This window comes from Legionella sp. 227 (assembly GCF_043161935.1).
Classification (GTDB): domain Bacteria; phylum Pseudomonadota; class Gammaproteobacteria; order Legionellales; family Legionellaceae; genus Legionella; species Legionella sheltonii.
Genome location: NZ_CP171154.1, coordinates 3,657,126 through 3,714,796, shown reverse-complemented (window position 1 = coordinate 3,714,796; position 57,671 = coordinate 3,657,126). Strand labels below are relative to the sequence as shown.

Sequence of the window (57,671 nt, the reverse complement as noted above, 5' to 3'; positions counted from 1 at the left end):
GGTTATTGTGCGATTGGTAACTAAATAGAATATTTTTGATCCATTTTAATTTGATAACATGCTTTACATGAATATGCAACAGTAAGAGATCAATCAAGGGAACGGTGGTTTAACCTTCTCTTTTTTGTTAAATTATATTTTTTAACTTGAACGGGTTGCTTATGCCTTCTTTTGATATTGTCTCTGAAACCAACATGGTTGAATTACGTAATGCAGTTGATAATGCGGTACGCGAAATGGGTACTCGCTTTGATTTTCGAGGGGTAGAGTCAAGTATAGAACTTAAAGAGCTTACGGTGACATTACGCTCCGAATCAGACTTTCAAGTCAGGCAATTAGAGGATTTGTTCCGAAATCATTGCAGTAAACGTAATCTTGATGCTTCTGGTGTAGATATGGAAGAGGAGCCGGTCCATAGTGGAAAATTTTACTCCCTAAATATGACTTTTAAACAAGGAATAGATCAGCCAACAGCTAAGGATATCGTCAAACATATAAAAGATTCCAAGAGTAAGGTTCAAGCCTCTATTCAAGGGGATAAAATTCGTGTTACAGGTAAAAAACGTGATGATTTACAAGAAGTAATTGCGCTTTTAAAAAAATCAGATATTAAATTGCCATTGCAGTATGAGAATTTTCGAGATTAGTCCGCTTGGCAAAAATTTTACCTAATGCCCTCATCCGCCCTTCGGGTACCTTCTCCCTGAGGGAGAAGGGAATCGTAGCTATTAAAAGTTAAGTAATCCCCTGTCCCATTAGAAGGAGAGGCTAGGGTGAGGGTGATTTTTAATTCACAATTTCATCAATTTTGGCGGAAATCCTTGCTGTTAAATAAGGATCTTTTTTGGCAAGACCACGAGCCACTTTCAGTTGAGCGACCGCCGCTCTTTTTTGCCCTTCAAGAAGTAAACATTGGGCTTGTGTAAAATAAGCATAACTTTTTTGATGCGATTGCGCTTGTGCTCGGGCTAATTCACGGCATAAAGGAAGATCTTGTCTGTACTTTCTACTTCCTTTAAGCAGGATACTTGTTGCTTTTTCATTTTGATTCGCAGCCAATAAACCCTGAGCATAAGCCATCATGGCTGCATAATTATCTGGGTAATTTTTTTGTATTTCTTCCAGTCGAGAGAGGGCTGCTTTGTGCTGGGATAATCCTGTTTCAGTCTGTGCCATAGCAATTTGAAAATAAAGATTATTATTTTGCACTAACAAAGGACTTAAAATCGCAGCGGCCTTTGCATAATTATTTGTATTAATTAAGCTAAGGGCATGACCATATTGGCAGGCATAGGCAGGAGTTTTTTTGTTGCATTGATGCTCATAATAATCAAGTAATGTTTTAGGTTCACGGGTTACTGAAGTACGAATTAATTCTTTGACTAGAGGATAATCAGAAGAGTCTGCAAATTGTTTGTGTGAAAATTGTGCAGTACGGTTTTCTGCTTCAGCTATCCTGTCTCCGTCTAGAGGATGGGTACGCAGAATAGCAGGGACATTCGCAGTATAATAATATCGTGAATTTTCCTGCATTTTTTTAAAAAAAGCAGCCATACTATGAGGATTATATCCTGCTTTAATCAGCATATCGATGCCAATTCTATCTGCTTCTTTTTCTTTAGAGCGCGTAAAGTTGATGTTATCTTGAGAAAATCCTGATAAAGATCCCATCATTCCAGCCATGCCAACTGTAGGATTGATAATCCCTAACGCAGCCGATGCCAGTAACGAAGCGAGCATGGGAATACGCATTTGTTTTTGATGTTCGATAGCTCTGTACAGGTGATGCAAACGCACGTGTGCGATCTCATGGGCCATTACCCCTGCAAGTTCACTTTCACTATCAGTAGTTAAAATGAGTTGAGAATTGATACCTATATGCCCACCAGGACCTGCGAAGGCATTGATTTCATTTGATTTTACTATAAAGAAATCAGGTGATTTAATATGTCCCGCACGCGCAAGATTTTTTCCAATACGATTAACGTATTGGCTGGCTAGTGGATTTCGCTCCACACTTTCTGATTGATTGATCTGCTGAACGAATTCTTTCTCTAATTGTTCCAGTTCACTTGTTGAGTATGGAGACAGTCCCTCAGCGAAAGCAGGCTGGACAAGAAGACTTGCTAACAGAATCCAACAGATGTTTTTCTTAATTTTCAATTTAATCATTAGGCTACTCAAAAATTGAATAATTTGTTATCATTCACGCATCGTAACTACTCATCTCCTCTCGTTATCCCGTGGTTTGACCTTGGGAAAACGGCTATTAGATACATGAGCGGTTACCATGCATCTTTAGAAAGGTACTAAAACAATGCACAAAAAGTTTTTGCTCGCAACGCTTGAACAGGCCCGTCTTGGTCAAGGCCATTGCGCCCCTAATCCTTGTGTTGGCGCTGTTGCTGTGCAAAATGGAACTATTATAGCACAAGCATGTCATAGAGGTGCAGGGACACCTCATGCAGAACAATTATTGTTATCACAGATTCCTCCTAAAATGCCAGGGGTCAGTCTATATATTTCTCTCGAGCCTTGTAATCATTGGGGAAGAACCCCGCCTTGTGTCGATGCGATTATTCAGTATGGAGTAGAAGAGGTTGTTTTTGCCTATTTGGATCCTAACCCAGTTGTCGCAAAAAATAATTCCACAGAAAAATTACGTGCTCATGGAATAAAAGTGACGCACTATCCTGTAGATGAGATTACTGAATTTTATAAAAGTTACTCCTATTGGACTTTGACGCAAAAGCCAAGAGTAACAGTGAAAATAGCACAGACATTAAATGGTAAAATCGGTCGCACAGTAGGAGAGCGGGTTATTTTGTCTAATACTTTGTGCGGGGAGTTCACGCATCAAATGCGCGCCGCGGCTGATGTGATTCTTACAACTGCTCGAACAGTGCAACTGGATAATCCTAAGATGAATGTGCGTATAGGCCAGGAAGAGCAGGCAAAACCAGTTGCAATTATCGACAGGCAGTTAAGCCTTGATAAAAACGCACAAATTTTTTCAACAGCTGCTCATTGTTATGTATATCATGGCAATGATCGAGAAGTTTCTTATCCCAATAGTACTTTGCATTTTATTCCTCCCAAGGATGGATCTATGAATTTAAGTGCTATAATCAGCCACCTAGGAGAGTTGGGATTTCATGATGTTTGGGTAGAGGCAGGAGGGGCTCTTTTTACTGCACTCCATCAAGAAGGATTAGTTCATCGAACTTATTTATATATAGTTCCAAGTATTTTGGAGCACAATGCAGTTTCAGCATACCAGCAGAGTGGGATTTTTAACCGAGCGCATACAATTTCTTGGCATGCTATGGGCGACAATATGATAGCATGTCTGGATTGGCAGGAAGATAAAATGAACACTGGATCAAATGAGGTCGCGTTATGAAGTATTCATTAGCTACAATAGAACATGCAGTGGAAACACTCAAAGCCGGTAAAATGGTTATTTTAATGGATGATGAGGATAGGGAAAATGAAGGAGATCTGGTCGTGGCGGCAGAATATGCAACTCCAGATGCAATTAATTTCATGTCTCGTCATGGTTGTGGGTTGATCTGCTTGTCTATGGCTGATGAACTGATTGATAAATTACAGTTACCTATGATGGCGCAAAATAATAAATCGCCTTATGGTACCGCATTTACGGTATCCATAGAGGCAGCAGAAGGCGTATCAACGGGTATTTCTGCTAAAGATAGGGCTCACACTATTAAAGTTGCCATTAGCCCGGAAAGCGGACCAATGGATGTTATTTCTCCTGGGCATGTTTTTCCTTTACGAGCTAAGAAAAAAGGTGTATTGGAACGAGCTGGACAAACAGAGGGTAGTGTTGATTTGGCAAAGCTTGCTGGCTTAACTCCTGCAGCAGTGATTTGTGAAATTATCAATGAAGATGGTACCATGAGCCGACGCGATGAATTGGTTTTGTTTTCTCAAAAACATAATATCCCTCTGGTCACAATTAAAGATTTAATAGAATACCGAATCCGTCATGAAGCGTTAATCGAAGCGGCTGCTTCAACTCGTATTCCTTTGCAAAACAAAGGTGATTTTAATATGACTGTGTTTGCAAATGAACTTGATTGTGCGGAGCATTTTGCTTTGGTGAAGCCACCTGTATTTGCCAATCGTGTGCCTTTAGTGCGTATTCATTCTGAATGCATTACTGGCGATATTTTTGGTTCTTGTAAGTGTGATTGTGGCAAACAATTAGAACAGTCTCTATCTCAGATTGCAGATGAGGGAGGTGTTTTAATCTATTTACGCCAGGAAGGGCGAGGTATTGGTTTAGCAAATAAACTAAAAGCTTATGCCTTGCAGGAGCAAGGTTTGGATACCGTTGATGCCAATCATCAACTGGGTCTTCCTGTTGACAGTAGGGATTATGCTGTTGCCTATCAAATGCTGAAATATTTTGGTATTGACGCAATAAGGTTATTAACGAATAACCCATCAAAAATTGCCGCTGTCGAACGTTATGGAATAAAGGTTATGGAAAGAGTGCCTTTAGAAATAGAACCTACTAAGGAAAGTCACAGATATTTAAAAACTAAAAAAGAGAAAATGGGACATTTATTGGCAATAAGTTAGGTCCTGATTGATTTGTAGCTTGGGTTAGGCTAAGCCATAATCTGCCTACATACACCAATTTTTTTCTCTATGAACAGTACTTAATTAGCAGGATACAAAGGTCAATTATGACAAATTTTATTTTTATTACAGGTGGTGTGGTCTCTTCTTTAGGAAAAGGTATTGCAGCGGCGTCTCTCGCTGCTGTTCTTGAGGCACGTGGTCTTAAAGTAACATTGATTAAACTTGATCCTTATATTAATGTGGATCCAGGAACTATGAGCCCATTCCAGCACGGTGAAGTTTTTGTAACCAATGATGGTGCAGAAACCGATCTGGATTTAGGTCATTATGAACGTTTTGTAAATACAACTATGACAAAACGTAATAATTTTACCTCTGGAAAAATTTATGAAACCGTTATTAAAAAAGAAAGAAAGGGCGATTATTTAGGGGGTACCGTTCAGGTTATTCCTCATATAACAAATGAGATCAAGCGATGCATCAAATTAGGTGCTGACGGGTTTGATGTCGCAATGGTTGAAATTGGTGGGACCGTTGGTGATATTGAATCATTACCTTTTCTCGAGGCCATTCGTCAAATGCGTATTGAATTAGGGTCGCAAAGAACCTTATTTATCCATCTGACACTAGTGCCCTATATTGCTACTTCAGGCGAAACGAAAACAAAACCAACCCAGCATTCAGTAAAGGAATTGCGTTCTATAGGTATCCAACCTGATATTTTGATTTGTCGTTCAGAAAAAGCGTTACCTATGTCGGACCGAGCTAAAATTGCATTGTTTACTAATGTGGAGAAAGAAGGAGTTATTTCTCTTGAGGATGCGCCAAGTATTTATCAAATTCCAAGAATATTACATGAGCACGGGCTTGATGACATCGTTGTGAAGAAGTTGGGGTTGGAGGCCAAACCTGCTGATTTAAGCGAATGGGACCGCGTTGTGGCGATGAAAGCCACACAAACCATGACTGTAAAAATTGCCATGGTTGGTAAGTATATTGAATTGAATGATGCGTATAAATCAATTAATGAGGCGTTGTTGCATGCTGGGCTTCATACTCAGACTAAAGTGGATATCGTCTATTTAGATGCTGAATTGATCGAAAAGCATGGTTCTTCAATTTTGGAAGGTATTGACGCTATTCTTGTTCCTGGGGGATTTGGGGAACGTGGTGTGGAAGGTAAAATTAAAGCAATCCAATATGCTCGAGAGCATAAAGTTCCTTTCTTGGGAATTTGTTTGGGAATGCAAACCGCAGTGATTGAATTTGCCAGAAATGTTGTTGGCTTAAAAGAAGCAAACTCCACCGAATTTAATAAAAATACTGCATATCCTGTGCTTGGATTAATCAGTGAGTGGATGGATGTAGATGGTTCAAAACAACTTCGTGATGAACATGCTGACTTAGGTGGTACGATGCGTTTGGGAGCCCAATTATGTCAATTGGAAGAAGGTACCTTAGCGCGTAAGGTCTATGGAAAACCACAAATAATCGAGCGTCATCGCCATCGTTATGAAGTAAATAATAAATATGTGGAAAGTCTCATTAATCATGGATTAATTATCTCTGGACGCTCAGCAGATAATTCTTTAGTCGAAATGGTGGAGTTATCAGACCATCCTTGGTTCTTAGCCTGTCAATTTCATCCAGAATTTACATCAACTCCGAGAGCAAGCCATCCGCTTTTTAAACAGTTTGTACTTGCTGCTCGCGAGAAACATCAAGGAAAAAATTAAAAATGAAATTATGTGGATTTGAAGTAGGTTTAGATAAGCCTTTATTTTTAATTGCTGGACCTTGTGTCATTGAGAGTGAAGAGTTAGCGCTGGAAACAGCTGGATATTTAAAAGAAATATGCAGCCAATTACAGATTCCTTTTATCTATAAGTCTTCATTTGATAAGGCAAACCGTTCTTCTATATCCAGTTATAGAGGGCCTGGTTTTGAAAAGGGATTGTCGATTTTGGAAAAGGTAAAAACGCAGGTAGGTGTTCCTGTGTTAACTGATGTTCATGAAGATACGCCATTATTGGAAGTGTCTAGTGTTGTTGACGTATTACAAACCCCAGCGTTTTTATGCAGACAAACCAATTTTATTCAAAAAGTAGCGTCAATGAATAAGCCCGTGAATATCAAAAAAGGACAGTTTTTAGCTCCCTGGGAAATGAAGCATGTGATTGCTAAAGCGCAAGCATGTGGTAATGAACAGATTATGGCGTGTGAGCGTGGTGTGAGTTTTGGATATAATAATCTGGTTTCAGATATGCGTTCATTAGCGATTATGCGCGAAACAGGATGTCCTGTTGTTTATGATGCAACACATTCTGTGCAGTTACCTGGAGGAAATAATGGCGTTTCTGGCGGGCAACGTGAGTTTGTTCCTGTGCTTGCGCGTGCTGCGGTAGCTGCAGGTATATCAGGGTTATTTATGGAAACTCATCCTGATCCTGATAAGGCCTTGAGCGATGGTCCTAACAGTTGGCCTTTAGCTAAAATGAAGTCTTTGCTTGAGTCATTAAAAGCGTTGGATGCGATATATAAAAATATGGGTGAAATTGAATAATCAATTTCACTCTCAACTTTATAAGTACGCTTGAACTATAATTACCTTAGATAATTTTTTTTGAGAGTATTATGGTTAAGTTTAAGTGGCATGCAATCAAATCACAAGCGACAAAAGAAGCAGAAGCAGAGAACGAACTCAAAAATCAAACTGATTCAGTCGATAAGCCAGTGGAATTAGAGACCCTTCTGAACACTCGCGTTGGTGCAACCGATCTTCCTGAAGAACTAGATGCCCAAAAAAATAATCTAGGTCCAAAGGATACTGCATTGGAAGTTGAAGATTTAGAGCCTTCCTCCCCGAAAGCAGGTCAAAAATAATTAGAGACTGTTTTTAGTCGGTTGAAATTTTTTATAAAGTCTTTACTTGAATATATCGGATAGGCTGAACGATTTGCTTGTATCTATCGCTAGAAAACTCGATACAACGCGCTCACAACGATTTCAGCATACTTCTTAAGCATTTATTGGCAACTAAAGGTTTAGGGACTGGATTAGACTTAGTCGTAATCCAGAATTAGCCTATATACACGCTCGTTTTACTTTATGCTAATACGGACCTACGTGTAAAAGTTGAAGCGGATCTACTTGAGGTGGCGCACTATTCTAACTTTCAGATACGAGTCACGGCATCATTTTATTTATTATTGTGTTTGAGATATCTAAATGGTTCGCGTATTCCGCTTCTTCTGCGGCCGTTAGTCCATTCATATCTCTAATTTCTAGTTTGACCGTGGGTTTCTTAATCAAGGTATCCACCATATTGCTATATCCTTTAGCGGCAGCCATTATTAGAGGAGTAAATCCTGTGCCTTCTGTCGTTACATTTGGATTAACGCCTGGGATCTCCAATAAATATTTTACTAAACTATGGTGACCACCAGCCGCAGCTGCTGTTAGTGCTGTATCACCAAAACGATCGCGTTGATTTAATAGCGCGCCACGTTCATCCTCTTTGATGTTTTTAAGAATCGCCTTAACGCCCCATTTATGTCCTTTCCTGCAGCATTCAACTATTTCTGATAACATTTCTTCAGGAGTACCTAGACTCGTTTTATTTATCGCAGGCTTCATTGTTGTATCTCCTTGAGTTAGCCATATTGAACTATGGTAAGATAACTTAATTTTACCAGAGAGTTCAATATACTAACACTCATTAATGGTTACATTATAGTCCCAGCTTATCCATTGCTTTTCCTCTTAAGTCCTTTGGTCCTTCCGGTATATTTGCTTTAAATTCCTCAATCAAATCATAAAATTCCATGATCTTAAAATCAGCTACACTAGGTTTATTTCTATAATGGACTTCCTGGTCTTCCGAGTACACATCCAACTGATGTGGAGGATATTCTCTTTGCGCATGTTCCGATAAGGCGAGTAATTGAAACAGTACATCATTAAGCTTATTAATCAATTCCGGGTCTGTGCCGTCAGGTAACCCATGAAGTGAATCGACAATTTGCTTCATCAGTTCAATATCTTTTTTGGTGTCTTTAAGAAGATTTTTGATCTTTTCCTTGTGTTTCTCTTGTGAACGTAATTTGGGATGTTTTCTATCAAGGGCATCTATTTCATGCTTCAGTTTATTAGGTAGATCGACGACACATTTTAAGCCACCATTCATCACATCAAGAATATATTTCTGACGACCAGGTGTTATAGGCCTGTGCAACTCGCGTCCCTTGCCCTTCCACATTCCTACATTTCTTAGGTGTGATATCCGTTCTGTTTTGGATAATTCTTGGACTCTCTGCGCCGATTCACTTTGCACTGCTAAACCCACCGTTTGGGTTTTTAGTAATAGAAGTTGCTGTTTCGGATTATCAAGCAGATTGCGGAGTTCATCATCTGTACGTTGCGCTAATGCAGCACTTCCTCGCTCAGGGTTATGAAGCTTGCTGTGAATAATACGACGTCGTTCAGCGACATCTCCTAGTATGCATATTTTTGCGCTTTCTTTCTCTGCTTTAACGCCACATACTGCTGATCCCACACCGCATGCCAATGCTAATACACCTAAAGTTATTCCTACTGAAAGCCCTGTTGCAGTTGTGCCTGTTTGTCCTAATTCAATTGTTTGAGGTGATTCGGGATTAAGTACATATGGGCTAAAGGTGGTGGTACTTATTGCGTAGATTCCTAACGCAGGTCCGGCTGTAACATTCATGAAATAATCTGCCCCCTCAAGTGCTTTTTCTAAGTGCGGCCTCTCCATGATTTTGGGCGGTTTCAGATGATGAAATGAAGATGATGAACTTTGTAGCGCCTCACTTCTTAGATATTTAAGCGTTGCAGCGCCTGCATTATATACCTTTTTTTCTTGCTTACTTTGGTTCCCTGAAGCGGTAATTTCTTCACTTTCTACTGTTATTTTTAATCCTTTGTTTTTTATATCTGCAGATATCCCCGTTTTTAGTGCTTCGACCAGGTCCTTTTGTAAGGGTAAATTGTGTTTTGACACCAACTCATCATAGGTTTCAATTGTGTATGCTAACGCAGCATGAACATCGGTGAGCATCTCAACTCGTATCTCTTGTTCTATATTTGTACAAATGGTAATCTGATGCGCGAGTGAAATTAAGCATTCAGCATTAGACGCTAACCCTGCGGCTGCTTTATGCATTAAATCTTTGTTGTTACCCACGGGTATATGCCCCGATGGCATTCCCTCGATTGGCGCCAGATTTGCCATAGCGCGAGCCGTTCCTATCTGAGCAGTACACATGATAGTAAATTGCGATGATATGAGTAATGCGGTATAGGGATCGAATGGGGGGGCTGGAGTAAGGCCAGCAGCGACTTGCAAGGCCGCATCTGCCGCATTCTCACGAATCATATCCTCCAACATAAGGAAATAAGCACCTCTGCTCTCTGCAAATTTGCTTTGTAGCATTAAATCTATTGTATCTTTATCGTTTTTTTCGATTTTTTTGCCAGATTTTACGTATTTTCTATGCATTCTTTTATAGTCAGCTTCTCGAGGCCCTCCAAACAGCCAAGCAAAATTATCTTGCGATTTCAGCTGTGCTACCCCTTTATTCATTGGCGTAGAGTCATCTAGACTAGGGTATTCCGTGATTGCTCCCAAAACCCTATCCACTCTTGCTTGAAGTTTTGCTTTAGCGATCTCATAACCTCTGTAAGCTCTTATTCCCCCATAGATTCCACCTGCTATGCCTCCTATGATTCCTGCTGTGATGGTTCCCCACACAGGAACTACACTGCCTCCCGATCCAGCAATGATCATTCCTAAACCTGCTCCAGCTAAAGAAAGTCCTACTCCAGCAAGTGCTTCTTTAGCTAGGCCAAGTTTTCTTGCCTTTTCAGCTGCTGTTGTGGCTTGCATTGCTTGAATTACATGTGCTTGTACGATTTTAAGTTGCTTTTCTACCTCTGTTTCCATGATTGGATCGTACAAAGAATTACCACTTTTATCTTTTTTTTGCTTCCACTCTTCTCGTTCTTGCTCCAATACCTCAAGTTTTTTATTGTATGCTTCAATGAATTCATCAGCTTTATTCTTGTGATCAGGATCCTTAAAATAGTCGCTGAATTTTTGTTTGATCGTTTGATCTATTTTATGCTCTTTAAGTTTTGCTACAATTTGGTCATATTCTTGCATGTGTTTCACCCAACTGGATGATTTGGTGTCTAATACATGACCTGATTTTAGATTTTTACCTGCTAATATAAGTTTTTGCTCCGCGGCCTTAAACGCATCTGGCTCGAGTATATGCTTCCATTCGAGATTTCTTTTTAATTCACCTAATTCGAATATTGCTTCATTGTATCTTTTAACGAGAGACTGTAGGTTATTTCCTTGCTGTGTATTATGACCTACTTCATCAAGCATTCTATCTAAATATTCTTTGCTGATTGGTTGTGGTGCCATAGAATGTTCCTCATAATTAATCTTGCTCAACACTGAACAATAAAGGGCTATGTGTTTTGGTTTGCATAAGTTTATTATATCATCTAAATGAGCAATAATTAATCAAGAAGATTTATAATTGATTTAATTGATAGTAATTTAAATATTTAGATAACTATTAACTGATAACGAATGATGCAGGCAAAAATTTATAAAGAGCTTTAGGGTAGGGGCGTGCGGGAAATATGGAGCGACTATTTTGGGGATTTACTTGATTTAATTAGCCCAAATAAATGGTAGCAATCTAGTGATCTGATGCATGATGAGTTTTTTGATTATTTGAGTAAAGAATAGCTTATAAATAGGGGTTAAAAAGAAAGTAATAATAGAGCATGTTATTTGAATAGGGTGGGAGCTTATATGGACGGATCCTAAAAATTAACTCATTTTTGGTCTTCGAGAGAATCAAGTTCTTTCGATAAACTAAAACCTCTCCCAATTGCAGGAGAGGTCAAAAAAGATTAGCTGATATCACTCATAGTTGATACTGCATGATAACCTGCATCAACATGAACTACTTCGCCTGTAATCCCAGAGGCCAAGTTAGAGCATAAAAATGCAGCAGTATTTCCAACTTCCTCGATAGTAACGTTTCTATGGAGAGGAGTAATGTTTGCATAAGCACTTTGTATTTTACGAAAATCTTTAATGCCTGCTGCAGCAAGTGTTTTGATAGGGCCTGCAGAGATGGCATTAATACGGATACCTTTTTGTCCCAAACTCGCAGCTAAATAGCGTACAGAAGCTTCAAGACTTGCTTTAGCGACACCCATAACATTATAGTTAGGGACTGCTTTTTCGGCGCCATAGTATGATAGTGTTAAAAGAGAACCTTCAGTTCCTTCCATCATGGGTAAGGCCGCTTGTGCCAGACCAATTAGACTGTATGCACTGATATCATGAGCAATTCTAAAACCTTCGCGAGTGCAAGATTCTACAAAGTCGCCACTAATTTGATCTGCTGGGGCATAAGCAACTGAATGAATTAAGATATCCAGGTGATCCCATTGTTTGCGGAGATTGGAAAAAAGAGCTTGAATTTCGTCGTCGTGAGCTACATCGCAAGGAAAGGTTAGTGTGGAATTGAATTCAGCTGCCATTGACTCGACGCGTTCTTTTAAACGTTCATTTTGATAAGTAAATGCTAATTCAGCTCCTTGCTCATGAAATGCTTTGGCAATGCCGTAAGCAATAGATCTATTGCTTGCAAGACCAATAATGAGTGCTTTTTTACCCGCTAAAAATCCCACTATTTTCTCCTCAATTAATTAGTGTGTGATGCTAACAATTCACGCATTTTAGCTTGAATCATTTCAATAGCAATCCTGTTCTCTCCTCCACGAGGAACAATGATGTCAGCGTAGCGACTGGATGGTTCAATAAACTGTAAATACATGGGACGTACGGTTGTTTCGTATTGATGTACTACCGATTCAAACGTCCGATGTCGTTCAACCACATCTCTTTTTAAACGGCGGGTTAAACATACGTCTAGAGGAGTAGACATAAAAATTCGAATATCCATTATTTCTCGTAACTCTTTATCACTGAAGAGTAAAATGCCTTCTAGGATAATAATGGCATGTTGACCAATAGTTCTGGTTTCAGACAAGCGCATGTGCTTTGAGTGGGAGTAAATTGGTATTTCAACTGGTCTACCTTCCCTTAATTGCTTTAAATGCTCACAAAGCAAAGCATGATCAAAAGAATCAGGGTGGTCATAGTTTATTCTTTCTCTTTCAGTGAAAGGCAAATGACCATTATCTTTGTAGTAGGCATCTTCAGAAATAACTACTACCTGTTCTGAGCCAAGCTCATTAACAATAGTATTTGCTAAGAGACTTTTACCTGATGCAGAAGGGCCTGAAATCCCAATAATTATGGCTTGTTTATTCATAATAATATCACTAGAAATTTCGCAAATACTAAAGGTTTTTTGTGTCAAATTCAATCTTTTATTAGGGTTTGCTTGTTAAACAGCCTGGTTTTTGAGGACATAAAACAATTTACTCTAAAATATAGTTTAGCTGATTTTCTATCAGTTCTCAGGTGAAAAGTAACGGAGATGCCGCCTCGCGGCATCCACGATGGCTTTAATGAAAAGCAGATACTATTTCTTGCAAAGGCTGACCAACAGCGGCAGATGGATTTTTTATCATGAGCACAGCGGATAAAGTAGGGGCAATGTCCGTTGTATTAGTCGGCCGGAAAATACGTTGGGCTTTAAAATAGGGGTGGACAAAGAGTAAAGGAACATAACTATCATATTGCCAAGGGCTACCATGACTAACTCGATCCTTACTTTTTGCTCCATTGGATTGATTTGGAGGCTGAATGAGGTAAATATCTCCAGAACGGTCTGGATAATACATTTTGTTCACTTTAGCGCTAAGCCAATCTTTTTCAATACCAGTAATAGGTAATGCAAATGCTTTGAATATCCCAGGCCTTAAGGTTAAAGCCTGTGCAAGAGAGCGTGTCACCTCGTTCAGCTTCAACTGATGCTGATCGATTATTTTATGATCAAGATAGATATAAGGGGGTACGATAGACATCAGTGTTTGTTCTGGCAGCTTATATTGTTTTTTTAATACAGCACGAATGTATTGCTCCATTTTAGGGACATTAATAGGATCAATTTCATTGAAATGATGCGCTTTGAGATAGGTTGGTCCATCATTTACACCATGATCTGCGGTAAGCACAATAAGGGTGTTATTTAGTCCCACTTGTTTGTCAATGGTAGCAAAAAGATGGGCTAGGGTTTTATCTAGTTCCAATAAATTGTCTTCTGATTCGAGACTATTAGGACCAAATTGATGACCAATCGCATCAACAGCAGAAAAACTAATCGCTAAATAATCAGTTTTTCCATTAGATTGACCCAATCGTTCCTCAATTAAAAGATGCTCAGCAAAATTTGCAGTGAGCTGATCCGCCTTTGGAGTCCGAGATAGTGCTTTAAAATATTCAGGCTTGGGGGAGTGTGTTACATGGTGAGGAAAGGTTTGACCAAAAAGTTCATCTTCGTGATGGAAGACTGGTGAGTTGGCATTTTGATATTCAGCCTTGGAGCGAGCAAGAGTCCAATCGTAGTCTTTCGGATGGTATTTTTTGTTCCAATCTTTAACCCATTGAGGATATTGAGAATAGTAATAAGTACTGCTAATAAACCCCCCATTTGTCGTATCAAACCAAAATGCTTTGCCAGCATGCCCTGCAAGGGTGATTGCTGAACGATCTTTTAAGGACACTCCAAAGACACGCCCTTTTTGCGAGAGTATTATTTCATCGCTTAAAGTCGAGGCATATAGATTTTTAGGAGAACGTCCTGGAGTGACCGTATGTGTATGGGGTGTTCTTAATATATTGGCTTGCAAGTCTTCCATGCAATAAACCATTTGTTGTGATTTTCGGTCATACCATTCATTATTGATGACACCATGCAAGGCTGGAAAGCTTCCTGTTGCAACTGTTGCGTGTCCAGCACACGTTGTTGTGTTGGCATGGGGATGATGCGTATTGTGATAATCAATGGCATGACTTAATAAATAACTAAATCCACCGTTCCCAAATTGTTGTTGATGCTGATAAATTAAATCGCCACGTAATTGATCGATTACCAGTTGAACGACTAATTTGGGTTGACTAATTTGCGCATAGCTATTAAGACAATTTAGAACAAGAAAAACAAAGCCGATGTATTTTTTCATAACTCATCCTGACGAGGGCAAAAAGAGTTAAATTAATCAACGGTGCTTAAAAAAGCAATCCAAAAAGAAGCTCTAGTTCTCCTTCAACTTATTAAATCGTTTTTAGCAGACTGAGTTCAAGATTCTTTTTTTGAAACAAAGTAAAAAAAATTATGATATCTTATTGACTTTTAATGATAAAAATTAATTAAGTAGTAAAAACAAAATGCATGACTGGCATTATTAATTAGTTTAAACTGCTCACGTTGAAGTAAATTTTACTAATCCCGATTCATGGAGTTTAAGGAGAGCAGAAATGGGTTTTAAGTATGTGGAATATGATTTATTATCTAAATACATCAGGGAGAGTATTGCAACTGAAGTAAAAAGACATAAATTGGATGAAAAAAATTTGCCTCAGGCGTTAAGATCTCTTTCTGTTAGCCATCCTGAACGAGCAATTCAATGTAAGTACTTACTTAAAGTTCTAGCATGTCTTGATAAATCCACTAGTCATGATAAGACACTTGTTCTATATGCCGCTGCGTTCTATATTCGTGATCAAATTTTTGCTAGTTATCAAGGCACTGTAACTTCGTTTTTTTTGTCTCCCGAGAACAGTACTTTATATAATCAATTAACAACTTCCCTTAATCTTGATCGAGAAAACTTCCCTGACTCCAAAAATTTACTTGAAATGTATGAGGCTTTAAGCAGCTTTATGCATGCACATGTATATGTTGATGGGGATTCGAGTAACGGTTATTTGGACAAAAGCAAACAGCTATTCTCAAGCCAAAAAATTAAGAATTATAAGGTAGAAACAGTACTAAAAGATTTGGTTAAAAAAATAGCAGGCCTTAAATTGGAACAGATTGAAAAAGCCAAAGAACAAGATCTAAAAGCCTCTGAATTGGGCCAGATTGAGAAGCCTAAAGAATCACAGTTAAAAGAATCTGATAAAAAAATCAGGCAAAACCAGGGATTTTTTACACCGAGTGAGGTTACTCTTCCTGTATCTGATGCTGCTGCGAGTAAAGAGTATTTTGAAGAGGCTAGGGAACCGGTATCAGTGCAATGTAACTAGCTCATCTTCCTGTACCTGTTTTATAACCAAATTTTTGCCTAAGTCCGCGGTCTAGTGTTATAGCGCTGCTCTCCTGGATACCGCGGATGTCCCCCCGAACAAATCGGGGTGGCAGGTCGAAAATTTAGGGACAAAAGCTAATACAGAATTATAATTGCGGTTCCGAGATTTTTTTCTGTTGCTCAATAGGATAACCTGAGACTGCCCAGTCAATAATACCACCATCTACAGAATAAACTTCTTGGTACCCCAAATCCATTAATACTTGGGCCGCGAATAAGGATCTTACTCCACCTTTGCAGTGCAAATAGATAGGATGATTTTTATTTGGGATTTTCGCAGCAATACATGATGCAATGGTATCTTTAGGGATGTGCCATGCTCCAGCTATATGAAACTCTTGCCACTCGTCTAATTCTCGAACATCAATTAAACAAAGATTGGGATTAGTTTCCATCATTCTTTTTAGTTGATGTACATCAATAGTTTGGATCTTAGGGTTGGTCATAACGAACCTCTCTTATTGTTGGTCGTGTAAATGTGGAATGATGCAGCAACCAATAAATTGTTGCTGTGAAAACACCACCTATCAAGGTGGCAAATGCCCAGGTCGCTGCAGAGACTAAAACAGTTTTTTGTCCTGTTTGGTTCATATTCCCTGCATCATGGGCTACTGCACCAGCAAAAATCAAATGCAAAATGCCATTGATAAGCATCATGATAAATAAAAAAGTTTGTATCTGTGTGGAAAATTGTTGTACTAGCTCATTGATCATGAATCAGTTCCTTTTGTTTTGTTAATCAATAGCACTCTTGCATAACCTGCATCACAATCTACACATGATGCAAGAGTTTAATGTTTGTTAACTTTTGAGTCTAACACCCCATTTTTTCGCAGTATCTCCCGCTATAAAGGATTGGGTCAGACATAAAGATCTAACGTACAATATAATAACAGAAAATGAATAAGATCTTTTATTTCTGTGTTAACCCCGGTAACATCGTCAAAAATATAAAAAGAGAAGAAAAAGCATGAATGTTCATGAAATCCCTGTTCCTCATTTGACCACAGCACATTCTGGACCATTGTTTCATGTGGAAAAAATTGTATTAAATCAAATAGCGGCGATTGAATCTTGGTTTAGGCATCAATGGAAAGACACTCCACCGCCTTTAACCTCATCTGTTGATTTACGACATGCAGGATTTAAACTAGCACCTGTTGATACTAATCTGTTTCCGGCAGGGTTTAATAATCTAAATCCAGAATTTCTGCCCTTGTGTGTTCAGGCTGCGCAGTCTGTGCTCATCGATTATGTTCCCGATTGCACTAGAATCTTACTTATTCCAGAGAGTCATACACGTAATAAGTTCTATTTAAAAAGTCTCAATATATTGCGAACTATTTTTGTAAAAGCTGGTTTTGTGGTACGTATAGGCAGTTTGGATCCTGAGATTAAAGAGCCTACAGAAGTTTTTCTTGAAAGTGGCGAAAGCCTCTTATTAGAGCCTATAGAACGTCAAGGAGACCGTGTGGGGTTGACTAATTTTAACCCATGTTTTCTCATGCTCAATAATGATCTGTCCCAAGGAATTCCTGAGATTTTGCAAGGAATAAAACAAAAAATAAGGCCCACAGCACAATTAGGTTGGTTTTCACGATTAAAATCGAGCCATTTTAATTTTTACGAAGAGGTTGCTAGAGACTTCGCTGAATTTGTAGGGATGGATTCCTGGTTAATTAATCCTTATTTTAGTGCTCTTGAAGGTTTGGATTTTATGGCACAGGAGGGGATAGATAGTTTAGCAATCGAAGTGGATAAAATTCTCACTTTGATGAGTGATAAATACGCAACATATGGGATAAAAGAGAAACCTTTTGTTGTGATTAAAGCAGATAATGGTACCTACGGCATGAGCGTCATGATGGTGCATGAAGCAGAAGAGGTGCGCCAATTAAATAGAAAACAACGTACTCGAATGTCGACCAGCAAAGGCGGTCGTAAAGTAGACAGAGTTATTATCCAAGAAGGGGTGTATACCTTTGAAACCATGCCCAATGGTTCTGTTGCTGAACCTGTTGTCTACATGATTGGCCAGTTTGTTGTTGGTGGATTTTACAGAGTACATAAAGAGCGTGGGATCGATGAAAACCTAAACGCACCAGGCATGCATTTTGAACCCTTAGCTTTTGCTCAAGCGTGTAATATGCCTTGTGATGACTTAACTGAGGTGGATGAGTCTAATCGTTTTTATGTTTATGGAGTGATTGCACGATTGGCCGCACTTGCTGCAGCCAGGGAAATAGCGGCTATTGGGGGTGAGTAATGAAGCTTGGCGTGCTACTGGATCCTCTAAATCAGCTAAAACCTTATAAAGATACAACTCTTGCTATGATCAAGAAAGCGCGAGAGATGGGTTGGTCCTGTGTTGTATTTACACAGGAAGATTTATTTTGCAAGGAAGGGCGTGCTTTTGCACAAGTGTATGATTTAAGTATCGGAGATGTACTCAGCAAGGATTGGGCTACGATCAAAGCGTTAGATGAAATGCCTTTGAGCGAGCTTGATATCATTCTGATGCGCAAAGATCCTCCTTTTAACATAGAGTACATCTACACCACATATATCTTGGAACTCGCAGAACGTGAAGGTGTTCTTGTTGCAAACAAACCACAAAGTTTACGTGACGCGAACGAGAAGTTTTTTACCTTAAATTTTCCTCAGTGCTGCCCAACGACACTGGTATCGCGAAATATGAAACGATTGAAAGCTTTTTGGGAGGAGCACAAACAAGTTATTTTCAAACCCTTGGAAGGGATGGGAGGGAACTCTGTATTCCATGTCGATGAACAAGGGAAAAATTTGGCGGTTATTTTAGAAGTCTTAACTAAAAATCAAACGCAAACCATTATCGCCCAACGTTACATTCATGAAATAAAAAATTTAGGTGATAAACGCATTTTATTAATTAATGGTGAACCTGTTCCTTATGCATTGGCACGAATTCCTGCGGAAGGTGATTTGCGAGGTAATTTGGCTGCAGGCGCTCGTGGTGAAGTAGTACCTATTACCCCAAGGGATAGATGGATTTGCGAGCAAATAGGCCCCACTCTTAGGGCCAAAGGTTTATATTTTGTTGGCATTGATGTGATTGGTGATTATTTAACGGAAATTAATGTTACTAGCCCAACTTGCTTGCGTGAAATAGAAGCTGAAACAAAACTCGATATTGCTGGGGATTTCCTAAAGTGCCTGCAGAAAATATGCCGTGCTTAGATCGGATACACAACTTACCGATAAGCCTATAGCACCGCACCGGTCATCCCAAGGGAGCTCCGCGCATTAGCTCGGTGCTCTGATTGGCATCCTTCGCTATGCTCGCGATGTGGGCAAAAAATTTCGAACCTTTGCTTATGAACCCCGGGTTATGCTGCCGCTTCACCCAGGCTACATATTATTCATCGACGTAGTCACTACCTACTTCAGCAGCAGCTTCTTGAGCTGCTTTTTTATCATCAACATACAGCGTGCCAGTATCTAGATGAGCACCTGCAATGAGATGATTACGGTATTGTAGGTATGCATCCCTCATGAAGGCATATTTATCCAATGCTTCATCCATTATACGATCGGTATCTAACAGTTGTGAGCGTAAATCGATATAGCGCAGCGCTAATAAACTATAGACTACCGTATCATCATGAATGTAAACATAGGGACTGTACAAGGCAAACTGGAATAACCATCCAGCACCATCTCTTAGAGTACTTGGACCCAGTAAAGGAATAACTAGGTAGGGCGAATTCTTATCTCCCCATTTAGCTAAGGTAAGACCTAAATCATTTGAATGGGGGGGTAAACCAAAAGTTTTTGCCACATCGAATAAACCTCCCACACCCAAAGAGGAGTTGATAATAAAGCGCCATGAGTCTCTGATTGCCCATTTTCCTTCAGCTTGGAGAAGATCATTACCTACAGTAGGAATGAGATCCAGGTTGTTGTAAAAATTATTGACACTTTTACGTACTGGTGCAGGTAACACTGCTCGATATACTTTGGCTGGAGGTTTTAAAAATACATTGTCAAATACTGTATTAAACTTATATACCTTTCGGTTAAAAGGTTCGAAAGGATCGACGGGATTAGTCCCCTTACAGGCACAACCAGTTAAAACGAGGCTACCGGTCAAACTGATAACTAGTGAATTTAAGCGCATGATTTTTTTTATTATTCAACTTATTCGAAGATGTTACACGAGTTTGATGTTCTTGCAAACAATCTATAGTGACTCCGACTAACGCTGATATTTTATTTATAATTAGAGCGTATCCCGTCATCCCGAGGAAGGGATCTCCATCTGTGGCACAAGATCCTGACTACGCTTGGGATCGCGCGATTCTGCCTGGCGAATTATATAAAAATCCTGGTGATCAGAACTTTAACAAAAAAGTAACAGGGCCATCATTGCATAAATGAACCTGCATGTCGGCACCAAAACATCCGCTTTGTGTATGAGGGTATAATTGAGAGGCTCGAGTCAATAGGTTATCGAACAGTTGTCGGCCAAGCTCAGGAGATGCTGCATTAGAAAAACTTGGGCGCAATCCTTTTTGAGTTTCAGCCATTAAAGTGAATTGTGGCACTAATAATAAACCACCTTGAACTTCTTTAAGACTTAAATTCATCTTACCCTGGCTGTCACTAAAAATTCGGTAGTTGATGCATTTATCTAACATTTTATTAATATTATGTTCCGAATCTTCAGGTTCAAAACCACATAGAATCAAAAGACCCTGGTCGATTTTGCCGACAGTTTCTCCCTCTATATCGACTCGGGCGTGTGTCACCCTTTGAATTACAATCAACATGCATCAAGCCCTTGTTTGGAAATTTCTTTACTTGCATAAATTAAGGCATCAATTATACCTGATTCTCTATCGGAATGTCCTGCATCACGAACTATTCTTAAATTGGATGCTGGTATGGCCTGATGAAGTTCGAAGGCACCAGCCAATGGAGAGATTAAATCAAAACGGCCGTGTACGATATATGTTGGAATATGTCTTATTTTATGAACATTCGCTATGACCTGATTTTCTTCAATGAAAAAATGATTGTTGATGTAATGGGACTCTAATGTTGCAAGAGCTAGGGCGAAATGTGGATCGCTGAATTGATCAATAACATATAAATGAGGTTGCAAACTGCTGCAACGTGCTTCCCATAAGGCCCAAGCTTTTGCAGCACTCATACGTGCCAGTTCGTTGGGGCCTTGCAAACAGTTGGCATAATACTTGGGAATTTGCTCCAGCATCTTTTCAGGAACGCTACTAATAAATTCTTTCCAATAATCAGGATAAACCAGGTTCGCTCCATGTTTATAAAACCAATCAATATCTTGTTGCCTTCCTAAAAAAATTTGATGAAGCTGCAACGCTTTAATTTGTTGAGGGAATTTTTGCGCATAAAGCAAAGCCAACAAAGAACCCCATCCTCCACCAGACAATACAAATTCGGATAAGCCTAAGAAATCGCGGATGGCATCGATGTCATCCAGTAATAAACTGGTTGTATTTTCACGAACTTCCAAATGTGGTGTAGATCGTCCACAGCCGCGTTGATCAAAAATTATGATTCGATAATGCTGGGGATCAAAAAAGCGTCTAAGATAACCATCACCAGAGGAAGCACCAGGGCCTGGATGCAACACGACAACAGGCAATCCTTCAGGATTTCCTGTTTCTTCAATGTAAAGAGTGTGTAGTGCACTAACTTTTAATTCATGTTGCGCATAAGGTTTAATTGATGGATAGAGTGAGTGCATTATAGTCCTTTAGGAAGTTTGTTTTACCTTATTGCCTTATTTTGCGCTGTGGCGCGCTTGAAAGCAATAAGTATTCACTTTAACCTGGAAAAACAGATTACAACAGCCTCTACCATCAATAAGTTCAGCGATAATCGTATGGAACTACGTCCCGCGGACAAGCTGCGGGGTGTAGGCAGGAACTTAATGGCAGTGACCACAACCACAACTGCTTTTTCTAGGTTTACCTATAAAACAAGTTTATACTTAAAGTTAGTATAGCTTCTATTTTCTTTCGCTTGCGAGATAGTAGGATCTCTTAATAGAATACACCATATTTTTTCCTGGGATTTATTTATGACTCTTGCTGCAATTCTTAAAGGACTGAATGAGCGACAACGCGAAGCAGTTGCCTCCCCACTTGGTAATACGCTGGTCCTTGCTGGAGCAGGAAGTGGCAAAACGAAAGTTTTAGTCAGTCGCATTGCTTGGCTTATTGAAGAAGAGCATATCTCGTCTCATGGAATTTTGGCGGTAACTTTTACCAATAAAGCTGCCGGCGAAATGAAAGCGAGGTTAAATAGTATCTTGAGTACTCCAGTACTGGGGCTATGGGTAGGAACTTTTCATGGGTTGTGCCATCGTTTACTTCGTCGACACTATAAAGAGGCAAATTTACCAGAATTATTTCATATTCTTGATTCTGAAGATCAAGCGCGGGTTATAAAGCGAGTTATTGCCTCATTGAACCTTGATCCCGAACAATGGCCAGTGAAACAGGCCCAATCTTTTATCAATGGGCGCAAAGACGAAGGAATACGACCTCAACACGTACATACTTTGCCTTACGGCCCTGGTAAAACCTTGCTCAATATTTATAGTGCCTACGAACAAGCATGTCAGACTGCAGGGGTGATTGATTTTGCAGAATTATTATTGCGGACTCATGAGCTATTACGCGATAACCCCGAGATTCTTAATCATTACCGTCAACGTTTTCAAGCCATATTAGTAGATGAATTTCAAGATACGAATACGATTCAGTATGCATGGATACGTCTTCTCGCAGGCGAGCATACGGCTGTTATGGCAGTGGGTGATGATGATCAATCCATTTATGGTTGGCGTGGAGCTAAAGTTGAAAATATTCAGCAATTTTCTCAGGACTTTAAAAATACCCAAATTATCCGTTTGGAGCAGAACTATCGTTCTACAGCAACCATACTTAACGCCGCAAATGCACTCATTACGCACAATAATTCGAGGATGGGGAAAGACTTGTGGACGGATGGGGCAACTGGAGAAAAAATTCTAGTTTACGGAGCATTTAATGAGCTTGAAGAAGCACGCTTTGTCTGCGAACGAATTATGATGGAAATCAATCAGGGGGGAAGTGCTGATGAAATTGCTATTTTATATCGTTCCAATGCCCAATCCAGGGTTTTAGAGGAGGCATTGTTGCGTGCAGGGATTGCCTATCGTATTTATGGTGGGGTGCGTTTCTTTGATCGAGCAGAAGTCAAAGATGTTTTAGCTTATTTACGCTTATTGGTTAACCCTCACGATGATAGCGCTTTTGATCGCGTTGTGAATTTTCCAACCCGAGGTATTGGTGAAAAGACACTTGATGATTTGCGTCATTATGCGAAAGCAGAACAATGCTCTTTATGGCATGCGGCTAAAGCCTTATTACAATCGGGTGAGATGGCTCAGCGTGCGGGTTCTGCATTGTCGAAATTTATCGAATTAATTGAACAATTGCAGCAAAATACCCAATCAATGGAGTTGGATGAGCAGTTATCTGTAGTGATTCAGCTGAGTGGTTTGTATGCTCATTTCAGCAAAATCAAAGGGGATAAATCAGAGTCCCGTCTTGATAACATCCAAGAATTAATCAATGCAGCAAAACAATTTCGCTATGAACAAGAGGACGATGAGGAAATTCCTTTAATCAATGCATTCTTAGCACATGCTTCTTTGGAGGCTGGAGAAATGCAGGCAGAAGAACATGAGCGTTATGTTCATTTAATGACCCTACATGCTGCTAAGGGTCTTGAATTCCCTATAGTTTTTTTAGTCGGAATGGAAGAAGGGGTGTTCCCAGGAAAACAGTCTTTGGAAGAGCCTGGACGTTTAGAAGAAGAACGCCGTTTATGTTATGTGGGTATGACGCGCGCTATGCGAAAATTGGTTTTGTCTTATGCTGAAATAAGACGGCAATATGGGCGAGAGGAGTATCATCGGTCTTCACGTTTTTTAAGGGAGCTGCCTCAAGAATTACTTAATGAAGTTCGTGTCAAAGCGAAATTTCAATCTCCTGTTATTTCTCGAAATAAACCCACAGTGATGCCAGAAGCAGAAACTTCGGGATTGTCTTTGGGACAAAGTGTAACCCATGCTAAGTTTGGCCAGGGTGTGGTCTTGGCAGTTGAGGGAAGTGGTGCGCATACCCGCGTTCAAGTAAAATTTAGAGAGCATGGTGTTAAGTGGCTGGTTTTAGCCTATGCTAATTTAGCTGTAGAGGCACAGTGACCTAATTCAAAGGAACGTAAGAGTACTGAAACCATGTCATTTTTGCCAAGATAGTAGAATTGTAAACGGACCCTATTGAATTTTCTTGAAGCGGATGCTAGGGTGCCGGTTGGAAAGTTGTTGGTATTATGTTAACTATTAAATAAGGGGAACTGTGTGAAATTTACAAATTTATTGACAGTAGGAGCGCTGACAGCATCTTTAGTATCACCTGCAATTATGGCAGCAGATACCAATAATACAACTCCTATGTCTGATGCACAAAAAAAGGAAATTGAAAAAGTGGTGCATGACTATTTAGTAGCTAATCCAGAAGTTCTTTTGGAAGCTTCGCAAGCGCTGCAACAAAAACAACAACAAAATATGCAGCAGCAAGCACAATCTGCAATTAAAGAAAATACTGATCAATTGTTTTTAGGTAAAACGACCATTGTAGGTAATCCAAAAGGTAATGTGACTATTGTTGAGTTCTTTGATTACCAATGCATCCATTGCAAAAAAATGTCACCTATTATTGACAGCTTAATTAAGAAAGACAGTGATCTACGTGTTGTCTATAAAGAGTTCCCAATTTTTGGTAAGAGCTCCGAGTTGGCTTCCAGAGCTGCTTTAGCTGCTGGTATGCAAGGTAAATATCAAGAAATGCATAACGCATTGATTGGTATTGACAAGCGCTTAAATGATCAAATTGTTATGGCTACTGCAAAGTCTTTAGGTTTGGATATGAAGAAATTAAAGACTGATATGCAAAGCAAAGAAGTGACTGCTATTTTAGATGCAAACCGTGAATTAGCAGAAAAATTACACTTGATGGGAACACCTGCATTTATAATTGCTTCAACTCCAAATGGACAATTTAAAACAGGTTCTGAACCTTCATTTATACCTGGTGCTGCTAGTGAAGAGTCACTGCAAGAGTTAATTAAGAAAGCAGCAGGTAATTCATAATTAATTGTAGGTAACTACTGAAGTAGGGGCTGTTTACATTTTACTAGATTGAGCTAAAATGGTGAATTTTAGAGCATAGAAATGCCTCCCTTCATCCCGAGCACCGCGAGGGATCTCCGAGTGTAACATTGTGCTACAGTCTGGAGGCTTCTCGCTAGGCTCCGATGAAGGGGCGTTGTGTGAGTATCGGATGGCATAAATCAAGCCATTGTGGCACAAGATAGAATTTTAAATAGACCCTAGCCTGGGTTTTGCATACCAATTTCCCAGGTTCCAATTCGCTCCACCCAGTTTACATTGAGATTTTCATGACAAAACCATCTACATTTCAGGATATTATTCTCACTTTGCAGCAATATTGGGCTGCGCAAGGATGTGTCATTTTACAACCCTTTGATATGGAAGTTGGCGCGGGTACTTTTCATCCGGCTACTTTCTTACGAGCAATAGGCCCTGAGCCTTGGTCGGCAGCTTATGTACAGCCTTCTCGGAGACCCACTGATGGCCGTTATGGAGACAATCCAAACCGGGTACAACATTATTATCAATTTCAGGTGGTCCTTAAGCCATCACCTTTAGACATACAGGATAAATATTTAGACTCATTACGTGCTCTAGGTGTGGATCCTTTGACTGATGACATTCGTTTTGTTGAAGACAACTGGGAATCACCAACTTTAGGTGCTTGGGGCCTAGGTTGGGAGGTTTGGCAAAATGGAATGGAAGTATCCCAATTTACTTATTTTCAACAAGCAGGCGGTCTGGCATGTAAGCCTGTAACCGGTGAGTTGACTTACGGTTTAGAACGTTTGGCGATGTATATCCTAGGCGTAGATAATCTATTCGATCTTCCCTGGAGTAATACAGCAAATGGCATAATAACTTACGGTAATGTATTTCATCAAAATGAAGTAGAGATGTCCGCCTATAACTTTGAGCATGCTAATGTTGACGAATTATTTAAACAATTTGATTATTATGAGGCTGAGGCACAAAAGTTAATTGCGTTACAATTACCACTTCCCGCTTATGAAATGGTAATCAAAGCATCCCATTCGTTTAATTTACTTGATGCACGCAAAGCGATTTCCGTTACTGAACGTCAACGCTATATTTTACGCGTAAGACATTTATCAAGAGCTGTAGCGCAAGCATATTATCAAGCGCGTGAGGCTTTGGGCTTTCCTATGCTTAACCAAAAGGTGTGTGATGGTCAATGATTTTATTTTTGAATTAGGTTGTGAAGAGTTACCTTCTGGTTCGGTTTGGCCTTTAGCTGATGAGTTTGCGAATCAGTTATTAGCTGCATTGGATAAAGCCCAATTAGAGTATGGCGAGGTAAAACGTTTTGCCACACCGAGACGTATCGCAATCGCAATTTTTGATTTGCAAGAAGAACAAAAAAGTCAAAGCGTTACTCGCCGAGGACCGGCATTCAATGCGGCTTATGACAAGGATGGAAAACCTACAGCAGCCTTACTTGGTTTTGCGAAGTCATGTGGTGTGGACGTAGACAAACTTTCTCGAATCGAAACGGATAAAGGGGATTGGATTGTCTATGAAACCTTAAGCCAGGGTAATAAAACCAAAGATTTATTACCTGTTTTAATAGGTCAATCTTTAGCTGCTTTGCCGATTGCTAAACCCATGCGCTGGGGAACCGGGGATGAAGAATTCGCCCGACCTGTTCATTGGGCCGTGATGCTTTATGGCGATACAGTAATTGAACATTCTATTTTGGGCATTAAGAGTAATCGCAACAGTAGGGGGCACCGCTTTCACCACCCGCAACCCATTGTAATTAATTCAGCACAAAGCTATGAATCACAGATGAGAGAAGCCTTTGTTATTGCTGATTTTACAATCAGAAAACAAATGATTAGAAAACAGGTAGAGGAATTGGTTGCATCTGTTCAAGCGACAGCGATCATGCCAGAGGATTTACTTGAAGAGGTGGCTTCAATTGTTGAATGGCCCCAAGCTTTGATGGCTAATTTTGAAAAAGAGTTCCTCGAAGTTCCTGCCGAATCATTAATTGCTTCGATGCAATCGCATCAAAAATGTTTTGCACTTAAGGATAAAGAGGGGAAGTTACTGCCTCATTTTATTACAGTGTCTAATATTGCCAGCTCCAATCCAAAACAAGTTATTTTAGGAAACGAAAAAGTGATGCGTGCTCGCTTAAGTGATGCCGCGTTCTTTTTTAGACAAGATAAAAAACTGCCTTTAAGCCAGCATATTGCAGGTACAGAACAGGTTGTTTTCCAAGCAAAATTGGGGAGCTTACGGGACAAAGCGTTACGAATTGAAGCCCTGATGACCTATTTAAGTTCGGCTTTACACTTAAATATCAATCAAGCGCAACGTGCCGCACAACTGAGTAAATGTGATTTGTTGACCGGAATGGTTGGTGAGTTTCCCGAGTTGCAGGGGTTAATGGGATATTATTACGCACTGAATGATGGTGAAGATCAGTTTGTTGCACACGCTTTAAATGAACAATACATGCCTCGTTTCGCTGCAGATAACTTGCCTGAATCTGATTTGGGCCTCGCTTTATCTTTAGCAGATCGAATCGATACTTTGGTTGGTATTTTTGCCATAGGCCAAAGACCTTCAGGGGTAAAAGATCCATTCAAATTGCGTCGTCATGCTTTGGCTGTTGTCCGTTTATTAATTGCAACACCAGCACAGCTCAATTTAAGTACATTAATTGAGCAAGCGATTGTTCATTATGGAAAACGTATATCCGTTGAACCCAATTTACTGGATGAATTGAAATCTTTTATCCTGGAACGCTTGCAATCCTATTACCAAAGTCAAGGCTTAAGTGTTGATTTGGTCCATGCAGTACGCGCTCGTCAGGATGATTGGTTGTATGATTTGGATAAACGTCTGGCTGCTTTACAGTTATTTGTCAAATTGCCCGAAGCCGCTTCTCTTTCTGCTGCATGCAAACGGGTGAACAATTTACTTTCCCAAGCAGGAAGACAAACATTGTCGCCTGTAAACGAGCTCCTTCTTGAGGAGGGGCCCGAAAAGTTTTTATATATTCACATCAATCAAGTGGCACGCGCGGTAGAACCTTTATACCGTTCTACTGACTACAGTCCATTGCTGAAATTGCTTGCCAGTCTTAAGGAACCGGTCGATCTGTTTTTTGATAAAGTAATGGTCATGGTTGAGGATCAAACAATAAAAGCCAACCGTTTAGCACTTTTGGCATGTTTACAGGATTTATTGCAAGGAGTTGCTGATATTTCATTACTGCAGATTGGATGATATAAGTAGCCTCGATTATTTAGTGGTGCATTGTAGCCGGATTACGCTGCGTTAATCCGGCTACAATGCACTCAGAGCTAAAGTTCTGTAATTCTTACAGGTTATCTATATGATCAATATCTCAGCGGTAGGTTATGAGCACGAAGGTCTGCACAATAAAGCAAAAGCTCTTGCAGAACAATTGAATTTTTATTTAGAGAAAGATGCCAATCTTTGTCTCTATGTCAGTGAAACAGGGCTTTCATTGAAAATGCCAGGTTTCTCTCCAATTTTTGCTGAATTCAGTGCTGCTTTTTGGAGTAAAAGAAAATCTGAGGGAAAAAAACAAGGATTAGTACGCGCCTGTAAACCCACTGCAGGGCTTAAAATTATTGATGCAACTGCGGGTTGGGGGCGTGACTCTGCTATTTTAGCCAGTTTTGGGGCAGAAGTATTGATGCTTGAACGTCATCCGGTTATCGCTTCCCTAGTATTAGATGGATTGTTGCGTCGGAGTGATGAAGATCAACAACAATTGAATTTGAAATTTCTTGCCGAAGATGCCCATTCGTACTTAAGCTCATTAGATGAGCAAAACTATCCTGATGTTATTTACATTGATCCTATGCATCCTGAACGTAATAAATCAGCATTAGTAAAAAAAGAAATGCAGGCATTACAACAATTAATTGGCCCAGATGCAGATGCGCAGCGACTTATTCAATTGGCGCTACAACGCACGAAACAAAAGGTGGTTGTAAAATGGCCACAAAAAACAAAACCTTTATTACCTGCACATGCTGCTGTAGAAGGAAAAACGGTGCGGTTTGATATTTATTTTGCTAATTTAGGATGATCAAGAGTCAGTTTCTTGCAAACAGGAATGTGAGCCATCCATCCTGACCGCAAACAGTCAAACTACGATGGGCGGTGCTATCAAGTAAAAATTTACTTTATCTCCGCCTCGTCATCCTTCGCTAAGTACGGATGACGGGAAGAGGATAAGGTGCCCATTAGGGCTTGAGGGTACTGATTGCTTAAAGAACCCCCACTCCTACCATTCTCCTCCAAGTGGGGGAGGGGAATTACGGTAGGCAGAGGTATCTGTTACACTACTAACCGAAGTCAGAAAGTTCTTCGCGCAGGCGTTTTTCTTCAAACAAATCTTCTATGCGTCGTCTTCGTTCCAATTTTGTTGATGGGCTTGTTTCTGGGGTCAAGACGGTATCGACGCCAAACTCTTCCATTTCGTTTACATCTTCATCAAATTCACGAGTATTCATAGCTATCTCCTTAGCCTAACCCGTAGTCAATCTAATAAAATAACAGAAATTATGTTTGAGGAGTAGTGGAATTTTTTGAACATTAATTAGGAAGATGACAAAAACTAAATACCTGGTTTTAAAACAAGTAAAACCAGGTTGTTTTTTATCTACGAGCTGAGAGTCGTTTTTACATTTTGTTCCAGTTGTTCTTCTTCAACGCTATCAATTGCAGCTTTTCCAGCTTTAGCTCGAGCTTCATTTCTACCTTTATCAATTTCGCCACGATATTGCTTAGCAACTTCTGTTGAAGGTTGTTTTGGAGGCTCTTCTGCGATAGATTTTAGTCTTTCACGGCGTTGAGCAGCCTCTTGATGAAGAAGCTCCAGCTCGGTAGGGGTGAACAGTGTTCTAGGATCAATCTCTTTGCCTGATCCATCCTTTAATACAATACCTTTTAATCCTTTATCACCTTTTGATTCTTCTCCAGGGAGTAGGCCTGGATTGAAACCACTTTCAAGAGCTGCTTCATAGGCTTGTCTGGCTCTTTGCTTTTGAGTTTTAGGATCATCAAAATTAATGGTCATTGTAATTGAGTCAAATCCAGATGCTCTTACGGCCTGAGCCATGGTCAACATCTCTACTTTGGGATTTTGCTTATTACTTAGATAATAAAAGGGAGAGAGTATTCGTGCAGACATATGCACTTGCCAGGTTCCTGGATCGCCTTCTTTTGCTGCTTTCTTTTGTACGATCTGTGTTCCAGTTAAGGAAATGATAAAATCCAAGTCTGCAGGATTTACGGCAGATATCGTATTTTCACCAACATTGATGTCAGCGCCTGTAAGTGCGTCTGTGTCAGATATGCCTCGTTTTTTACGATTTTCTGCTCTAACCCGTTCCATTTCATCCAGCATTTTATTCTTTTGGCTTGTACTGAGTTGATAAGCCCAGCTTTCCAATTGGCCAGAGAAGATGATTCTTTTTCGTTCAAGAGCGGACGCTTTATCGAGGGTGGTCAGGTTTTCTTGAGCAGTCTTATTGAATTCATCAAGTTGTGTTTTATGGGAACTTTCTAAGTCCTTAATAAGGTTTTCTTTTATTTTTTTTATTTGCTCAGGATCATTAGTATTTGCAACAGTCCCTATTTGCTGTGCTAAATTTTCAGCTTTATCTTGCAAATCTTTCAGTTCTTTCTTTTGTTGAGCTTTTAATGCATCTCGAGCTCTCGTAGTAATTTGTTCATGATAGCCCCGAAGTTGCTCCACTGAAAGTTCAGGAACTTGTTTCATTCGTTGTTGAAAAAATTCCATTGACTCTTTATAGACTTCTTGAGCTTTAGTATAAAATGGTTGTGGGGTTAGTATACTTTTGAGTTCGTCTTTGATTTCTTTTTTAGTATTGGGACTATCATCTTTGAGTAATTTCTCTAGAGTATCTTCTTTATTTGACCCGATTTGTGTTTTGAAACCTGTGTGATCTTTAATTCGCTTTTCGGCATGTTGCGCGAAGGCTTCAGATCCAAAAGTAAGGTCTTGAGTTAACCCCACTGAGTCTCGATATTTTTGATAAATCTTTTCTTGTTCATCAGGAGTAAACTGTCTTACCCTTTTTTGAGAATTAAATAAGTTAAAAAACGCTTTTCTAAATGAAGGCATAGAGAAGTACCTCAAGAGCTATCTTTTTTAAAAGTATAACACTTTTTCATTAAGAGAGAATTAAAAGCCTTGAATCTAAAATGTGAACGATCATCTTTTAAGATAAATATTAATAAAAAATCGTGACTCTAAGCCTGGGTTAGCGCTTGCGCCATCACCCAGGACATAAAAGAAATCGGCTACAACAGCTCAAATAGGTTCTTACCAAGCAGGAATAGCCGAATCTCCAAATAAAGTTTTAGCCTTTTCTTTAACTTCTTCGGAGTTTAATGCTTTAACAAAGAGCTCCAATTGTGCTTTTTTGGGAGAATTGCTACGAATAACAATAATATTGGCATACGGTGAGGTTTTATCTTCAGTAAATAAAGCATCATGTGAAGGATTTAAACCTGCAGGTAGGGCAAATGTTGTATTGATTACGGCTGCATCCACATCAGGCAATACTCTTGGTAGTTGTGCTGCATCCATTTCTTTGAATTGCAGATCATGTGGATTGGTCGCAATATCTTTTAAGCCAGTGTTATCATGAGTAGTTTTCAATGTAATCAACTGCGCTTTTTCCAACAGTTGCAAGGCACGCATTTCATTGCTGGGATCATTAGGTAGGGCAATGACCGCTTTTTCAGGTAATTGTTTTAATGAAGTATGTTTTTTGGAATAAATTCCCATAGGGTAAACAAAAGTTCTGCCTATCGCTTCTAACGTATAGCCATGGGCTTTAACAGCGGCATTGAGGTAAGGTAAATGTTGGTAGACATTAGCGTCTAAACTTCCATCCTGTAACGCTTCATTGGGGAGGTTATAGTCATTGAATGTTACAATTTTTATATTTAAGTCATATTTATTCTTAGCTACTTCTTTTGCTGTTTCAACCAATTCAGTTTCTGGTCCAGCAATAGTTCCTATCACCAGCGTATTTGGTGAGGGCTTGTTGCATGCAACAAGACTTAATAATAAAACACAATAAACTAAAATTCGCATTGAACACTCCAAAAATGATTTAAATCAGTTATGTAAAAAACGCTTTGCTAGATAATCTCCGATCATTTGGGTTAGTTGAACCATCACAATCAAAATGATTACAGTTGAAATCATGACCCCCGCATCAAAACGTTGATAACCATAGTTAATTGCCAGAGTACCCAAACCTCCAGCACCAACGGTTCCCGCCATTGCAGAATAATTCACTAAAGTAATGGCAGTAACCGTAATCGCATGGATCAAAGCAGGTTTTGCTTCGGGCAGTAAAATATGCAAAATAATCTGTCGGGTGTTAGCTCCCATCGCATAACCGGTTTCAATAAGTCCAGAAGGTAAACTCCGATAAACGTTATCAACTAATCTGGCAAAAAAGGGTGTTGCACCGAGAGTAAGCGGTACTATAGCGGCATTCATTCCTATTGAGGTTCCTACAATAAGTCGCGTAAATGGGATAATTGCCACCAATAAAATAATGAAAGGTATGGACCGCGCCATATTAATGAAGGTGGATAATGTCTTATGAACCCTAGGCATTGGTTTGATTTGGCTCGACGAATAAAGCCAAGTTCCTAAAGGTAAACCAAGTATCACCGCAAATACAGTGCTGGTGACGACCATATACAATGTTTCGCCTGTTGCAATGAATAAATCATATGCCATCGGGAAGGACATAACCTAAAACCTCCACAGTTAATTTGGCTTGTTCACAGCGTTCAATGAATGCTTCGAGTAAAAATGGATGTGCCGTTAATTCAACCACTAATACACCACAGGTTACTGTGTCATAACGGTCTATATTGGCGAGTAAGATGTTGATATCCAGATTTAATTCGCGGCTTGTTTGACTAATAAAGGGTACTGTTGCTTCTTCACCCTGGAAAAACAGACGTAGTAATGGTTTATCCGTCACGTAGTCTGCGAGTTTGTTAGTGAGGCATTCTGGCAACTGAGGACTAAGTTGAGCATAGAGCATGCTTCGAGCCAGGCTGTCCTTTTTGTTAAATACATTCGCCAAAGCGGTGGTTTCGGCCAGCTCACCATCAACCATCACTGCCAATCGGTTACAAATACGCTTCACTACATCCATTTCATGAGTAATAAGAACTATAGTGATGCCATACAGTGAATTAATTTTTTTGAGCAATGCCAAAATAGAATCGGTTGTTTCTGGATCCAAAGCAGAAGTTGCTTCGTCGCAAAGCAGAATTTTAGGAGAACAACTTAAAGCGCGAGCTATGGCGACTCTTTGTTTTTGGCCGCCACTAAGTTGTGCTGGATAGGCCAGTTTCTTATCTGTCAATTCGACTATGGGCAGTAATTCTTCAATTTTATTACGAATAGACTCTTCATCTATCCCTTGAATGCGCATGGGGAGTGCAATATTGTCGTACACATTTTTTGAATTGAGCAAATTGAATTGTTGGAAAATCATTGCCATTTTATGACGAGCTAAAGCTAGGTTTTTTCTCGAAAGAGTTGTCAGATCCTGCCCATCAATCAAAACATCGCCTTTATCAGGCCGCTCTAGAAGATTAATGCATCTTAATAAGGTAGATTTGCCTGCACCACTTCTACCAATAATTCCAAAAATTTCACCTTCTTGAATAAATAAATTAATGTCACGCAGGACAGATTTTCCCGAAAAGGATTTATATAATCCAATTAATTCAATCATTATTTATAACCTGAGATTATGCGTGCGGGCGGAAGACTTAGAGGAAATGTTATTCATATCCGCTTTAGCCGTATTTTCAAAAAAGAGAGCTTTTTTGAGCGTCCGCAAGCTGAATTTCAAATCGACGCCATTGCAGCATTATACACAAATTGCCGGCTTAAAAAAAGTATAACCTTACTTATTTTAATCATATTTTGCGGGTGAAAGTGAATTGTCAATTTATAGTGGCCTCATGATTTAGGTTATTCTTGAAAGAGCGCTGGAAAATGTTGTTTATGAGTTTATTGCATTGTAATATGTTGATCTTTAACAAACATTAACTTGCTGCAACATCATAACACGCTGAGACATCCACTATGTTTTAGTTTGAGTGGATGCAAATTGATATGAGGCAGTTATAGAGAAATACAAGGATGTCTGATGCTTTTTAATAAATCCACCTACAGAGGATTAGCACTCATATTTTTGGCCTCTGTGAGCTCAACTGCTTCTTTTGCAGCCGGCCAACCAGCAAATAATTTCTTTTTTGATTACACTAAAGGTCATTTGCTTCTTGAAATCGGGGGGGTTTATGCAACTCAAGGAAAAGCCCAAGATATTGATGTAAAAACCTTAGTTGGAAACCGATATACCGTTAAAAGTCATGCTCAAGGCAATGGTCTTGTGGGATTGGGTTACTTTTTGGATGGACCAGAACGCGATCGATTTAAATTTTCTTACGGAGCGAATGTTTTTTTCTTAGGCACAACGGCAACTAAGGGTTACATTATTGAAGAACACTTAGATACCAATCTTTCTTATACCTATAAGACACAAAATATTCCATTATTTTTTATGGCAAAAAGTTTAGTGCAAACCAATAGCGATAAAATCAATCTCGCTATTGATGTAGGCATTGGCCCTAATTTCATTGAAACCAGCCATTACAAAGAAGTCGCTCTGACCACATTTACCGTTCCGGATAACGGCTTTTCTGATAATAATACTACCGCATTCGCAGCTACAGTAGGTGCAGGCCTTCGATTTAACCAGGTTGCAGATAAAATTCCTCTAGAATGCGGTTATCGCTTTTTTTATTTAGGGCAAGGAAAATTGGCCAAAAATAATGATCTCATTATTAATACCCTTAAAACAGGTAACAACTATGCGAATGCTCTTATTTGTTCCGTCACAATTTAATCAAGGAATTTCGGTATGATAAAAAGGATACTACTTGTTGGTATGACATTGTTTTTCTTTTCAGAGCAAGTAGCTTTTGCCAAAAGCAATGCTTTAATTCCTGGTTCAGGACAACATTTTATCGCTGTAATTCCTCCTGCTTCATCAACGCTATCCATTACCACCACAACTCCGAGAAAGACCTATCCTACGGCCGGAATCAAAATTCTTACCCCAGGATATCGTATTGTGGGTAAAGCACCATCTCCTAATGGGTTTGCCTTATTTTCAGTCAGTGATACCACGCCTGCAAAAATTACTTTAGATGGACCAATAGGCTCTATAAATATCAGATTATGTTTAAATGGTACGGGTAAAACGTATTCCTGTGAAGAATATACTGTTTCCGTATTTTCATCGCATGTTATTTTTCTAACCAGCCGTTTTCAGCAGACTACTGGTGCTTTAGGTGGGATTGCAGGGGCTGATGCTTTTTGCCAAAATGCTGCCTTAACTTCAGGAAATCCAGCACTTCAAGGCTTGTCATTTAAAGCATTGTTAGTTACTTCGACACGATCTCCTTGTTCTATTGTTAATGGGAGAACAGGTTGTGGAGGTGCTTATGCAAACGATTGGCCGCTTGTACCTGGTTCACAGTATGTTTATGCCGATGGAAAAACGCTCTTTAATACAGTAAATCAAAATGGTGTTTTTGATGGCAGTAACTCAAATCTCAGAGATGACAATAATGAAGTGGTATTTGGTTTGTTTTGGACAGGTATCCAAAGTATTTTGTCAAACACAGCGGCCACTGATATCGTTGCTTGGGCCTTTGCAGATATGAACAATGCTGAAGATGGCAATGAATACACTACGAATTTAGCTTCATGCAACGAGTTTACTGATGGAACAGCGGCTACTAACGGTTCCTTGGGTTTAGCGGGTGAGACTTCATTGACTTTTGGAGTTGTTCCAGGAGCGACTTGGGGAAATTATCTTCATTTTAATGATGCCCAGACAGGGCAATTGTTCAATTTATTTTCAGCGGGGCTTTCTTTACCCTGTAATGAAAACTTTAGTATTGTCTGTGTATCATAATACACTGCCTTGCCATCCCGAGTTCAGCGAGGGATCTCCACTGAGTAGCACAATGTAACGATGGGAGATCCTTCGCTGCGCCCGGGATGAGGGCAAAGAGCCCTCAGATAACGCTGTGCTAGTTCAGGCTATTTTATTGCTGTAGCTCTTCACGATTTTTAAAATAATCCAAAGCTTGGGGGTTCGCGAGAGACTGTAGATTGTTTACTGGTAATCCATGAACCACTTGTCGAACAGCTAATTCAACGATTTTGCCACTAATCGTACGAGGAATATCTGCAACTTGCACTATTTTTGCTGGGACATGTCTTGGGGAGGCATTTTGACGAATTGTTAAACGGATTTTGTTGATTAATTCCTCTGTAAGCTCCATGCCATCACGCAATTTAACAAACAAAATAATGCGTACATCGTCTTGCCAGTCCTGGCCAATTACAACACTATCAAGTACTTCATCAATTTTTTCTACCTGCCTGTATATTTCAGCGGTACCAATACGTACCCCTCCAGGATTTAAAACAGCGTCTGATCGCCCATAGATAATCAATCCATTGTGCGCAGTTATCTCTGCAAAATCACCATGTGCCCATACTCCGGCGAACCGTTCAAAATAAGCTCGTTGATAAGCAATTTTTTCGGGATCATTCCAAAAGCCAATCGGCATGGAGGGGAAGGGCGCGGTACAGACTAACTCTCCACGCTCTTCACGAACAGGATGCCCTTGTTCATCAAAAACATCAACGGCCATACCAAGGCCGAGACACTGTAACTCACCTCTATAAATAGGCAGTATGGGGTTACCTAAGGCAAAACAAGAAATAATATCTGTTCCACCTGAGATAGAGCAGAGTTGCACATCGTCTTTGATGTGATGATAAACGTAATCATAATTTCTAGGTAAAAGAGGGGAGCCTGTAGAAAGGATGCATCGCAAATGAGTTAAATCAAACTCATCTTGAGGTTTAACTCCTGCTTTTTCTACAGAAGAGATGAATTTAGCACTGGTGCCAAAAACAGTAACTTGCTCTTCCTCAATCAGTTTGAATAAACGATTGCTTTCAGGATAAGTAGGGGAGCCCTCATATAAAGTGAGCGTAGCTCCTAAGGCCAATGCGGAAACAGTCCAATTCCACATCATCCAACCACACGTAGTATAAAAAAATAAGTTGTCCTTATCCCTAAGATCAGTATGTAATCCTAATTCTTTAAGATGCTGCAGAAGGGTTCCACCGGCTCCGTGAACAATACATTTGGGTTTACCAGTAGTTCCTGACGAGAACATAATGTAAATCGGGTGTTCAAACGGCAGAGAAACAAATTCACAATGATTTGAGGGACGAAGAAAGTCATTCCAATATTGTGCTTTAGGTAACGTAGAGACATCTACGGGTTCATTTATATTAGGACAAATGACAATTTGTTTGAGCGAGCTAATCGCATCGTTAAGTTGTTTGATTTTTTCGGCCCCATGGTGTTTCTTACCTTGATATTGGTGCCCGTCGCAAATAAAGAGTACTTTGGGATCGATTTGGCCCAGTCGATCGATTGCCGCTTGAGCGCCAAAATCGGGTGAGCAAGAGGACCAGATCGCACCTAAAGAGGTGGCAGCAAGCATAGCAATAATTGTATATGAGGTATTTGGCATGAGCGCAGCGACTCGATCACCGGCAGTAACTCCTACCGCTTTTAAACCTGCAGCACATTGCGCTACCAAATGATACAATTGCTCATAGCTAATCACGTGTTTGGTATTGTCTTCATTAAGACTAATTAGGGCCGGATGTTTATCTTTGCGTGATAAAAGTTTTTCAGCAAAATTAAATTGAGCTCCAGCAAACCAGCGTGCGTTTATCATTTCACTTTTATGGCTTAGAATCTGATAGGGTTCGGTATCAAATTGTACATGAAAGAAATCGCAAAGCGTTGGCCAAAAAGAGTCAGGATGTTTGATAGACCAGGTATGCAAGTCTTGATAATTTGCAAAAATTTGGCTGTTCTTTTTTGCAGCGAATTCCATAAACTGCCACATCTTGCTTTCTTTCGGATGTTTGGGCTTCCATACGGTTTCATTCATGTTTCATTCTCTCTTCTTTATTGAAACGATTGTTCTACGGGGTGTGCCTCGGGTTACAATCCATCTGAATCTGATACACAGTCACCACTCAAATTTGTCTTTTCCCAGATTCTTTAAGAGTTTAACTACAAGGATTGGCTAACATAGCATTTGCAACTTTTGATTGATTTTTACGTCCTAAAATCTTACAGATGGCGTCGCCTGCAGTTACAATTTTAAAGATATCCACACCGGTATTTATTCCTAGACCATGCATTAAATAGAGAACATCTTCGGTGGCTACATTACCGCTTGCCCCACGAGCATAGGGACAGCCCCCGAGTCCGGCAACGGAGCTGTCAAAACGGTGTACTCCGTGCTGTAATGAAGTATAGATATTAGCTATGGCCTGACCATAAGTATCATGAAAATGCATTGCTAATTGATTTAGTGGTAATAACTTAAGTACTTGCTCGAGTAATAAGTGAGTTTGATGAGGTGTTCCTACACCTATAGTATCCCCTAATGAGATTTCATCTACACCCAAATCTATTAGTTTTTGAGTTACTTCCGCTACTTTTTCCGGTGCTACATTGCCTTCATAAGGACAACCTAGGACACAGGAAATATAACCTCGCACCCTGATGTTGTTTTCTTTTGCTAAAGCAAGGACCGGTTTAAAACGTGAAATACTTTCAGCAATAGAACAATTAATATTTCGCTGGTTAAATTGTTCGCTTGCTGCAGTAAATACTGCGATTTCTTTCACACCAGCTTCCAATGCTTTGAGCATGCCCTGCTCATTAGGCACTAGGGCGGAATAGTGTATGAATGGGGTTTTATTTATGGCACGAAATACTTCATTATGGTCCGCTAATTGTGGAATTGCTTTTGCAGAGACAAAACTCGTTACCTCAATATATTGCAAGCCAGATTCACTTAACAAATTGATTAATTCAATCTTGTGCTTACTGGATACAAAAGATGACTCATTTTGCAGGCCATCACGTGGCCCTACTTCTATAATGGTTACGTTTTGCGGATAGTCCATAATTATCTCTAGTTAAGAATCTTCTTCACTTAATGACAGTAACTCCTCTCCTTCATTCACTTGGGCACCTACATCATAGAATATATCCAATAAAATGCCATCAGTAGGGGCATGAATGGTATGTTCCATTTTCATTGCCTCGAGGACGATCAAACGTTCACCGGCTTTCACTCGTTCACCAATATTTTTTAAAACAGCGACTACAGTAGCTGGCATTGGTGCTGTCAGCTGTCCTTTGTGAGCAGTAACTTCTGCACCTAGAGTTCCCCAATTAAACCGATCAATAGTAATTTGCCACTGACTCGTATACAAGGTCAAAGATTGATTTTTATTTTCAATGATTACCTGATAATTTTGTCCGTTAGTTTCAATACGGAGCTGATTGCCAGTTAAATGGCCATGAATCAGATACTCTTGTGCTTTTAAACGTACTTTAAATTGATTTTTATTGATTGGAGTAATAAATGTTTCAAGCAAGTCATCCTTATCTTTATAGTGCCATACCCAGTGACTTAAGATTTGTGATTGCCAAGCGAAGGTTTCCTGTAATAAAGGATCTTGGATTGTGTTTATCGTGTTTAAATAATCAAAACTTACGGCCATGAGTAACGCTATTTCTTGATCTGCTGTTGGCAGTTTAATTTCTTCTTTACTTAAAAAGTCAGTACTCAGTTCAACCTTTCTGAATTTAGGGTGGTGACAAATTGTTTGTAAAAAGGGGATGTTTGTTTTCACACCACCAATAAAATAATGGGATAAAGCTTGCTCTAATCGATGTAATGCTTCATCACGGTTGGCTCCCCATGCAATCAATTTGGCGATCATCGGATCATAGTACATGGTAATTTGCGATGACATTTGTACCCCTGTATCAATACGAATGCCATCTCCGGAAGGTTCTTGCAAAAAGTGGATTTGTCCTATTGATGGAATAAAATCATGGTGCGGGTCTTCAGCATATATGCGACATTCTATTGCATGACCATGTGCCTCAATTTTATCTTGCGGCAAGGGGAGTGGTTCATTAGCGGCAATTTTCAATTGCCAAGCGACCAAATCAAGTCCGGTAATTAGTTCGGTGACTGGATGTTCTACCTGTAATCGCGTATTCATTTCCATAAAATAGAAATGTCCTGAACTATCAACTAAAAATTCAACAGTACCTGCGCCACTGTATTTGATTGATCGTGCCACTTCGCAAGCTGCTTCAGCGAGTTTTTGTCGTAGAGAAGCGGGTAAATTAGGTGCTGGTGCTTCTTCAATAATCTTCTGATGTCTGCGTTGAATGGAGCAATCACGTTCAAACAAATGAACCACATTGCCATGATTGTCTGCCATGATTTGTAATTCAACATGACGTGGATGAAGAACTAGCTTTTCAATGATCATCGTATCATCGGCAAAACTTGCCATAGATTCACGTTTTGCACCAGCTAAGGCTGCACTAAATTCTGATTCGTGATGGACCGCGCGCATCCCTTTACCGCCACCACCATTCGCTGCTTTGATTAAGACAGGAAATCCTATTTTTTTAGCTTCAGCAAGCAGTGTATCTTCTGCTTGTGCACTGCCATGATAACCAGGTGTTAGAGGAACATTAGTGTTTTCCAGTAATTGTTTGGCCAATTGCTTGGAAGCCATTGCTTCCATCGCTTCTACTGACGGACCAATAAAAACGATATCTGCCTCTTTACATGCTTGAGCAAATTCAGGGTTTTCGGATAAAAAACCGTAACCCGGATGAATGGCCTGTGCTCCACATTCCTTAGCAACATGGATAATATTAGGTATATTCAGGTAACTTTCTTTAGCTGGTGCATCGCCAACACAATATGCACTGTCAGCACTACGTACATGCAGACTGTCTTTATCAACCGAGGAATAAATAGCTACCGTGTGGATCCCCATAGAACGGGCCGTTTTGATGATTCTGCAGGCAATTTCACCGCGGTTGGCAATAAGAATTTTATTAAACATTAGTGCCTCATTAATTTTTTACTTTTAGTCCAAGCATTTTGTAACTTGGGTGCTTTGTACATTGTAACCCGGATTATCACAGCTTAATCCAGGATCTTCCTTCGTTACACGGTGCTACACCGTGGATATCCCTCCTTACACTCGGGATGACGGTGTTTTACTACAAGGGGTATGGCATCTAGCCCCAATTTGGTGTTTCTTTTTTTAAAAATGCATTGAGTCCTTGTTGTCCTTCAGCAGATACTCTTTTTTGAGCTATCAATGAAGCAGTGTAATTAACAAGTTCTTCATTTATTTTTTTATTTGCTACGTAACGTGCCAGCTGTTTTGAAGCCCGTACCGCTTCGGGTGCATTGTTACTGATTTGATTTGCATAGCTGATTGTGAACTCCAACAAATTTTCTTCGGGAACACAGTGTTGTACGAGATTTAATGACAATGCTTTAGCCGCATCAAAGACCTCCGCACTTATAAACAATGCTTGTGCGCTGCGCTCGCCTATGGCTTGAACAACATAGGGGCTAATGACTGCGGGTATCAGGCCTAATTTAACTTCGGAAAAGCAAAAACGTGCCGATTGAGATGCTATAGTTATGTCACATGCTGCAGCAAGACCCGCTCCTCCACCAAAAGCGGAGCCATGTACCATCGCTAAAGTAGGTTTAGGGCACCTATTTAAAGTGTACATTAGATTCCCAAGAACCATGGCATCCCTTTGATTTTCTTCTTCGCTGTAAAGAGCCATGTTTTGCATCCACGCTAAATCAGCGCCTGCAGAAAAGTGCTTGCCATTGGCTTTGAGTACTATAACGCGGACATTAGAATCAGCAATGGCAGCATTGAGCTGATGTTGCATTTCACTTAAAAGCAGATTATCAAATGCATTATGTTTACTCACTCGATTTAGCGTAATTAAACCCAAGTGTTCCTGTATTTCATACAACAAATCGCTCACGTGGTGCCCTCCTTACATACGAAATACGCCGAAGCGTGTTGGTCCAATAGGGGCATTTAATGCTGCTGATAGACCCAGTCCTAATATTTTACGTGTATCTTGCGGAGCGATCACCCCGTCATCCCATAAACGAGCGCTGGCATAATAAGGATTTCCCTGGGTTTCATATTGAGAACGCAACTGCTCTTTAAAACGCTCTTCCTCTTCCACAGGCCAGTTAGTTCCTTGTTTTGCCAATTTATCTCGATTTACTTGTGCTAAAACATTAGCAGCCTGTTCGCCACCCATTACCGAAATGCGTGAGTTAGGCCACGACCATAAAAAATTAGGGTTATAAGCGCGTCCGCACATGGCATAGTTTCCTGCGCCAAAGCTTCCACCAACAATGACGGTAAATTTAGGAACATTAGCATTAGCAACCGCAGTTACCATCTTAGCGCCATGCTTGGCAATACCAGATGCTTCATATTTTGAACCCACCATAAAGCCAGTGATGTTTTGTAGGAATATCAATGGGATTTTGCGTTGGCAACACAGTTCAATAAAGTGAGTCCCTTTGAGCGCACTTTCACTAAATAGAATGCCGTTATTGGCAATAATTCCTACGGGATAGCCATATAAGTGGGCGAAGCCACAAATTAATGTGGTACCAAAAAGTGCTTTAAATTCATCAAATTCAGAGCCATCAACAATACGTGCAATGATCTCACGAATATCAAAAGGTTTTCTGGGATCAGCAGGCACTATGCCGTTAAGTTCTTTACTGTCATAGAGGGGCTCTATCGTTTCTATCCGTTTTAATTGCTGGGGTTTTTTACGGTTTAAATTGCCTATGGCAATTCGTGCTAAATGGAGTGCATGGGCATCATGTTCCGCATAGTGATCGGCTACCCCTGAATGCCTGCAATGAACTTCTGCACCACCTAGTTCTTCGGCACTAATGACTTCACCTGTTGCTGCTTTGACAAGAGGTGGGCCACCAAGAAAAATTGTGGCTTGATTTTTGACCATAATGGACTCATCAGCCATGGCAGGTACATAAGCTCCTCCAGCAGTACAAGAGCCCATAACTACTGCAATTTGCGGAATGTTTTGTGCCGACATTTGTGCTTGATTAAAGAATATCCGACCAAAATGATCCCGGTCAGGAAAAACCTCATCCTGATGAGGTAAGTAAGCGCCTCCTGAATCAACCAAATAAATGCAGGGTAAATGATTGATTTGTGCAATTTCTTGTGCCCTGAGGTGTTTTTTGACGGTTAATGGATAGTAAGTACCACCTTTTACCGTGGCGTCATTCACAACAATAATACATTCAGTACCCGCGATCCATCCAATTCCGGTGATAATTCCTGCGGCAGGAACCACATCATCATACACTTGGTAGGCTGCAAGTTGGGAGAGTTCAAGAAAAGGACTCCCAGGATCAAGTAATTGTTGTAGCCGTTCTCTTGGGAGTAATTTACCATGTTTTAAATGTCGGGCCCGCGCTTTTTCATCACCACCTAAAGCAATTTGCTGAATTCGATTGTGTAGCTCATCCACCAGAATTTGCATGGCTGTTTGGTTTGCTTTGAACTCTTGACTGCCTGTATTAATTTGACTGATTAATTTTGCCATGCTGGATTCCTTATCGTACCAAAATATCACTTAAAACGATGATTGTCCAAATAACCCATGTAATCGCTATAAAGTGTGGCATGTCGCTACCTTTTATAAGTCTATAAATTAGTGCTGGAATGGCGGTGATAATTAAAGGTAACAAGACAAGAACTAAAATTTTGCGAATCACAAGCCCCCAACCAGTTTGGCTGAATATGGGCGTTAATTTCAAATTAACGTAAGTGAAAAACATATCAACATAGACAATAACGAGATGAGCGTATTTTGCAAATAATACTACTAAAATACTGAGTAACAGGTAGATAAGACTGTGTCGTAGCATGTACATCCTTTTTATATCAAATCCCCAGCTACCTATGTGGGACTGGGGAGAATTTGTTTTTTACCATTCAATACGTTCACCACATCATATTTGATTGAAGCTGCAGTCAAATCTGACTTTTCTTCCCCTAAGGCATTTAAAATGTGGTGAACAGTACCTTGTTCTTAAATTAATTCAATGGCCATAGCTGTTGCTTCGCCACCACCAATACACAATGATGCGACACCACGTTTTTTTCCTTGATGTTTCAAAGCATGTATTAGTGTAACTAAGATACGAGCACCAGATGCACCAATAGGATGACCTAAGGCACAAGCTCCGCCGTGAATATTAACTTGTTCTGGATTTAATTCAAGTTGGGTCATGGCTGCCATTGTAACTACTGCAAAGGCTTCATTAATCTCATAAAGATCTACATCATTTTGTTTCCATGATGCTTTATTCATCACTTTGCGAATGGCATCTACGGGTGCTGTGGTAAACCACTCAGGGGCTTGGGAATGACTGGCATGAGCAACAATACGGGCAATAGGTCTAATACCACGTTTTTCTGCTTGTCCAGCACTCATTAAAATGAGACTTGCTGCACCATCAGAAATGGAACTTGAGTTGGCTGCAGTAACGGTTCCATCTGCTTTAAAAGCGGGTTTTAACTGAGCAATTTTTCCGAGTTTTGCCGCATCAGGACCTTCATCTACAGTTACCGTAACATCACCTTTGCGTGAGCTGACTGTTACTGGGGCAATTTCCTCTTTAAAAGCCCCTTTTTCTATTGCTTGGAGGGCTCTGCTCATGGAGCGAATAGCGAATTCATCTTGTTGATCTCTGGTAAAATGAAAATGACTTGCAGTAGCTTCTGCGAAAACACCCATTAATTTTCCTTTATCGTAGGCATCCTCTAATCCATCAAGAAACATATGATCTTTTAATTCACCATGTCCAAGTCGATATCCAGAGCGTGCTTTACTCAATAGGTAAGGTGCATTGCTCATGCTTTCCATACCACTAGCAAGGATAATATTTGCAGTTCCAGCTCGAATTAAGTCATGAGCGAGCATCACTGCTTTCATTCCTGAACCGCACATTTTATTTACAGTGGTAGCACCAGAAGAATTGGGCAATCCCGCCTTAATCGCCGCTTGTCGCGCTGGAGCTTGACCAATTCCGGCTGATAAAACACAGCCAGAAATTACTTCATCGATTTCTGCTGGACTAATACCTGCTTGGGATAAAGCTGCTTCGTGTGCAATTGCCCCTAACTCTGGAGCTGAAAGAGAAGATAAGTTTCCTAACATGGCTCCCATAGGAGTTCTTTTTGCTGCAACGATTACTATTTCATTCTGTTCCATTTTCATTCTTCCTTATGCTGTTTCTTTAAAAAGTTCTCGTCCAATAAGCATTCTTCTGATTTCAGAAGTACCGGCGCCTATTTCATAGAGTTTTGCATCACGTAGTAAACGTCCTGTAGGATACTCATTGATATACCCATTACCACCAAGGATTTGAATCGCTTGTAATGCCATTTGTGTTGCTCTTTCAGCCGTATATAAAATAACACTTGCTGCATCTTTACGACTGACTATACCTTGATCACAAGCTCTGGCTATAGCATACAAGTACGCTCTTGAAGCGCCTAGATCGGTATACATATCTGCTAATTTGCCTTGGATGAATTGAAATTCACCTATAGGTTGTTCAAATTGTTTGCGTTCATGTACATAAGGTAAAACAACATCCATGCAGGCTTGCATGATTCCTACGGGACCTGCAGCCAGAACGGTCCGTTCATAATCAAGGCCACTCATTAATACTTTAACACCTCGATTCACTTCACCCAAAACCTGTTCTGCAGGAACTTCACACTGTTCAAATACCAATTCACAGGTATTTGAGCCACGCATTCCCAGTTTGTCGAGTTTTTGAGCGGTTTTGAAGCCAGGCATTCCTTTTTCAATCAGAAAGGCGGTGATTCCTTTACTTGCAGCCTGTTTATCCGTCTTTGCATAAACTACTAACACATCGGCATCAGGTCCATTAGTGATCCACATTTTTGTGCCGTTGAGAATATATTTATTGCCTTCTGGACGAGCATGTAATTGCATGCTGACTACATCAGAGCCTGAATTGGACTCACTCATAGCCAGAGCACCAACATATTCTCCACTAATAAGTTTAGGCAGATATTTTTGTTTTTGCGAATGATTACCATTTAAATAGATTTGGTTGACGCATAAATTGGAATGTGCACCGTAACTCAGGCCTATTGAAGCGGATGCGCGAGAGATTTCTTCCATGGCAATGACATGCGCAAGATAGCCCATATTGGCACCACCATATTCTTCGCTGACGGTAATTCCTAATAGCCCCATATCACCTAATTTTCTCCATAAATGATTAGGAAATGTATTGTTTTCGTCAATTTGAGCAGCGAGTGGGGCAATTTCAGCACGAGCAAATTGATGAACACTGTCGCGCAACATATCGTAAGTTTCACCGAGTTGATAGTTCGGTCCTGTGTACATAGATGACTTCCTGTTGTTGTAGCTACTCATTGATAAGAGTTTTGCAAATGCTTTATTTCATATCTCTTGATAAATGAGTAGTCTGTTGAATTTTACAAATGTGTTAAACTATACCCAATCAAGTTGAAGATGAAAATAGAGTTTCTCAGATCTTTTTTCTTATTGGAAAAGTTGCAGACATGATTTGAGGTATCCACTTAAATTGTTCTTTACATAATAGGCTCTCAAGAGATTGAGGGGCATAATTTAAGTAAATATTGAGAAAATAGTGAAAGGTTGTTTCTTTTATTATCAGGTTTGTTGAGCAAGTAGTGATTTTAAATGTTCCTTTACCTGATTTAAAAAATCGCCTAATCTTAAGCCAAAGGAAAACTACCGGTTATTAAGGAGGTAGTTACAGCCAAAGTGTTAGCGTTCAGATTTATTATTTAGGAGAGTCATTCATGCGTAAATTAGTACTCTGGGGACATAGTGTTGAGGAGTATCGTGAGATGTTTGATTTGTCTCAAGAGGACATGAATTCCAGGATTTTAGAATATGGATGTGGTCCGAGTGCAGTAAACGCCCAACAATTTCAAGAAGCACATCAAGCCGTAAGCTGCGATCCTTTATTCGTTTTGGATAAAGATACTTTATCCTCTAAAGCGATTATGATTTTTGCACAAATGGCTGATGAAGTACGCAGAGAGCAAGATCAGTTCGATTTCAGTCGGAGCGGAAGTTTAGAACAATTGCTTGAGCATCGAAAAAATGGAATGAAAAAGTTTTTTGCAGACTACGAGCAAGGCAAGGCTGAAGGACGCTATTATGGCGCAGCAGATTATCATTTACCTTATCCTGATTTCTCTTTTGATTTTGCATTAAGCGCGAATTATTTATTTGCTGATTTGGAAGATCAAACTGTTGCATTTCATTTAAATGTAATTCGTGAATTAGCGAGAGTAGCTAAAGAAGTAAGAATTTTTCCTTTAAATGATATGGAGGGAAAAACTTCTGAATTCTTAGGTCCAGTATTGTTGGAACTGCAAAAACAGGGTTATGGTGTGGAAATTAGACAAGTAGATTATCATTTGCATAAATCTGAAAACGCAATGCTACGGGTCTGGGCACAGAAATGTGATATTTAATCGATGTAGTCTAGGTGAAGCGTATCCACTGTTAATAAAAAACGTTTTTTGCCTCCGTTCAGCAAGCGTGTCCGAGGGATTCAGTGATAGCGAGTAATTCTTAGATCCCGTGGGCAAGCCGCTGGACGTAGAGGATAAGTATAATCCAGGAATTCAAGGTTTTTGTATGTATTCAATGTTACGTCCTTTGCTTTTTAGTATGGCTCCCGAACGTGCTCATGCTTTTAGTTTATCTGCTTTACATTATCTGCCTAGTTTTTGTTTTAAAAAGGCAGAATCAAAACCCATAGACGCTTTGGGATTGCAATTTCCACACGTTGTTGGTTTGGCAGCAGGTTTGGATAAAAATGGAGAGCATTTGGATGCATTGGCCAAATTGGGTTTTTCTTTTATTGAATTAGGAACAGTGACACCAAGACCACAAATTGGTAATCCTAAGCCGCGATTATTTCGTTTGCCTGAGGCTCATGCCATTATTAACCGCATGGGTTTTAATAATCTAGGTGTAGATGCTTTGGTGGGCCATGTAAAGAAAGCACGTTATAAAGGAATTTTAGGGATTAATATAGGTAAAAATAAAGATACGCCATTAGAACACGCTGCAGAGGATTACATCCATTGTTTGGGTAAAGTATACGAGTATGCTTCCTATGTAACCATCAATATTTCCTCGCCCAATACTCCTGATTTACGCCAATTACAGCAAAAAGAATATTTTGCCAATTTGTTATCGCAAATACACACGGAACAAATTAAATTATCCAATAAATTTCAGCGCCATGTGCCTTTAGTCGTTAAAATATCACCTGATGAAGATTTAGAAACATTAAAACAAATGACTGAAGTGATTTTGAATTATGGTATCGAAGGGATTATTGCGACAAATACGACTTGCTCTCGTAAGGGAGTTGCCCATTTGCCTTATGCTGAGGAAGCTGGGGGATTAAGTGGTGAACCTTTATGGGACTTATCAACCCAATGTTTGCGTTTGCTGAAACAGTATGCAGGTGACGACATAACCTTGATCGGCGTGGGTGGCATTGACAGTTGTCATACGGCTCAGGCTAAGTTGGATGCAGGGGCCTCTCTAATCCAGGTGTACACCGGTCTGATTTATCGAGGTCCAGGTTTGGTATATGAACTCTCAAAGGGATTGCAATAAGAATCTGACAACCTTTAATAATTTTGTTTATGGTTTTGCCTTCACTCAGACACTGGTTTGATAGGAATAATATGAGATGAAATGTATTACTAAAAATCTGGCAGCACAGATGGAGTCTTGCATCAAACAAACCCATATAGAAGTGACCAAACAGTATCCACAAGGAAGAGTTTTGGAGGTCAATGGAGGCGCTGCCTGTTTTTCAGGGTTTGATTCGTATTTATCGCAGGTAGTTGGATGGGGTTTTGCTACAAAACCGGACCATTTTCGGACTGAAATTGAATACATCGAACATTTTTATAGAACCTTGAATCATAATCGTGTAGATATCGAGTTGTGTCCTTTTGTTGGAAATGATCTCACCCTATTTTTAAGTCAACGTGGCTACCGTATCAGTGAATTAAATAATGTATCGTTATTGGATTTAAAGTCATTTCAGCCTCTTGATTATGCTGCAAAAAATTTCATCATCCGAGAAATAAAGTCAAATGAAAAGGGGCAATGGGCCAAAAAAATAGCTTTAGGCTTCGATGCGCCTGAAGCTGAAGATCAATTTTTTCGTTATGCCCAATCTAAAGGAGTCAGTACCTTCGCTGTTTACGATAATGAGGTGATTGTAGCAGGAGCTACAATTGCCATGCATGGAGATTTTTGTGATTTAGGTGTTACCAGCACTTTGCCTGCCTATCGAGGAAGAGGATTACAAAAAAAATTATTAATCGCTCGCTTAAATATGGCAAAACAACTTGGGTTATCTTGGGCGACAGTCACTACTGAACCGGGAAGTGTTTCAGATTGTAATGTGCAAAAAATAGGTTTTCATTGTGCTTATACTCGAATCAAGATGACTTTAGAGTGACAGTTAACCAACTACAGTAGCGCTGGGTGCAGCGAAAACTGCCCTTAAAAATCTCATCTTCCACTCGAGGGAGAGGGGCAACTAGCTATTCTCAAGACCCTCATCCGCCCTAACGGGCATCTTCTCCCCATGGGGAGAAGGGAATACCATTAACTTTATGGCTGGATCGCTGCGCAATCCTTGTATGAAGGAACATTAGCACTTCCAACTAATAACAGTTACAATAACACACTTTTCGATTGAACCATTGAGTGATGAAAAAGAAACTCTCAGTTAAGACCAGCATTTTATACAAACGTTTGTTAGCTTATGTGAAACCGTTCTGGCCCATATTGGCATTAGGTATTTTTGCAAACATTTTGTACTCCCTGATTGATGCTGGTTTCACGTACATGATGCGGCCTTTTTTTGATAAAAGTTTTATTAATATCGATATGGATTTTATCAAGAAAATTCCATATATCGTTTTAATAGGGATTACTTTGAGGGGGCTTGTCAGTTCACTGGGAAGTTATTGCATGACTTGGGTTGCCCGAGCTGTAGTTAAGGTATTAAGAGAAAAGGTTTTTAATCATATTTTGCATTTACCTGCGGATTTTTATGATGAGGCAACCTCTGGGCAAATGCTTTCTAAAATTCTTTATGATGTAGAGCAAGTAGCCCAAGTTAGCGCAGATGCCTTAACTGATATTGTTCAAAATACCTGTTTAATTATTGGTTTTCTTACCGTCATGATGGTGATCTGCTGGCAATTGTCACTGATGTTTCTGTTAACCATCCCTTTTGTTGGCTTTATTGTGAACTACACAAATAAACGTGTTAGACGAATCAGTCATAAAGTCCAAAAAACAATGGGCGAAGTGACGGAGATCGCGAGTGAAGCCATTGAAGGTTATAAAGTAGTTCGTATTTTTGGAGGCATTACTTATGAATCTGGAAAATTTAGTAATGCGATAGAACGCTCCCGTCAAAATGATATGAAAGTTGCTGCGAGCAAGGCACTGAATGTCTCGGGCGTACAAATTGTGATTGCTATAGGCATTGCAGCAATTATTGCGGCTGCAATTCAATTGTCTACAGTAGTCATTATTTCTGCTGGATCTTTTTTAGCAATTATTGCTGCAATGATCCAGCTAATCAAACCTATGAAAACCTTAACTACGTTGAATGCTGTAATCCAAAAAGGTTTAGCTGGCGCAGAAAGTGTGTTCCATATGCTGGACCTGCCCATAGAGCAAGAGCAAGGTAACGTTTTGCCACAAAGAGCACGTGGTGATCTTGAGTTTAAACAGGTATCTTATGCATACAGGCAAGGAGAAAATGTATTACATAACGTGAGTTTCACTGTTGAAGCCGGTAAAACGGTTGCATTGGTAGGGCATTCAGGGAGTGGTAAAACAACTATAGCCAGTTTATTGCCTCGTTTTTATGAAGTGACTCAAGGTGTTATCACTCTAGATGATACACCGATCAATGAAATAAGTTTAAGCAGTTTACGTCAACAAATGGCTTTGGTGAGTCAAAATGTGACACTTTTTAATGATACTTTAGCTAATAATATTGCATATGGCCGTTCTGATGTTAGTCGTGAACAAATCATACAAGCCGCCAAAATGGCTTTTGCTGATGAATTTATCCGTCGTTTACCTGAAGGTTATGACACGCGTGTTGGAGAGAATGGGGTATTACTTTCTGGTGGCCAGCGTCAAAGGATAGCGATTGCACGGGCTATATTAAAAGATGCGCCTATTTTAATTCTTGATGAAGCAACGTCTGCTTTGGATAGCGAGTCAGAACGATACATACAGATTGCTTTGGAAGAAGTCATGAAAAATCGTACGACTTTAGTTATTGCGCATCGTTTATCAACCATTAAACATGCAGATAAAATTATAGTGATGCAAAATGGATGCATCGTGGAGCAAGGTACTCATCAGGAGTTACTTGATTTACAAGGGTACTATGCACAACTTCAGGGAATACAACGCTCAGATACAGGTCAAGAGGTTGCAATAGTCTGATGTCTTTCTTCTTTGAGAAATTATGGTATGGTGATCACCCGATGCAATGGGTATTACGTCCGTTCTCTTGGGTGTATTCGGTTTTCGCTTCAGTCAGACGCTCTTTTTTGCAACGTTTTAGTCAGTTTGATTGCCCAGTTCCGCTAATTGTTGTGGGAAATATAACGGTTGGAGGAGTGGGTAAGACCCCATTGGTTATCGAATTGGCCAGGCGAGTACAACAAAAAGGATTAAGAGTGGGGATCGTAAGCCGTGGTTATGGCGCGAAAATCAAACATTTTCCTTATGAAGTACAGGTTAATGATTCTGCACAGAAGGTTGGAGATGAGCCCTTACTGTTAGCACAAAAAACCAAATGTCCTGTAGTGATTGCCCCTAAACGCACTGATGCGGTTCGGTACCTTTTGGAAAAACATCAAAGTCAAATTATTATTAGTGATGATGGACTACAGCATTACCGTATGGGACGAGCTATAGAAATAGCGGTTATTGATGGAACTCGTGGATTGGGTAATGGTTTTTGTTTGCCTGCAGGGCCGTTAAGAGAACCTGCTACACGCTTAGATCAGGTTGATTTTATTGTGGTGAATGAAGGTAAGTGGAATAATGCGTATTCCATGGTATTAAGACCTGGAAAAATAAAGAAATTAAGTACTGATGAGGAAATTGATCCCCATGCATTAAATGGTAAATGGGAAGCGATTGCTGCGATTGGTAATCCTCAACGTTTTTATTCCACTTTGCAGCAATTAGGGATAGAATTCGATACCTGTTCTTATCCTGATCATTATCAGTTTAAGCCAGATGATTTGAATTATTGCAAATCACTTATTATTATGACGGAAAAAGATGCAGTGAAATGTCGATCTTTTAGTTCAGACACAATGCATTATTTGCCCGTAGACGCTGTATTGGATGATGCTTTTTGGGATGCATTGTGGTTACATCAACAGTTAAAAGGTTATTGCTGATTATGTTTGCTTGGATTCGCTGTTTTTTATTTTTAATCATATTTCCCATAAGTACTGGAGTGCTTGCAGCTGAAATAAAATCAGAAGCGCAGCAACAGGTACAACTCATAGATCCTAATGTAGGAAGTTGGACCTTTTCCGGCATGGTAAAGAATGAAAGTGGTGATAAATACGGATATTTTTTTGAAATGCAGCGTCAAGGTACCGAATTTCATACTCAAGCTGCTTTAATCGATGAAGAAACCAATAAGCTGGTATTTTTTTACGAAAATAAAGAAAAAATAGAGCAATCAACACCACTTGATTGGCATGTTGGTTATGCATTTATCCGCTATAATCCGATCAATGACAGCTGGATCTTTGGCGTTAAAGCAGCAGATAAAAAAGGCTTTAATTTTAAAGTGGACATGTTGAAGCAAGCAAACAACAATGAAACCTTAGTCTTACGACCTGGAGTAAAATTTCAAGTGTTACAGACTAGCCAGCTCAATGGACATATTCGTATTGATGATAAAGAGCAATTTGTTACCGGAAATAAAGCATGGTTTGGAAAATTGGTGTTAAATGATGATCAAAAAGACACTCATGAAATCAGCACCACGTTTTGTCGTTTAAATGATGATAATGGATTTTACTCGGCCAATCTTAAGGAAAAAGATGCGACCAGTGCCGCAGTTGCTGGTTGGCTAGACCCGTTAGGCAATAAAGTAAAAATGTCTCAATTTATTTCACTAAAACCTTTAGATAATGATCAGTGCATGTTAAAGGTCGGCTTGCCTAAGCTAAGCTTAAAATTGATTAATACCTTAAAGAGTAATGATTCATCATCACATACTGTGGCAGGTTTTTCTAAAGACAGTCGTGCTGGCTTTTGTTTTATGACTCAGCAATCATTTTTAAAGAATAAAGCCACTGAATTATCTGAGCATGACGTTAAGTTACATGCTTAATCCGGGCTACCAAGCGGTCATCCCTGCGAATGCAGGGAGCTATTTGTAAAGTACATCCTTTGCCTGGTTAGGATATTCTATCTTCCCAGCGTCGCAAACAATACTCAGTGGATTCATTTGAATTATGAACTATTTTATGAATGGATCTCTGCCTTCGCAGTGATGACAGAGCATGCGAGAAACGATAGGCTGTTCAACCACCCTGAAGAAATTGTACCATTTTGGGAGGGAGGGGGAGTGCAAAGATATAATCAGACAGCCGCAAAGTACCAGGCCATTATTATATAGTTAAAGGGGTGGTAACAGACACTTCTTGTTTTAAATCTGAAGTTTTTATTGGTTGTAAAGGAGTCTCTGGTTCCTTGATACTCGATTTATTATCCATCATTTTTTGTAATCTTTCTTTTACTGCAGGATCTAAAGCGAGCAGTTCGGAAGGAGGAACTTTTTTGGGCAGAGGTTTTGGCTCTGCGCTCTGTCCACGTAATGTCCCGTACATCATCATCTTATACGAATCAGGTTTCGCTAAATGAGGATCTAACTCTGCTTCCAACTTTCGTGCATAATCAGGATCCAGAATCCACATCGCATCGGCTAGCGCAGGAATTCGCATGTTGGGTTTGTCATCTATCCACCAGCCTAAATCAGTCATTGTTTCACGTACACAATCACCGTCAACGCTTTGGTCAGTAAATGCATAATGCAATATGGTGATAAGTGCTTTTTCTGGTTTCTCATAAGGAATACGAAGCTCGGTACAAAAACTAAAAAATCCAAATGAAAGCTCTTCTAATTTTTCATGATATTTTCGATTAAAAATTTCAGATAAACGTTTTGTGCTTTGTTCCTCTGGTGCTGATATTTTATACTTACCAAGACCTTCCTTACTTTTGTAAAACTCCGACATCAACAACGCATGCATGGTTGCAGTGGGATGGACATCATCCCAAAACATGTGTTTATTACCCGGAGCAACTCCTCCAGGAACTATTGGAATATTATGCGCTTTTGCATAATCTAAGTAAGGTTCAGTTAGGCTACTTTTATCAAAGTATTTACCATATCCTAAGTTGCCATTATCACGGACATCTTCATAAACCTTAGTAAAAACACTTTTGATGTCAAAAAGATCAATTGAACGGCCAGGATATCGTTCTTTTAATGTTTGTAGTTTCTCTGCTAATTTATCATTGAATAGATTTGATATTTTTTGAGCATTTTTACGTTCATCATCAGATTTGTGTTGATAGCGTGGCGTTAATGACAAATCAGGCAAATTACATAAAACAAAGTTGCTATAGCCTTGTTTAATTAATGACTCAATATTATCGATGTTACTTTGGGCGGCAAGTTCTGCTGCTTCTTCGGTTGGTTCTGAATTAACGGTAATTAAATCATTAGCACCGGAAAATACAGTAATAAGTGTCTTCTTTTTATGATCCTTAGAGGTTCCTTCATCTTTGTTGTCTTTCAAGAATTGCTTTATCTGCTGCGATACGTTGGATACCATGAAGCGTGTAATGAAAAGCTTTATCGATGTTAATGGGGAAAGAATAGAGAGAAAAATACCTTTCCAGCTGTAATCATAAGATGTTGAACCGCCTTGGCTATAGTTTCTATAGAAATTCTGCCCATTGTACTGAGCCACGCGGCCATTATCCAGTGAATAATATTCCTGAACGTATTCGTGATAACGCGGATCGCTTATAAATTGGTCAGAAACATCATCAGAAGATTCTCGAAGAGTGGCTTTTGGAAGTTCCTTTTTATTAATAGGAGCAGTACTCGGCGCGTTTTTTGGGTATCGACGTGAGATTGGGGCGGTTTTTTGAGTATTTTCTTGCTCGGCAGTGAACAGATGGCCTTCTTCTCTATCCTCTACTCGTTGTTTACGTTTTACTTCATTTATTTCGTCTTGAACTTCTTCTTGAGTGTATTTGTATTTTTTGCGCTGATTATGTGAGCGAAAAAGAATATCATCACTGATGTCGGCATTATCTAAGTTATACTTTCCAAAACGATTTTTTTTTAATTGATCATCATTAAGAAATTTACTGATGAGTGTTGATTTAAGCGAATCCGCCCAAGTATAACCATTAGTGAATCGCTCTTTAGGCGACCTATCCAGTCCTGTTATTTTTAGCCATAACTTTCTTGCAAAAGGCCCGAGAAAAGAAGCCTTTTCCCCCATGTTTTTACCGTCAGAAAGGCTATCGCCAAATACGACAAAATAGTTTATTTCCTTTTTGGGGTCAGAGAAAACAACAGGGTTAGATCCTTTTTTAGAGTATGCCATATAAAATAACTACACACTGGTTAATTCTTGTTATTTTATCGAAAGATTATTAAGGCATTATTAATTGAATAAGCCTTGCTGTTGTTTTTTTAAAAAAGTAAGACAGGATAAAAAGATAGACAGCTTTAGTTACATCTCTTTCTCTGGAAGAAATTGTGATAACGCACTGGCAATAACTAATGCAGCCGGAATGATTAAAAGGGTTAATTGATAATCCGCTAAAACATGGAGGTTCGTAGCGCCTTTGGAATAATCCAATAAATAACCAACTAATGGCTGGAGTAGGGGGGCAGTGACCATCGCTAAGGTATTCGTGAAGCCTGTACAGGCAGAGAGTGATTCTTCTGGAGCAAGCTCATTGGCAATAGTATAGGCAAGCATATACGCGCCACAACACAGTCCGATTGCGAACAACAAGATCCCTGTGAGGAGCATATTATGTATGGGTAAGTAAAGAACGAGAATGAATAAAACCGCAGTGGACAAGCAAGAAATATGAATTAGCGGTTTGCGCTTAGGCAGATGGATCGACAACCAGCCATATATGGGACAACTTAAACCAGCTCCTAACAAGATCATTGAGGTGAGAATACTGGCTGCTTCTATAGAGCAATCTAATTTCAATTGGAGAAAAGGAACGGCCCACATTGCGGCAAAAACAGTAATTACCGAAAATTCCAAGCCTACAAATAATCCATTCATCCATACCAATTTGTTTTTTACCATGAACAGCAAATGTTTTTTGTATTGATGATGATTGGTGATAACCGGTTTGTTGCTGGGGATAAAATTCGCACATAAAAAAGCAATTAAAAGACCAATGATACCTGCGGCAGCAAGAAAATAATGCCAGCTAATGTGAGTTATTTGCGAACCCATTCCAATCATGCTGATCACCGTTACAGTAAACCCTAGCGTTTCTGTGAGACCAATCATAAATGCATATTGTTTCAGAGGATAATGCTGGCGTAAGATTCGAGTCATGCCAACAAAAGCAAAAGAAGACCCGCCACCAATAATTAAACGGCCAAGAAATAAAACAAATAAGTTATAACCAGAAGAAAATAAAAAGCAGCCTAAAGCACATAATACGGCATTTAGGGACAATAAAGTTCGGGTATTGTACCTGTCAAAAAGAAGCCCAACTGGAATTTGCATTGTAGTATAAACGTAGTAAAAGGCACTACTTAATAGACCGGCGGTGAATGCAGTTAATTGTTTCTCATGCATTATAGCGCCAATAATAATCCCTGAAGACAATTGCAAGAAAAATTGAAATAGTAAAAAAAATACTCCGACCAACCAGATAATGGTTCTTTGGGGGCTATATTTTGGTGTGGATTTTAATAAATTCATTAATTCAATTTGCGAGCAAAAGGCGCAATATATAGCATCATGGGGAAAGTGTAAATTTATTTTAAATAATGCAATGTACTCATATAAAAGATAGGGGGGATCTTTTAAACGAAACCTACCTGCTGAGGCGATGCTGTTTCTTTAAACTCTCCAGCTTTGTTCATG

49 protein-coding genes are annotated in these 57,671 nt (G+C 39.7%); 23 read left to right on the top strand and 26 right to left on the bottom strand.

Annotated elements, in window-relative coordinates; translation table 11 throughout:
- The first annotated feature begins 161 nt into the window (after nucleotides 1-161).
- On the top strand, nucleotides 162-647 hold the full coding sequence (locus ACF8MK_RS16145) for a YajQ family cyclic di-GMP-binding protein (RefSeq protein WP_265702537.1): 486 nt from the start codon (nucleotides 162-164) through the stop codon (nucleotides 645-647).
- Nucleotides 648-786: 139 nt separating this feature from the next.
- On the opposite strand, the gene ACF8MK_RS16140 is transcribed toward ACF8MK_RS16145, so the two are convergent.
- Nucleotides 787-2,172 carry a M48 family metalloprotease gene (locus tag ACF8MK_RS16140; RefSeq protein WP_392537511.1) on the bottom strand — a complete coding sequence of 462 codons (1,386 nt, stop codon included), beginning with the start codon at nucleotides 2,170-2,172 and terminating at the stop codon, nucleotides 787-789.
- 145 nt (nucleotides 2,173-2,317) lie between these two features.
- Here ACF8MK_RS16140 and ribD point away from each other — a divergent pair, with 145 nt between their 5' ends.
- The 5 genes from ribD (at nucleotide 2,318) to ACF8MK_RS16115 (ending at nucleotide 7,494) form a co-directional block, all read left to right on the top strand.
- Nucleotides 2,318-3,403 carry a bifunctional diaminohydroxyphosphoribosylaminopyrimidine deaminase/5-amino-6-(5-phosphoribosylamino)uracil reductase RibD gene (gene ribD / locus ACF8MK_RS16135; protein ID WP_392537510.1) on the top strand — a complete coding sequence of 362 codons (1,086 nt, stop codon included), beginning with the start codon at nucleotides 2,318-2,320 and terminating at the stop codon, nucleotides 3,401-3,403.
- On the top strand, nucleotides 3,400-4,608 hold the full coding sequence (gene ribB, locus ACF8MK_RS16130; protein WP_265702532.1) for a 3,4-dihydroxy-2-butanone-4-phosphate synthase: 1,209 nt from the start codon (nucleotides 3,400-3,402) through the stop codon (nucleotides 4,606-4,608). Before ribD ends, ribB begins: the two co-directional genes overlap by 4 nt.
- Before the next feature lie 107 nt (nucleotides 4,609-4,715).
- Nucleotides 4,716-6,347, top strand: a complete 1,632-nt coding sequence (locus ACF8MK_RS16125) for a CTP synthase (protein ID WP_392537509.1) — start codon at nucleotides 4,716-4,718, stop codon at nucleotides 6,345-6,347.
- A gap of 2 nt (nucleotides 6,348-6,349) precedes the next feature.
- The gene (gene kdsA / locus ACF8MK_RS16120) at nucleotides 6,350-7,174 is read left to right on the top strand and encodes a 3-deoxy-8-phosphooctulonate synthase (protein WP_265702530.1); all 825 of its coding nucleotides are present in this window, start codon (nucleotides 6,350-6,352) and stop codon (nucleotides 7,172-7,174) included.
- A gap of 71 nt (nucleotides 7,175-7,245) precedes the next feature.
- Nucleotides 7,246-7,494 carry a hypothetical protein gene (locus ACF8MK_RS16115; RefSeq protein ID WP_392537508.1) on the top strand — a complete coding sequence of 83 codons (249 nt, stop codon included), beginning with the start codon at nucleotides 7,246-7,248 and terminating at the stop codon, nucleotides 7,492-7,494.
- Between the two features lie 303 nt (nucleotides 7,495-7,797).
- Here the strand turns inward: ACF8MK_RS16115 and ACF8MK_RS16110 are convergent, their stop codons facing one another.
- The 5 genes from ACF8MK_RS16110 to ACF8MK_RS16090 all read right to left on the bottom strand — a co-directional run bounded on the left by ACF8MK_RS16110 (nucleotide 7,798) and on the right by ACF8MK_RS16090 (nucleotide 14,817).
- The gene (locus ACF8MK_RS16110) at nucleotides 7,798-8,247 is read right to left on the bottom strand and encodes an ankyrin repeat domain-containing protein (protein WP_392537507.1); all 450 of its coding nucleotides are present in this window, start codon (nucleotides 8,245-8,247) and stop codon (nucleotides 7,798-7,800) included.
- 94 nt (nucleotides 8,248-8,341) lie between these two features.
- A complete protein-coding gene (locus ACF8MK_RS16105; protein WP_392537506.1) occupies nucleotides 8,342-11,065 on the bottom strand; it encodes a hypothetical protein in 2,724 nt (907 codons plus the stop codon).
- A gap of 500 nt (nucleotides 11,066-11,565) precedes the next feature.
- A complete protein-coding gene (locus ACF8MK_RS16100; RefSeq protein ID WP_028382020.1) occupies nucleotides 11,566-12,354 on the bottom strand; it encodes an enoyl-ACP reductase in 789 nt (262 codons plus the stop codon).
- Between the two features lie 14 nt (nucleotides 12,355-12,368).
- Nucleotides 12,369-13,001: a uridine kinase gene (gene udk / locus ACF8MK_RS16095; protein WP_265702523.1), complete on the bottom strand. Its 633-nt coding sequence runs from the start codon at nucleotides 12,999-13,001 to the stop codon at nucleotides 12,369-12,371.
- Between the two features lie 196 nt (nucleotides 13,002-13,197).
- Complete coding sequence (locus ACF8MK_RS16090) at nucleotides 13,198-14,817, bottom strand: alkaline phosphatase family protein (RefSeq protein ID WP_392537505.1); 1,620 nt, start codon at nucleotides 14,815-14,817, stop codon at nucleotides 13,198-13,200.
- Between the two features lie 295 nt (nucleotides 14,818-15,112).
- Here ACF8MK_RS16090 and ACF8MK_RS16085 point away from each other — a divergent pair, with 295 nt between their 5' ends.
- The gene (locus tag ACF8MK_RS16085; protein WP_392537504.1) at nucleotides 15,113-15,883 is read left to right on the top strand and encodes a hypothetical protein; all 771 of its coding nucleotides are present in this window, start codon (nucleotides 15,113-15,115) and stop codon (nucleotides 15,881-15,883) included.
- Nucleotides 15,884-16,031: 148 nt separating this feature from the next.
- Here ACF8MK_RS16085 and ACF8MK_RS16080 read toward each other — a convergent pair whose 3' ends face one another.
- Nucleotides 16,032-16,391: a rhodanese-like domain-containing protein gene (locus ACF8MK_RS16080; protein ID WP_392537503.1), complete on the bottom strand. Its 360-nt coding sequence runs from the start codon at nucleotides 16,389-16,391 to the stop codon at nucleotides 16,032-16,034.
- Nucleotides 16,378-16,659 carry a hypothetical protein gene (locus tag ACF8MK_RS16075; protein WP_265702517.1) on the bottom strand — a complete coding sequence of 94 codons (282 nt, stop codon included), beginning with the start codon at nucleotides 16,657-16,659 and terminating at the stop codon, nucleotides 16,378-16,380. Before ACF8MK_RS16075 ends, ACF8MK_RS16080 begins: the two co-directional genes overlap by 14 nt.
- Nucleotides 16,660-16,915: 256 nt before the next feature.
- Here ACF8MK_RS16075 and gshA point away from each other — a divergent pair, with 256 nt between their 5' ends.
- Both gshA and gshB read left to right on the top strand, forming a co-directional pair.
- Nucleotides 16,916-18,211 (top strand): glutamate--cysteine ligase, encoded by a 1,296-nt coding sequence (gene gshA, locus ACF8MK_RS16070; protein ID WP_265702516.1) that lies wholly within the window; start codon nucleotides 16,916-16,918, stop codon nucleotides 18,209-18,211.
- The gene (gene gshB, locus ACF8MK_RS16065; protein ID WP_392537502.1) at nucleotides 18,211-19,161 is read left to right on the top strand and encodes a glutathione synthase; all 951 of its coding nucleotides are present in this window, start codon (nucleotides 18,211-18,213) and stop codon (nucleotides 19,159-19,161) included. Before gshA ends, gshB begins: the two co-directional genes overlap by 1 nt.
- Nucleotides 19,162-19,339: 178 nt before the next feature.
- On the opposite strand, the gene ACF8MK_RS16060 is transcribed toward gshB, so the two are convergent.
- The 3 genes from ACF8MK_RS16060 to pip form a co-directional block, all read right to left on the bottom strand.
- On the bottom strand, nucleotides 19,340-20,101 hold the full coding sequence (locus ACF8MK_RS16060; protein ID WP_392537501.1) for a VacJ family lipoprotein: 762 nt from the start codon (nucleotides 20,099-20,101) through the stop codon (nucleotides 19,340-19,342).
- A gap of 214 nt (nucleotides 20,102-20,315) precedes the next feature.
- On the bottom strand, nucleotides 20,316-20,753 hold the full coding sequence (gene dtd / locus ACF8MK_RS16055; RefSeq protein WP_392537500.1) for a D-aminoacyl-tRNA deacylase: 438 nt from the start codon (nucleotides 20,751-20,753) through the stop codon (nucleotides 20,316-20,318).
- Nucleotides 20,747-21,709 (bottom strand): prolyl aminopeptidase, encoded by a 963-nt coding sequence (gene pip, locus ACF8MK_RS16050; RefSeq protein WP_392537499.1) that lies wholly within the window; start codon nucleotides 21,707-21,709, stop codon nucleotides 20,747-20,749. Before pip ends, dtd begins: the two co-directional genes overlap by 7 nt.
- Between pip and ACF8MK_RS16045 the strand changes: the two genes are divergently transcribed.
- The 6 genes from ACF8MK_RS16045 to ACF8MK_RS16020 all read left to right on the top strand — a co-directional run bounded on the left by ACF8MK_RS16045 (nucleotide 21,704) and on the right by ACF8MK_RS16020 (nucleotide 29,285).
- Nucleotides 21,704-21,970 (top strand): hypothetical protein, encoded by a 267-nt coding sequence (locus ACF8MK_RS16045; RefSeq protein ID WP_392537498.1) that lies wholly within the window; start codon nucleotides 21,704-21,706, stop codon nucleotides 21,968-21,970. The genes pip and ACF8MK_RS16045 overlap by 6 nt on opposite strands.
- Nucleotides 21,971-22,045: 75 nt before the next feature.
- Complete coding sequence (gene uvrD, locus ACF8MK_RS16040; protein WP_392537497.1) at nucleotides 22,046-24,220, top strand: DNA helicase II; 2,175 nt, start codon at nucleotides 22,046-22,048, stop codon at nucleotides 24,218-24,220.
- Between the two features lie 156 nt (nucleotides 24,221-24,376).
- A complete protein-coding gene (locus ACF8MK_RS16035) occupies nucleotides 24,377-25,168 on the top strand; it encodes a DsbA family protein (RefSeq protein ID WP_265702506.1) in 792 nt (263 codons plus the stop codon).
- 308 nt (nucleotides 25,169-25,476) lie between these two features.
- Nucleotides 25,477-26,388, top strand: coding sequence for a glycine--tRNA ligase subunit alpha (gene glyQ / locus ACF8MK_RS16030; RefSeq protein ID WP_028382007.1), 912 nt, complete (start codon nucleotides 25,477-25,479; stop codon nucleotides 26,386-26,388).
- A complete protein-coding gene (glyS, locus tag ACF8MK_RS16025) occupies nucleotides 26,378-28,450 on the top strand; it encodes a glycine--tRNA ligase subunit beta (RefSeq protein ID WP_392537496.1) in 2,073 nt (690 codons plus the stop codon). Before glyQ ends, glyS begins: the two co-directional genes overlap by 11 nt.
- Before the next feature lie 109 nt (nucleotides 28,451-28,559).
- Nucleotides 28,560-29,285, top strand: a complete 726-nt coding sequence (locus ACF8MK_RS16020; RefSeq protein ID WP_392537495.1) for a class I SAM-dependent methyltransferase — start codon at nucleotides 28,560-28,562, stop codon at nucleotides 29,283-29,285.
- A gap of 259 nt (nucleotides 29,286-29,544) precedes the next feature.
- On the opposite strand, the gene ACF8MK_RS16015 is transcribed toward ACF8MK_RS16020, so the two are convergent.
- From ACF8MK_RS16015 to ACF8MK_RS15995, 5 genes are all read right to left on the bottom strand, one after another.
- Nucleotides 29,545-29,712, bottom strand: a complete 168-nt coding sequence (locus ACF8MK_RS16015) for a PA3496 family putative envelope integrity protein (protein ID WP_164715640.1) — start codon at nucleotides 29,710-29,712, stop codon at nucleotides 29,545-29,547.
- A gap of 149 nt (nucleotides 29,713-29,861) precedes the next feature.
- Nucleotides 29,862-31,349: a hypothetical protein gene (locus tag ACF8MK_RS16010; protein ID WP_392537494.1), complete on the bottom strand. Its 1,488-nt coding sequence runs from the start codon at nucleotides 31,347-31,349 to the stop codon at nucleotides 29,862-29,864.
- Nucleotides 31,350-31,550: 201 nt separating this feature from the next.
- Complete coding sequence (locus ACF8MK_RS16005) at nucleotides 31,551-32,330, bottom strand: MetQ/NlpA family ABC transporter substrate-binding protein (protein ID WP_392537493.1); 780 nt, start codon at nucleotides 32,328-32,330, stop codon at nucleotides 31,551-31,553.
- A 24-nt stretch (nucleotides 32,331-32,354) separates the two neighbouring features.
- Complete coding sequence (locus ACF8MK_RS16000; RefSeq protein WP_392537492.1) at nucleotides 32,355-33,002, bottom strand: methionine ABC transporter permease; 648 nt, start codon at nucleotides 33,000-33,002, stop codon at nucleotides 32,355-32,357.
- Nucleotides 32,980-34,005, bottom strand: a complete 1,026-nt coding sequence (locus tag ACF8MK_RS15995; RefSeq protein ID WP_392537491.1) for a methionine ABC transporter ATP-binding protein — start codon at nucleotides 34,003-34,005, stop codon at nucleotides 32,980-32,982. Before ACF8MK_RS15995 ends, ACF8MK_RS16000 begins: the two co-directional genes overlap by 23 nt.
- A gap of 420 nt (nucleotides 34,006-34,425) precedes the next feature.
- Between ACF8MK_RS15995 and ACF8MK_RS15990 the strand changes: the two genes are divergently transcribed.
- Both ACF8MK_RS15990 and ACF8MK_RS15985 read left to right on the top strand, forming a co-directional pair.
- Nucleotides 34,426-35,184, top strand: coding sequence for a hypothetical protein (locus tag ACF8MK_RS15990; protein ID WP_392537490.1), 759 nt, complete (start codon nucleotides 34,426-34,428; stop codon nucleotides 35,182-35,184).
- Nucleotides 35,185-35,199: 15 nt separating this feature from the next.
- On the top strand, nucleotides 35,200-36,261 hold the full coding sequence (locus ACF8MK_RS15985; RefSeq protein ID WP_392537489.1) for a DUF1554 domain-containing protein: 1,062 nt from the start codon (nucleotides 35,200-35,202) through the stop codon (nucleotides 36,259-36,261).
- Nucleotides 36,262-36,394: 133 nt separating this feature from the next.
- Here ACF8MK_RS15985 and ACF8MK_RS15980 read toward each other — a convergent pair whose 3' ends face one another.
- The 8 genes from ACF8MK_RS15980 to ACF8MK_RS15945 all read right to left on the bottom strand — a co-directional run bounded on the left by ACF8MK_RS15980 (nucleotide 36,395) and on the right by ACF8MK_RS15945 (nucleotide 46,764).
- Complete coding sequence (locus ACF8MK_RS15980; protein ID WP_392537488.1) at nucleotides 36,395-38,335, bottom strand: acetoacetate--CoA ligase; 1,941 nt, start codon at nucleotides 38,333-38,335, stop codon at nucleotides 36,395-36,397.
- 121 nt (nucleotides 38,336-38,456) lie between these two features.
- Nucleotides 38,457-39,365 carry a hydroxymethylglutaryl-CoA lyase gene (locus ACF8MK_RS15975; RefSeq protein ID WP_392537487.1) on the bottom strand — a complete coding sequence of 303 codons (909 nt, stop codon included), beginning with the start codon at nucleotides 39,363-39,365 and terminating at the stop codon, nucleotides 38,457-38,459.
- 12 nt (nucleotides 39,366-39,377) lie between these two features.
- Nucleotides 39,378-41,342: an acetyl/propionyl/methylcrotonyl-CoA carboxylase subunit alpha gene (locus tag ACF8MK_RS15970; RefSeq protein WP_392537486.1), complete on the bottom strand. Its 1,965-nt coding sequence runs from the start codon at nucleotides 41,340-41,342 to the stop codon at nucleotides 39,378-39,380.
- Nucleotides 41,343-41,520: 178 nt separating this feature from the next.
- A complete protein-coding gene (locus ACF8MK_RS15965; RefSeq protein WP_392537485.1) occupies nucleotides 41,521-42,297 on the bottom strand; it encodes an enoyl-CoA hydratase-related protein in 777 nt (258 codons plus the stop codon).
- A gap of 12 nt (nucleotides 42,298-42,309) precedes the next feature.
- Nucleotides 42,310-43,917 (bottom strand): carboxyl transferase domain-containing protein, encoded by a 1,608-nt coding sequence (locus ACF8MK_RS15960; RefSeq protein WP_392537484.1) that lies wholly within the window; start codon nucleotides 43,915-43,917, stop codon nucleotides 42,310-42,312.
- A 10-nt stretch (nucleotides 43,918-43,927) separates the two neighbouring features.
- Entirely contained in the window at nucleotides 43,928-44,242 is a 315-nt protein-coding gene (locus ACF8MK_RS15955; RefSeq protein ID WP_392537483.1) for a hypothetical protein, read from the bottom strand.
- A 164-nt stretch (nucleotides 44,243-44,406) separates the two neighbouring features.
- Entirely contained in the window at nucleotides 44,407-45,591 is a 1,185-nt protein-coding gene (locus ACF8MK_RS15950; RefSeq protein WP_265702488.1) for an acetyl-CoA C-acyltransferase, read from the bottom strand.
- 12 nt (nucleotides 45,592-45,603) lie between these two features.
- Nucleotides 45,604-46,764, bottom strand: a complete 1,161-nt coding sequence (locus tag ACF8MK_RS15945; RefSeq protein ID WP_392537482.1) for an isovaleryl-CoA dehydrogenase — start codon at nucleotides 46,762-46,764, stop codon at nucleotides 45,604-45,606.
- A gap of 443 nt (nucleotides 46,765-47,207) precedes the next feature.
- Between ACF8MK_RS15945 and ACF8MK_RS15940 the strand changes: the two genes are divergently transcribed.
- The 6 genes from ACF8MK_RS15940 (at nucleotide 47,208) to ACF8MK_RS15915 (ending at nucleotide 53,854) form a co-directional block, all read left to right on the top strand.
- Nucleotides 47,208-47,891, top strand: a complete 684-nt coding sequence (locus ACF8MK_RS15940; RefSeq protein WP_392537481.1) for a hypothetical protein — start codon at nucleotides 47,208-47,210, stop codon at nucleotides 47,889-47,891.
- 166 nt (nucleotides 47,892-48,057) lie between these two features.
- Complete coding sequence (locus ACF8MK_RS15935; RefSeq protein ID WP_392537480.1) at nucleotides 48,058-49,053, top strand: quinone-dependent dihydroorotate dehydrogenase; 996 nt, start codon at nucleotides 48,058-48,060, stop codon at nucleotides 49,051-49,053.
- A 76-nt stretch (nucleotides 49,054-49,129) separates the two neighbouring features.
- Nucleotides 49,130-49,912, top strand: coding sequence for a GNAT family N-acetyltransferase (locus ACF8MK_RS15930; protein WP_392537479.1), 783 nt, complete (start codon nucleotides 49,130-49,132; stop codon nucleotides 49,910-49,912).
- Between the two features lie 254 nt (nucleotides 49,913-50,166).
- Nucleotides 50,167-51,933, top strand: a complete 1,767-nt coding sequence (gene msbA / locus ACF8MK_RS15925) for a lipid A export permease/ATP-binding protein MsbA (RefSeq protein WP_392537478.1) — start codon at nucleotides 50,167-50,169, stop codon at nucleotides 51,931-51,933.
- Nucleotides 51,933-52,904: a tetraacyldisaccharide 4'-kinase gene (gene lpxK, locus ACF8MK_RS15920; protein WP_392537477.1), complete on the top strand. Its 972-nt coding sequence runs from the start codon at nucleotides 51,933-51,935 to the stop codon at nucleotides 52,902-52,904. Before msbA ends, lpxK begins: the two co-directional genes overlap by 1 nt.
- Before the next feature lie 2 nt (nucleotides 52,905-52,906).
- The gene (locus ACF8MK_RS15915; protein WP_392537476.1) at nucleotides 52,907-53,854 is read left to right on the top strand and encodes a hypothetical protein; all 948 of its coding nucleotides are present in this window, start codon (nucleotides 52,907-52,909) and stop codon (nucleotides 53,852-53,854) included.
- Between the two features lie 280 nt (nucleotides 53,855-54,134).
- Here ACF8MK_RS15915 and ACF8MK_RS15910 read toward each other — a convergent pair whose 3' ends face one another.
- Together ACF8MK_RS15910 and ACF8MK_RS15905 are read right to left on the bottom strand one after the other, a co-directional pair.
- Nucleotides 54,135-56,150, bottom strand: coding sequence for an SGNH/GDSL hydrolase family protein (locus ACF8MK_RS15910; RefSeq protein WP_392537475.1), 2,016 nt, complete (start codon nucleotides 56,148-56,150; stop codon nucleotides 54,135-54,137).
- 129 nt (nucleotides 56,151-56,279) lie between these two features.
- Nucleotides 56,280-57,506: an MFS transporter gene (locus tag ACF8MK_RS15905; protein WP_392537474.1), complete on the bottom strand. Its 1,227-nt coding sequence runs from the start codon at nucleotides 57,504-57,506 to the stop codon at nucleotides 56,280-56,282.
- Nucleotides 57,507-57,671 lie beyond the last annotated feature (165 nt).

Excerpts from the sequence above, each read along its gene's own strand:
- uvrD (WP_392537497.1), top strand. The coding sequence starts at position 22,046 with ATGACTCTTGCTGCAATTCTTAAAGGACTGAATGAGCGACAACGCGAA.
- ACF8MK_RS16145 (WP_265702537.1), top strand. The coding sequence starts at position 162 with ATGCCTTCTTTTGATATTGTCTCTGAAACCAACATGGTTGAATTACGT.
- ribB (WP_265702532.1), top strand. The coding sequence starts at position 3,400 with ATGAAGTATTCATTAGCTACAATAGAACATGCAGTGGAAACACTCAAA.
- ACF8MK_RS15905 (WP_392537474.1), bottom strand. The coding sequence starts at position 57,506 with ATGAATTTATTAAAATCCACACCAAAATATAGCCCCCAAAGAACCATT.
- ACF8MK_RS15940 (WP_392537481.1), top strand. The coding sequence starts at position 47,208 with ATGCGTAAATTAGTACTCTGGGGACATAGTGTTGAGGAGTATCGTGAG.
- ACF8MK_RS15995 (WP_392537491.1), bottom strand. The coding sequence starts at position 34,005 with ATGATTGAATTAATTGGATTATATAAATCCTTTTCGGGAAAATCTGTC.
- ACF8MK_RS16140 (WP_392537511.1), bottom strand. The coding sequence starts at position 2,172 with ATGATTAAATTGAAAATTAAGAAAAACATCTGTTGGATTCTGTTAGCA.
- glyS (WP_392537496.1), top strand. The coding sequence starts at position 26,378 with ATGGTCAATGATTTTATTTTTGAATTAGGTTGTGAAGAGTTACCTTCT.
- ACF8MK_RS16125 (WP_392537509.1), top strand. The coding sequence starts at position 4,716 with ATGACAAATTTTATTTTTATTACAGGTGGTGTGGTCTCTTCTTTAGGA.
- ACF8MK_RS16015 (WP_164715640.1), bottom strand. The coding sequence starts at position 29,712 with ATGAATACTCGTGAATTTGATGAAGATGTAAACGAAATGGAAGAGTTT.
- kdsA (WP_265702530.1), top strand. The coding sequence starts at position 6,350 with ATGAAATTATGTGGATTTGAAGTAGGTTTAGATAAGCCTTTATTTTTA.
- ACF8MK_RS15990 (WP_392537490.1), top strand. The coding sequence starts at position 34,426 with ATGCTTTTTAATAAATCCACCTACAGAGGATTAGCACTCATATTTTTG.
- ACF8MK_RS16085 (WP_392537504.1), top strand. The coding sequence starts at position 15,113 with ATGGGTTTTAAGTATGTGGAATATGATTTATTATCTAAATACATCAGG.
- ACF8MK_RS15970 (WP_392537486.1), bottom strand. The coding sequence starts at position 41,342 with ATGTTTAATAAAATTCTTATTGCCAACCGCGGTGAAATTGCCTGCAGA.
- msbA (WP_392537478.1), top strand. The coding sequence starts at position 50,167 with ATGAAAAAGAAACTCTCAGTTAAGACCAGCATTTTATACAAACGTTTG.
- lpxK (WP_392537477.1), top strand. The coding sequence starts at position 51,933 with ATGTCTTTCTTCTTTGAGAAATTATGGTATGGTGATCACCCGATGCAA.
- ACF8MK_RS16115 (WP_392537508.1), top strand. The coding sequence starts at position 7,246 with ATGGTTAAGTTTAAGTGGCATGCAATCAAATCACAAGCGACAAAAGAA.
- ACF8MK_RS15950 (WP_265702488.1), bottom strand. The coding sequence starts at position 45,591 with ATGGAACAGAATGAAATAGTAATCGTTGCAGCAAAAAGAACTCCTATG.
- ACF8MK_RS16075 (WP_265702517.1), bottom strand. The coding sequence starts at position 16,659 with ATGATCAATGAGCTAGTACAACAATTTTCCACACAGATACAAACTTTT.
- ACF8MK_RS16105 (WP_392537506.1), bottom strand. The coding sequence starts at position 11,065 with ATGGCACCACAACCAATCAGCAAAGAATATTTAGATAGAATGCTTGAT.
- ACF8MK_RS15985 (WP_392537489.1), top strand. The coding sequence starts at position 35,200 with ATGATAAAAAGGATACTACTTGTTGGTATGACATTGTTTTTCTTTTCA.
- ACF8MK_RS15910 (WP_392537475.1), bottom strand. The coding sequence starts at position 56,150 with ATGGCATACTCTAAAAAAGGATCTAACCCTGTTGTTTTCTCTGACCCC.
- udk (WP_265702523.1), bottom strand. The coding sequence starts at position 13,001 with ATGAATAAACAAGCCATAATTATTGGGATTTCAGGCCCTTCTGCATCA.
- ACF8MK_RS16080 (WP_392537503.1), bottom strand. The coding sequence starts at position 16,391 with ATGACCAACCCTAAGATCCAAACTATTGATGTACATCAACTAAAAAGA.
- ACF8MK_RS15980 (WP_392537488.1), bottom strand. The coding sequence starts at position 38,335 with ATGAATGAAACCGTATGGAAGCCCAAACATCCGAAAGAAAGCAAGATG.
- ACF8MK_RS15915 (WP_392537476.1), top strand. The coding sequence starts at position 52,907 with ATGTTTGCTTGGATTCGCTGTTTTTTATTTTTAATCATATTTCCCATA.
- ACF8MK_RS15945 (WP_392537482.1), bottom strand. The coding sequence starts at position 46,764 with ATGTACACAGGACCGAACTATCAACTCGGTGAAACTTACGATATGTTG.
- ACF8MK_RS16090 (WP_392537505.1), bottom strand. The coding sequence starts at position 14,817 with ATGAAAAAATACATCGGCTTTGTTTTTCTTGTTCTAAATTGTCTTAAT.
- ACF8MK_RS15935 (WP_392537480.1), top strand. The coding sequence starts at position 48,058 with ATGTATTCAATGTTACGTCCTTTGCTTTTTAGTATGGCTCCCGAACGT.
- gshA (WP_265702516.1), top strand. The coding sequence starts at position 16,916 with ATGAATGTTCATGAAATCCCTGTTCCTCATTTGACCACAGCACATTCT.
- ACF8MK_RS16000 (WP_392537492.1), bottom strand. The coding sequence starts at position 33,002 with ATGTCCTTCCCGATGGCATATGATTTATTCATTGCAACAGGCGAAACA.
- ACF8MK_RS16060 (WP_392537501.1), bottom strand. The coding sequence starts at position 20,101 with ATGCGCTTAAATTCACTAGTTATCAGTTTGACCGGTAGCCTCGTTTTA.
- ACF8MK_RS15960 (WP_392537484.1), bottom strand. The coding sequence starts at position 43,917 with ATGGCAAAATTAATCAGTCAAATTAATACAGGCAGTCAAGAGTTCAAA.
- glyQ (WP_028382007.1), top strand. The coding sequence starts at position 25,477 with ATGACAAAACCATCTACATTTCAGGATATTATTCTCACTTTGCAGCAA.
- dtd (WP_392537500.1), bottom strand. The coding sequence starts at position 20,753 with ATGTTGATTGTAATTCAAAGGGTGACACACGCCCGAGTCGATATAGAG.
- ACF8MK_RS16005 (WP_392537493.1), bottom strand. The coding sequence starts at position 32,330 with ATGCGAATTTTAGTTTATTGTGTTTTATTATTAAGTCTTGTTGCATGC.
- gshB (WP_392537502.1), top strand. The coding sequence starts at position 18,211 with ATGAAGCTTGGCGTGCTACTGGATCCTCTAAATCAGCTAAAACCTTAT.
- ACF8MK_RS16110 (WP_392537507.1), bottom strand. The coding sequence starts at position 8,247 with ATGAAGCCTGCGATAAATAAAACGAGTCTAGGTACTCCTGAAGAAATG.
- ribD (WP_392537510.1), top strand. The coding sequence starts at position 2,318 with ATGCACAAAAAGTTTTTGCTCGCAACGCTTGAACAGGCCCGTCTTGGT.
- ACF8MK_RS16020 (WP_392537495.1), top strand. The coding sequence starts at position 28,560 with ATGATCAATATCTCAGCGGTAGGTTATGAGCACGAAGGTCTGCACAAT.
- ACF8MK_RS15955 (WP_392537483.1), bottom strand. The coding sequence starts at position 44,242 with ATGCTACGACACAGTCTTATCTACCTGTTACTCAGTATTTTAGTAGTA.
- ACF8MK_RS15975 (WP_392537487.1), bottom strand. The coding sequence starts at position 39,365 with ATGGACTATCCGCAAAACGTAACCATTATAGAAGTAGGGCCACGTGAT.
- ACF8MK_RS16010 (WP_392537494.1), bottom strand. The coding sequence starts at position 31,349 with ATGCCTTCATTTAGAAAAGCGTTTTTTAACTTATTTAATTCTCAAAAA.
- ACF8MK_RS15930 (WP_392537479.1), top strand. The coding sequence starts at position 49,130 with ATGAAATGTATTACTAAAAATCTGGCAGCACAGATGGAGTCTTGCATC.
- pip (WP_392537499.1), bottom strand. The coding sequence starts at position 21,709 with ATGCACTCACTCTATCCATCAATTAAACCTTATGCGCAACATGAATTA.